This is a genomic window from Arthrobacter sp. AOP29-A2-19, assembly GCF_058138025.1.
This window is the reverse complement of the sequence record NZ_CM176894.1, coordinates 3781779-3835330: the sequence shown is the minus strand read 5'-3', so window position 1 is coordinate 3835330 and position 53552 is coordinate 3781779. Positions and strand designations below refer to the sequence as shown.

Here is a 53552-nt window from a genome sequence, read left to right as displayed (position 1 = left end):
ACCGCGCCGCCGGCCGGGAACGATCCGATCGTCGACATCCTCACCACCCACCTGTCTCTGGGCGTCGCCGCCGGCATTGGCGCCTGCGCCGCGACCGAAGGCGAGTTCTGCGACGGCGGTGCCCACCCGGACACCGCCAGGCTGGTGTTCGACGAGCGGATGGGCAGCCATGCCAGACTCACGATCAAACCCCGCACCGACACGCGCGACATCGCCCTCGGGTTCGACGTCCTCGTCATCCGCGACGAGGGATACCGCGTCATGTGGCCCGACCTCCCGGCACCCGGACCCACCGGCTCGCCGTCCTCCGCGGCCGCCGGCTGAAGCAACTCCGTGCCCTCGGTAAGCTGGAGGTTCGCTTTCGCTTACTTGGGGTAATCACATGACTGCACGACCACTGCCTTATGCCCGCGCGCTCCTGATCGGCCTCGGCCTGTGGATCCTGGCCGGCTTGCTCGGCCTGCTGGCCGCCACGCTGAACGGCCCGTTCGGCGACGGGTTCTCCTGGTTGGATCTCGTCGCACGGCTCACGGCCTTGGCCGCTGCCCTCTACAGCCTCGGCGCGATCTTCAACGCCGCGTCCGATCGCGGCGTGCCGTCCGACGATGCGGTGCCCGCCGAGCCAGCGGCCTCGGCTGCGCCCGACCACCGCGCCCGCGAGAGGGACAGCAGTCGGGCGCCCATACAATCGGGCGTATGACCACCACCTTCAAGCCCGGAGACGACGTCATCACTCCACACTCGTGCGGGACAATCATCGAGGTCCGAGCCACCGCTTCCGGAAAGTGGGTCTACGGCGTCGAGGACGCCACCGGAGAAGTACGCTCCTTCACGAGCAAGGCCCTCCGCCTAGCGTCGAACTAGATCCCGGAGCGGCGCCCCGCGCTAGGCGGGCGGCGCCCCTCCGTGTGCCCGCGATGGAGTGTCGCCGTGATCCGGTAGCGTCGCACCCATGGGCAACGCTCGTCCAGCCCGACGACGCGCAGCGCGCGCTCATGGACCAGATCCTCGAGCGGGCCGGCAAGTTCCGGGCCGCCCTGAAGGCGCAGTTCACAGGATCCTTCACCACAGTGCACGAAGACTGCGGTAACGGCTTCTACCTGATGCCGTTCAGCCCGAAGCTGCTCCCGGCCGAGACACCCAACCCGCTCCAGTTCCCGGCGACCGTCCGAGCCCGGACCGGACCCGAAGCGGTGGGCCACGTCGTCGTCTGGCACCACGAGCTGACGGCGTACGCGATCCAGCTCTTGTGGGACGAGGGCGAGCACCCGCAGCCGGGCGACGTCGAACTGTCGGGGCCCACGACGTAGGCCTACCGCCGCGGCGCCTCGAAGATCCTCATCGAAGGCATCCTCAGCCAGCAACGCATCTAACCGGCCGCCGACGACTGGCGCAACCAACAGAAAAGCCCCGGCCGACGGCCGGGGCATTTCCCAAATCACTGACAGGCGTCTCGCGAGTCATCAAACTGTGGAGCTTAGGGGAATCGAACCCCTGACCTTTTCATTGCGAACGAAACGCTCTACCAACTGAGCTAAAGCCCCGTGTTGCGGTTCCGGGGAAACGCAACATCCATAAGGTTAGCGGCCAGCCGCCCGCCGGGCAAAAGCGCCCCCCAAGAGGGGCCGGTTCCCGCGCGCGCATCCGCCGGGCGCCGACGCTAGCGGCGGGTCCTGGCGAGGTCTTTCATGACGGCCTTCGCCGCGTTCCAGCCCCCCATGCCGTGCACTCCACCGCCTGGCGGCGTGGACGACGAACACACGTAGAGGCCCGGAGTCCCAGTGTTGTAGGGCTTGAGCGTAGGCACGGGGCGGAAGACCTGCTGCACTCCGGCCAACGATCCCCCGCCGACGTCCCCGCCGACCAAGTTGGGATTCCAGGACTCCAATTGACTGGGGCTGGTCTCCACGCGCCCGATGATCCTGTCCCGGAACCCGGGCGCGAACCGCTCCAACTGCGCGTCGATGCGCGCACCCATCGGCTGGGTACTCCCGTTGGGCACGTGGGCGTAGCTCCACAGCACCTGCCGCCCCTCGGGCGCGCGCGTGGGGTCGGCGCCGGACTGCTGGCTGACCAGCACAAACGGCCTCTCCGGTGGCTGGCCGCGGTTCGACTGGCGCTCCGCCTCCATCAGCTCGCCCAGCGTCCCGCCCACGTGGACGGTGCCCGCGCCGGCGGTGCGCGGATCGGCCCACGGGGCCGGCCCGTCCAGCAGGTAGTCGACCTTGAAGACGCCCGTGCCGTACTTCCAGCGCCTCAGGTGCGCGCGGTACCGGTCCGTTAGGTCGGCGCCCTCGAGCTTGAGCAGCTGCCGCGGCGTCAGGTCCAGGAGCACGGCGTCGGACGTCGGCAATTGGCGCAAATCCGTCACCGGCGAGTTCGTGTGGACCGTCCCGCCGTTCTCCAGCACAACGGCGAGTAGGGCGTCCGTGATGCGTTGCGTGCCGCCCTTGGCCACCGGCCATCCGGTGGTGTGGCCGAGCCCGCCGAAGATGACGCCGAACGCCGCGGTCATGGGGTGGCCGAGCGGCAGCGTGGAGTGCGCCGCGGATCCCGCGAACAGCGCGCGGGCGGCCTCGGTCCGGAAGACCGATCGGGCCAGCACCGAGGCCGGCCACGCGGCGCGCATCCCGAAGGAGGCCATGGTCGCCGGGTGCGGGGGCATGCGCACGAGGGGGCCCAACAGATTCTCCAGCGCGTCCAACGGGCGCTTGGTCACGGGCTGGTGGACGCGGAGCCAGGCCCGCGCGTCCACGCCGAGGCTCCGCGCGGTCTCTGCGGCGTCCCGATGGAGGATCGCCGAGGTCCCGTCCGGAAGCGGATGCGCCATGGGGTACCGGGGATGGATCCACTCGAGGCCGCGCTGCTCCAGGCCCAGCTCGCGGAAGGCCGGACTGCCGACGCCGAAGGGGTGCGCGGCCGCGCCCAGGTCCGTGACGGTCCCCTCGCCCAGCACGTCGCCGGAGCGCGCGGCGCCCCCGACAACCCCATCCTGCTCGTAGACGGTCACTTTCATCCCGGCGACGGCCAGCCGTGCCGCGGCCGCCAATCCGTTCGGTCCTGCTCCGACAACGACGGCGGTGCCATCCATACGGTGTGCTCTCCTGATCGGTTGGTTTGCTGGACCCCGCGGTGCGCGGCGGCCTCCGGAAGGGCGGCTACCTGTCGTCGCCCTCGTGCGGCACGAACCGGCGAAGGTAGGTTTCGGTGTTGACGTCGCGGATCTGCCGGATCTGATCCTCGGCACGCCGCGTCAGGTCCGCCAGCTGGGCGGGATCCAGCCGCTTGTCGACGGCGGAGAGCATGGTGAGCGTCTCCCACATCATCTTCTTGGCCGTGACCATGCCAACCAGCACATCGAGTTCCAGCTGCGTCATGCCGCCCTTCTTGGAGCGCATGAGGTTGACCGGGTTGATCCGGCCCAGGGCATTCGCGGCGAGCGTCAGCGCCTGCTTCACGGGATGGGGCCGGTACCCGAGCGTCGACATCAGGCGCACGAGGTCCCGCTTGTCATCGTCGATCTGCCGCACCAGGTCCAGGAACACGGACCGGTATTCGGTGCCCTCCCACGTGTCGGCTGCCGCCTTGAAAGCCTTCACGCCGGCCTCGGAGGCCAGCAGATGCTCGTTGAGATACGCGCTGTAGAGACGGTGGTCGAAGGATCCGCTTTGCTCCGACATGGCGCCCTCCCGACGTGTGTGCATGGATGTGAACCCTACCGCCACCGGACCGGGCGTGACACCCCTAGTGGTCCTGCTCGACGGCCTCCTGGCCAAGCGTCCCGGAGGATTCGCGGTCCACGGACCCGCGCGACTCCCTGGCTGCCGAATACTGCCGCTGGATGTAGGCCTCGAGCTCCGCGCGCTCCACACGCCAGACCCCCCGGCCGCCGACCTTGATGGCTGGCAGATCCCCGCTGCGCACGAGGGAACGGACCTGGGGCATGTTGACGTTCAACTCCTCGGCCACGTCCTCAAGACGCATGAATCTCATGCTTACGAAGTTATCCCGAGTTGCTGTGCCAGACCAGCCGGGACGCGCGGATGTGGACAACAGCGAGGGGCCCGGCGGTCCGGCCGCCTGGCCCCTCGCGTCTGTCGCCGTCTGGTGCGGTTCTTCCGTTGCGGGCCTTGTGGGCCGTGCCGGTCCGCGTCAGGGATGTTGCCGCGGACCGTCAACGAGCAGGGACTGCGCTTGTGGCGCCGCCGTGCGTCTGTCGCAAGTGAAGCAAGCATCGGTCATACCGCGCAACAGGCTTGGGATCGGCTGATCAATATGCCTAGTCTGGATCCATCAAAGGTGCCTGGTTTGGTCAGTCTGACCGGCCCGGCCGCGCACCCTCCCGCACTCCACCCGGGTTCGGCCACCCAAGGAGCCCCATGACGCCCGAGACCTACCAACTCGACGAGACCGACCGGCGGATCCTCGCCGCCCTGGACGACGACCCGCGCATCCCGGTCATGATGCTCGCCCAGCGGCTGGGCCTTGCCCGCGGCACCGTCCAGTCGCGGCTCGAGAAGCTCGCGGCGTCCGGCGCGCTGCGGCCCAACAGCAGCCGCGTCACCCCGGCCGCGCTGGGCCGGGGCGTCTCGGCGTCCGTCAGTGCGGAACTGGACCAGTCCATGCTCAACGAGGCGATCGAGGCGCTCCGCCGGATCCCCGAGGTCCTGGAGTGCTTCGCCCCGGCCGGGGACACGGACCTGCTGATCCGCGTGGTGGCCACGGATCCGGACGACCTCTACCGCGTGAGCGAGGAGATCCGCTTCTGTCCCGGCATCACCCGCACGTCCACGTCCATGTTCCTCCGCGAGGTCATCGCCTACCGGACCACCGGACTGCTGGGCGGAAAGGATTAGGAGGGCGGTCACGCGACCGCGTGCGCCGACCCCTCCGCCGCGGCGGTGACCCTGTCCACCATGGACTTGAAGATGATCCCGTGGAACGGCAGCACGGCCAGCCAGTAGGCGCGCCCGGCCAGGCCGCGCGGGAAGAAGATGGCCCGCTGCCGGTAAAGGCTCCCTCCGCCGTCGGCCGCCTCGACCGAGAGCTCCAGCCAGGCGCCGCCGGGCACCTTCATCTCGGCGCGCAGGCGCAGCATCCTCCCGGGCTCGAGCGACTCGACGCGCCACCAGTCCACGACGTCGTTGAACTGCAACTGGTGCCGGCTACGGCGCCCGCGCTCCAGGCCCACTCCCCCGGCCAGCTTGTCCATCCAGCCCCGGACGGACCAGGCCAGCGGCATGGAGTACCAGCCGTTCTCCCCGCCGATGCCCTCGATCACCTTCCAGACCTGTTCCGGGGTGGCGCTGGTGGCCCGTTCGCGCGCGTCAGTAAAGACGGTTCGACCGGCCCACTCGGGGTCGCTCGGCAGGGGTTCCCCGGGCTGCCCGATCGCCTGAGCCGTGGCCCAGGACGTCTCGACGGAGCCGGCCTCGATCTTGATCAGCGCCAGCTCGACGGCCTTGAGGTAGCCCGTCAGCCCGCCCTCGGGCGGCGGTATCACGGCGTCGATCCCGTGCTCGCGCACCACGCAGTCGTGCTGCAGCGACTCGACCAGCGGGATGGCGAGGCTCCGAGGAATCGGCGTCACCAGGTTCACCCACTGCGCGGCCAGCCACGGGGTCAGCACCGGGAGCGCCACCACCAGGGGCTGCCGGATCCCGGCCGTGCGGGCGTAGCCGCGCATCATGTCCGCGTACGTCAGGACGTCGGGACCGCCGATGTCGAAGGTTCCGGAGACCTCCGGCGGGACCTCCGCGGCATGCGCCAGGTAGTGCAGGGCGTCGCGCACGGCGATGGGCTGGATCCGGTTCATGACCCAGCGCGGGGCGGGCATGACCGGCAGTACGTCGGTCAAGTGGCGGACCATCTCGAAGCTCGCGGAGCCGGAGCCGATCACGAGGCCGGCCTGGAGCACCATGGTGGGCACACCCGAGTCCAGCAGGATCTCGCCGACCTCGGTCCGGGACGCCAGGTGCCGGCTGAGTTCGCCGTCGGGGTGAAGGCCGGAGAGGTAGACGATCCGTGCGACGCCGGTGTTTCGCGCCGCGGTCGCGACGTGACGGGCGCACTCGCGCTCGGTGCGCTCGAAGTCCGCGCTTCCGCCGCCCATCGAGTGCACGAGGTAGTAGACGACGTCGGCGCCGTCCACCAGCGCGGCCGCCGTGGCCCAATCCTCCAGCGTACCCTCGACCAGTTCCACGTCCTTGCCCCAGGGGACGTCGCGCAGCTTGGAACCGTCCCGGGTGAGTACCCTGACCGTGTGGCCGCGCTCCAGGAGGAGCGGAACCAGCCGGCCGCCGATGTAGCCCGTGGCACCCGCCACGGCGACGACGCTCATCGCCGTGTCCCGTGGGAGGCGGCCAGCTTGCGGCTGTGCTCGGTTCTGGCGCGCGGGGAAAGCCGGGCCAGGACGGTCGCGGCGACCACCACCAGCGAGGCGGTCGCGGCCGTCCAAGCGATGGGCTCGGACACGATCCCGCCGTCCAGCCTCCCGACGGCGATCCAGGCCAGCCCCCACGCCATGGCGAGGGCGGGGGCCGCGCGGCCGCCGGTGTAGAAGGCGATCGCCGCGGCCACGCCCGCCGCGACGGCGAGGACGACGCCGGCGGCGACCGGCACGGGCAGGCCGAAGCCGGTGACGCCGAGGGAGGCCAGCCAGGCGGCGACGTTGGCGACCGTGGCCACACACACCCAGCCGAGGTACAGGCCGAAGGTTCCGTCAACGACGACCGCGTCCACCGCGCTCCCCACGGGCCGGGCCACGAGCAGGACCAGGATGCGGGCCAGCACGGCCAACAGGGCGATGATCACCACGACGCTGGCGGCCAGCCAGCCGAACTGGACCACCCAGATCCACGCGGCGTTGAGCAGGACGGAGGCGGCGGCCCAGGGACGCAGTGCGCGGTGCCGCTCCGAACGCAGCCGCGACGGGAGCAGCTGGACCACGGCGTACACCACGAGGCCCGCGTAGATGACGGTCCAGATGGAGAACGCCGTCCGGCCAGGGGCCAGCGGGGTTCCGTCCGCGGACAGCCAGCCGTCCGCGGCGTCTTGAATGGGCGTCCCCCCGATGGCGCCGCTGCCGAGGAAGGCGAAGAAGATCGACGCGGCGACACATGCGGCAACCGCCCATGCGGAAAGTCTCCTTCCCGCTGCTTCGGTGTGGCTCATGCCGTGCGCTCCGTTCACTCGGGGCTTCCGCCGATTTCTGGTCCGGCGTCCGCTCGACAAATCAATCTTGTTCCACCAGTATGTTTCTAGAATTTCTAATTATCAATTGGAGAAGCAATGGACCCGGAGCAACAGCCTTTCCGGCCACCACCAGTCCACAAGGCGACCGCCCGGTTGCGCAAGGTGCTGGTGCTGAACGAGGCCATGGAATACCGCATGCGCCAGCATCTCCACATCAACGAGACGGATTTCCAAGCCATGCAGCACCTGATGCGCGCCCGCTCGATGAGCCCGGGCGAGCTCGCCAAGGCCGTGCACCTGACCAGCGCCGCAACGACCACTGTTGTGGATAGGCTGGTGGCGGCCGGGCACGCGCGCCGAGTCCGGCACGCCACGGATCGGCGCAGATGGCTGGTCCAGCCGACCGAATCATCCATACGCGAAACGATGGGGCAACTGATGCCGATGATCATGGAGACCGACGCCGTGGTCGCCTCCATGGACGATGCCGGGCAACGCGCCGTCGTGACGTACATCGACGCCGTGGTGGAGGCCATGGAGCGCCGGCTCGCCGCGATGGCCGCCGCCTCCGAGGCCACGCAGACGGCCACGGAGTTCCCGGAGACGGGCGCCGGGCCATGGACCTGAACACCAGTGCGCAAACGACGGGCACTTCCATGCGAGAGTCACCGGAACCGGCCGGTTGGGACACCTACCGGGCCGCCGTCCGCTCGGAGTTGGACGACGAGGTCGGCGCCGCGCGCCGACACCCGGGCATCCTGTCCAACAACTTCACCACCCTCTGGTCGCGGTTGGAGGGGACCGTGGCCGGCGGCAAGTGGATGCGCCCCCGGCTGGTCCACTTCGGTTTCCGCGCCTACGCCGGCGCCGACCACCAGGCCTGCGCCCGGCTTGGGGCAGCCTTCGAGATGCTCCACGCCGCGCTGCTGGTGCACGACGACGTCATCGACCGTGACTTCGTCCGCCGCGGGGCACCCACAGTGGGGGCGCTGTACCGCGACGAGGCCGCGGCCGTCGGCTTCGACCGGCAGGATGCCGAGCACGCCGGGCATTCGGCCTCGATCATCGCCGGGGACCTCCTGCTGGCGGGCTCCATCAAGCTCGCGGCGACCGCGGGCGCGGCCGTGGGACGCACGGGCGACATCGTCGACGTCGTCCACGGCGCCATCCAGGCCTCCGCGGCCGGGGAACTCGACGACCTGCTGTTCTCGCTGGCGCCGGAGACCGTGGAACTCGACCAGATCCTGAACATGGAGCGGCTCAAGACCGCCGCTTACTCCTTCGAGGCGCCGCTGCACGCCGGCGCGCTGCTGGCGGGCGCGCCGTTCGACGACGCCGCCCGGCTCGGCGGAATCGGCCGGCGCATCGGGACGGCGTACCAGGTCATCGACGACGTCTTGGGAACCTTCGGCGACCCGGCGACCACCGGCAAGTCGGTGGAATCCGATCTCCGCGGGGGCAAGCGCACAGTGCTGACGGCCTTCGCCGCCTCAGATTCGGACTTCAAGGCCGCCTGGAGCGCGTTCCGGCGCGGCGAAACGGCCGTGGCTCCGGTCCGCGCCGCACTCCAGGCGAGCGGCGCCGAGGCCCACGCCCGTTCGCTCGCCGCGCGTCTCGTCGCCGCCGCCCTGCGGGAGGCCGCCGGCCTGGGCCTGGACGCCGCCCGCTACGCAGAACTCGAATCCATCACCCACCACGTCCTCTACCGGGAGCAATAGCACCATGACCCTGGATCCCCTTGGCCGCTACTCCGACGCCGCCACGCGCAGCGCCGCCGTGGTCATCTCCAGCTACTCGACGTCGTTTGGCATGGCCTGCCGCCTCCTGGGCGGGGACGCGCGCCGCGACGTGGAAAACATCTACGCTTTGGTGCGGATCGCCGACGAAGTGGTCGACGGCGCCGCCGCCGCCGCGGGACTGGACCCGGAGGGCGTGGCCGCGCAGCTCGACGAACTGGAGCGCGAGACGGAGTCGGCGATGCGCTGCGGCTACAGCACCAATCTGGCCGTGCACGCCTTTGCGGCGACCGCCCGGGCCCGGGGCATCGGGACGGACCTGACCCGCCCGTTCTTCTCCTCGATGCGCGCGGACCTCACGCTCACCCGCCACTCGGACGCGTCGCTGGGCGAATACATCCACGGCTCTGCCGAGGTGGTGGGCCTGATGTGCCTGCGCGTGTTCCAATCCATGCCCGGGGCCGTCCGCGGTCACGACGCGGAGCTGGAGGATGCGGCCGTCCACCTCGGGGCGGCGTTCCAGAAGGTCAACTTCCTGCGCGACCTGGCGGCAGACGGCGGCGAGCTGGGCCGGTCCTACTTCCCCGGCACGTCCGCCGAGGAGCTGGACGACGCGCGCAAGGCCGTACTCGTGGCGGACATCCGCGCGGACCTGCGGGCCGCGGAGGCCGGGCTACCGCTCCTGGCTCCGGGAGCGCGCCGCGCCGTCGCGCTGGCCCACGGGCTCTTCCAGGAACTCGTGGACCGGCTGGACCGCTCACCGGCGGAGCGGCTGCGCACGGAGCGCATCCGCGTCCCCGCGGCCGCGAAGGCGGCGGTGGCTGTTCGGGTCCTCGCCCTCAAGCCCGCGCTCGGCGGCGCGCGCGGTTCCGCCCGGGGGACGGTGGCGGCATCGTGACCTGGCTGTCCTTCCGGCGCCGCGCCGCTTCCCGCTTCCTCGCCGCCCGCCGTCGTTCCGTGTCCGTGGCGCCTGGCGCGGGAAGCCCGGCGGCGGCAGACAATCCCTGCGTCGTCGTCGGCGGAGGCATCGCCGGACTCGCCACCGCGGGGCTGCTGGCCCGCGACGGCCACGCCACCGTGCTGCTGGAGAAGAACGACGGGCTCGGCGGCCGGGCGGGAAGGTGGAGCCGGGACGGCTTTATGTTCGACACCGGCCCGTCCTGGTACCTGATGCCCGAGGTGATCGACCACTGGTTCGCACTGATGGGCACCAGCGCGGCCGCGGAGCTGGACCTCGTCCCGCTGGAGCCGGCGTACCGGACCTGGTTCGAGGGCCACGCGAAACCGGTCGACGTTGTCACCGGCCGCGACCGGGCCATCGCGCTCTTCGAGTCCATGGATGCCGGCTCCGGCGCCCGGCTCGGTGCCTACCTCGACTCGGCGGCCGAGACGTACCGGCTGGCCAAGGCCCACTTCCTCTACGACGACTTCGCGAGCCTGCGCGGGCTCGTCCACCCCGCCGTCGTCACCCGCATGGCCCGCCTCGGCCGCCTGCTGCTCCAGCCGCTGGCCTCCTTCGTCGGGTCCGGCTTCTCCGACGAACGCCAGCGCCAGCTGCTGGGCTACCCGGCCGTTTTCCTCGGGACGACGCCGTTCAAGGCCCCCGCGATGTACCACCTGATGAGCCACCTGGACCTGGCCGACGGCGTCCTGTACCCGCGCGGCGGCTTCGCCGCGCTGGTGGACGCCATGGAGCGCGTCGCCAGGGACGCCGGCGTCCGGATCGTCACCGGCGCCACGGTGCGGAACATCGAGACGGCGCCTGGCCCCGGAGGGGAGCGCGTCTCGGCCGTGGTGTGGACCTCCGCGGAGGGCACGGCACACCGCCAGGACGCCGGAACCGTTGTGGCCGCCGCGGACCTCCACCACGTCGAGACGGAGCTGCTGCCCGAGCGCCTGCGCACCCACCCGGAGAAGGCCTGGAAACGCCGCGACTCTGGGCCCAGCGCCGTGCTGGTGTGCCTGGGTGTGAGGGGCGAACTGCCGGAGATGGCGCACCACAACCTGCTGTTCACGGCCGACTGGCGGGACAACTTCGGCCGGATCGACGCCGGACGCGACCTGAATCCCGAAACGTCCATCTACGTCTGCCGGCCCAGCGCCACGGACCGCGGCGTGGCGCCCGACGGCCACGAGAACCTGTTCGTCCTGGTGCCCTCGCCCGCCGAAACCTCCTGGGGCGCCGGCGGCATCGACGGCGGCGGGTCGGCCAAGGTGGAACAGGTGGCGGACTCGGCGATCGAGCAGCTGGCGGCCTGGACGGGTGTGGAGGACCTGCGCGAGCGCATCGTGCTCCGCCGGACCTACGGCCCCGGCGATTTCGCCCTGAACGTCAACGCGTGGCGCGGCAGCGCGCTCGGCGCCGCGCACACCCTGCGCCAAAGCGCGTTCCTGCGCCCCGGGATCCGCAGCGCCAAGGTGTCCGGCCTGCTCTATGCCGGCAGCTCCGTGCGACCCGGCATCGGAGTTCCCATGTGCATGATCAGCGCCGAGCTCGTCCTCAAGGCGGTCCGCGGCGACCGCACGCCGGGCCCGCTCCAGGAGCCCGCCGCGGCGCCGTCCAACGCGGGAGGACCGGCGTGATCTACCTGCTGGTGCTGATCGTCCTCCTGGGCTGCATGGCGCTCCTCGACGCCCGCCATCGGCTGTTCTTCTTCCACCGGCCGGTCCGCGCGGCCGTGGTCATGGCAGCGGGCGTCGCCTACTTCTCCGCCTGGGACGTTTGGGCGATCGCCGAGGGCATCTTCCTCCACCGCGATTCCCCGCTGATGACCGGCATCATGCTGGGCGAGCAGTTCCCGCTGGAGGAGGCGTTCTTCCTGGCCTTCCTCTGCTACCAGACCATGGTCCTCTTCACGGGCGGCCTGCAGTGGCTGCGGCGGCGCTCAGCCGCCGCAGAACCCCCGTCGTCACCCCTCCGAACCACCGGCCGGGAGGCCCGACCGTGAGCTTCCTGGAACTGAACGCCGTGTTCCTCGGCATCGCCGCACTGGCGTGGGTGGCCGCCTGGGCGGCCCGGCGCATCCCGCGCCGCGCGCCCGCCGCCGTCGCGCTGTCCGTCGCCGCGCTCTTTGTGCTCACGGCCGTCTTCGACAACGTGATGATCGCCTCCGGGCTCTTCGACTACGGCGGCCACGCCCTGGCCGGGATCCGGATCGGGCTGGCACCGATCGAGGACTTCGCCTACCCGCTGGGCGCGGCGCTGCTGCTCCCCGCGCTATGGATGCTGCTGTCCCCGCGGGACGGGTCGGAGCGTTGAGGGACCTGATCGCGACGTCGCGGCCGGTCTCCTGGGTCAACACCGCCTACCCCTTCGCCGCCGCGTACCTGCTGTCCGCCGGCGGGATCGACTGGGTCCTCGTGGTCGGCACCGTGTTCTTCCTGCTGCCCTACAACCTGGCGATGTACGGGGTCAACGACGTCTTCGACTACGAGTCGGACCTCCGCAACCCCCGCAAGGGCGGCGCTGAGGGCGCGGTCGTGGACCGCTCCCGGCACCGGACCATCCTCTGGGCCTCGGCGATCGCCGTCGTCCCGTTTGTGGTGGTGCTCGGGATCCGTGGGTCCTGGAGCGCGAACATGGTGCTGCTGGTGAGCCTCTTCGCCGTCTACGCGTACAGCGCGCCGGGCCTGCGCTTCAAGGAGCGCCCGTTCCTGGACTCGATCACGTCCAGCACGCACTTCGTCTCCCCCGCCGCGTACGCGCTGGCCCTCGCCGGCGCCGAGTACACGACCGGCCTGTGGTGCCTGCTTGCCGCGTACTTCCTGTGGGGCATGGCGAGCCACGCGTTCGGCGCGGTGCAGGACATCGTGCCGGACCGGGAGGCCGGGCTGGGCTCCATCGGCACGGTCCTGGGCGCGCGCCGCACGGTGCTGGCCGCCGCGGGCGCCTACGCGGCGGCCGGGCTGTTGATGCTCGGGACGCAGTGGCCCGGACCCCTGGGTGCCCTGCTGGCGCTCCCGTACCTGGCGAACGTGCTGCCGTTCGCGCGGCTGGACGACGCCGGATCGCCCGCCGCCAACGCGGGCTGGCGGCGCTTCCTGTGGCTGAACTACCTGACCGGCTTTCTGGTGACCATGCTGCTCATCTGGTACGCCACGGTGCGCTAGGCGGACGCCCGAGACCAGGCACCACTTCCGAACACCGGCCCCCACGAAAGGACGCGTCCATGGTTTCCGCCGTCTGGTTCCGCGACGACCTGCGCACCGAGGACAACCCCGCCCTGCTTGCCGCCGCCCACAACGGCGACGCGGTGGCGCTTTACGTGCTGGACGAGGCGTCGCCGGGGATCCGCCCGCTCGGCGCCGCCGCCAAGTGGTGGCTGCACCACGCGCTCCTGTCCCTGCGCGGCGACCTCGAGGCGCTAGGCATCCCGCTGGTGCTGCTCCGGGGCGCGGCGGCCGACGTCGTCCCGGAGTTCGCCGCGGAGGCCGGAGCGGACCACCTCTTCTGGAACCGCCGCTACGGCGGGCCGGAGCGGGAGGTGGACGCCGCGGTGAAGGAGTGGGCGGCCGGGGCGGCCGGCGTGCACGCGGAGAGCTTCCAGGCATCCCTGTTGCACGAGCCGTGGACGGTCCGCACCGGGCAGGGCAACCCGTACCAGGTGTTCACGCCCTTCTGGCGGACGGTCTCCGCGCAGGACTTTCGGGCTCCGCTGGACGCGCCGGAGCCCGCGGCCGGGCGGGCGCCCGAGGTTCCCGACGGCGAGCGCCTCGACGACTGGGGGCTGCTGCCTAGCCGGCCCGACTGGTCGGCAGGGCTGGCCGAGGCGTGGACCCCCGGCGAGGAGGCCGGGTTGGCCGTGCTCGATGACTTCCTCGACGGCCCGGTGCGGGACTATGCTGACGGGCGCGACCAGCCGGACCGCCCGGGAACCAGCAGGCTCTCCCCCTACCTGCGGTGGGGGCACGTCAGCCCGTTCCAGGTCTGGCACCGGCTGGCGGCCGTGCGCGGCGACGGCGACGGCCCCGGGGTCTTCGGCAGCGAGATCGGCTGGCGGGAGTTCTGCTGGCACCAGCTTTTCCACCATCCGGACCTCGCCACAAAGAACCTCCGGCCGTCCTTCGACGCGTTCCCGTGGGAGTGGCCCCAGGAGCCGGGGGCGGAGACGCCGGACATCCTGCGGAACCGGGGCGACGCCGATCCGGTGGCGTCCTCGCGCCCGGAGGGCCTCGATCCCGTCGCGGCCTGGAAGGCCGGACTGACCGGCATCCCGCTGGTCGACGCCGGCCAGCGCCAGCTGTGGGAGACCGGCTGGATGCACAACCGGGTGCGGATGGTGGCCGCCAGCTTCCTGGTCAAGAACCTCGGCGTCCATTGGCGCGTGGGCGAGGAGTGGTTCTGGGAGACGCTGGTGGACGCCGACGCGGCGAGCAACCCCGCTAACTGGCAGTGGGTGGCCGGCTCCGGCGCGGACGCCTCCCCCTTCTTCCGCATCTTCAACCCGCAGACCCAGGCCAAGCGGTTCGATCCCGACGGCAAGTACGTCGCGCGGTGGGTCCCCGAGGCGCTGTTGCCGTCCTACCCGGAGCCGCTGGTCGACCTCAAGGAGTCCCGGCAGCACGCGCTCGACGCGTACGCCAGCATCCGCTGACCCCCGGGGGCCGCGCAGGCGCGGTGCTTGTCCGAAGGTGCGTCACCAGGGCGCCAGCGGCAACCTGTCACAGCTTGGGCGGATGATTGGGCGATGGCCAGGGAATGCTGGCGGTCGCCCGACCGGCGGCGCAGACGCAGAAGGAGACCCGCATGAGGATCAACCTGACGAGTGTGCTCGTCGACGACCAGGAGAAGGCGCTCCGGTTCTACACCGATGTGCTGGGTTTTGTGGTGAAGCACGATGTGCCGCTGGGCCAGGACCGGTGGCTGACCGTCGTCTCGCCGCAGGACCCGGACGGCACCGAGCTGCTGCTCGAACCCAGTGGCCACCCCGCCGCCAAGCCGTACAAGGAGGCCCTCGTGGCGGACGGCATACCGTTCACCCAGTTCGCCGTGGACGACGTCCAGGCCGAGTTCGAGCGGTTGCGCGAGCTCGGCGTGGGCTTCACCCAGGACCCCGCAGCCATGGGGCCTGTGACCACCGCGGTGTTGGACGACACCTGCGGCAACCTGATCCAGATCATTCACCAGGAGGGGTAGCGGCGCGGGCCCGGGTTTGCCGGCGGCGGGACCGCCCCGGAATCCGGGGAGGGTTAGCGCGTGGCGAAATGCCAGACGACGCCGATGGCCCACACCGACGACGCGAGCGCGGCGCACCCGAACTCGACCAGGATTCCGATCCCGGTCGCCTTCAGCGCGGACCCGCTGGCGCGCATGGCCGCGCCGAAGTCCTTGCGCCGCGCGAATTCGGAGAGGAAGAGCCCCAGGCCGAACCCGACGAACAGGCCGACGATGGGGATCAGGAACATGCCCACGATCGCGCAGGCCAGCGCGACCGCGATGGAACCCTTCGGGATCCGCTGCCGCTGAAGGTTGCGGCCGGTCAGGACGGCGGAGGCCGCCCACCCGACACCGGCTATGGCCATGCCGAGGATCGCCGCCGTCCAGGAGGCGCCGCTGCCAAGTATCCAGCCCCAGCCGAGCAGTGCGCCGATCGCCAGCCAGCTTCCCGGAAGGATCGGATACACGGTCCCGACGGCGGCGACGACAAGCAGCAGTCCGGCGACTATGGTGACGATGATTTGAGTGTCCACGGCCCAAGTCTGCCATCGGGACGGCTTCGGGAGCCGCAGCCGGGAACGCCACACCGGTCCGGGGAACGGCGCGGGGAGCCGGGGAGTTGTACGAGGTGGGCGCGGCGCTTAGCGTCGGGCAAAAGAGCTTGATCCAACCGAGGCAAGGAGCACCATCATGGGCATGTTCGACAAGCTGGTCCAGAAGGGCAAGCGAATGGCCGGGGAGTACGTCAAGGAGCAGTTGGGCCAGCGGTCGGGCCAACCGCGCCAGCAAGGTTATGGTCAACCACAAGGCCAACAGGGGTACGGGCAGCAGCAGGGCTACGGCCAACCACAAGGCCAACAGGGGTACGGGCAGCAGCAGGGCTACGGCCAACCGCAGGGCCAACAGGGCTACGGGCAGCAGAACTACGGGCAACAGCAAGGCTATGGCCAGCCGCAGGGCCAGCAGCCCTATGGCCGCCAGGCGCCGCAGGCTGGGCGTCCGTCCGGGCAAGGCTCCGCGGGCGACCAGGCCGCCGTCGCCAAGTACAAGTACATGCTGCGCACTGCCCCGCCGGAGGACATGGAGCGCGCACACCAGGAGGCCTTCTCCCGGCTGACGCCGCAGCAGCGGGCGCTGCTGCAGACCGAGCTGGGCGAGCAGCTGCCCCCGGCCGAGCGACCGCGTTCCGACCGGCCCGAGGACCTCGCACGCGCGGCAACTCGCGCCGAGCTGTCACGCCCGGGCTTTATGGAGAAGATCCTGAGCCGCGGCGGTTCCACTGGCGGCCGCCGCGGGGGCATGGGCGGCATGGCCGCGGGCGCCGCCGGAGGCCTGGGAGCGGGCCTGCTCGCCGGCGTAGCCGGCGCGTTCATCGGCTCCGCGATCGCCGGCCCCCTGCTGGAGGGCTTCTCCGGCATCGGCGACGGGCTGGCGGGCGCGGCGGAGGGTCTCGGCGAGGGCTTCGGCGGACTGGAGGAATCCGTCGCGGGCATCGGCGACCAGGTGACGGGCGTCGGCGAGGAGATCACGGGACAGGCCGGCGGCCTGTTCGACGGCTTCCTCGGCGGCGAGGGCGGACTGTTCGGCGGAGACAACGCCAGCGACTGGGAAATCTAGCGTTGCGGGTGGTCGCGCCAACACCACGCGCGGCCACCCGCGAATAATATTGTTGAACAATCCGCGTCTCTGGTGCATGCTTGAAGGACCACCAACGAGACGGGGATCACCATGGCCACCATCGACCTCAACAGCGACGTCGGCGAGTCCTTCGGCAACTGGACCCTAGGCGACGACAAGGCGATCTTCCGCTCGGTCTCCAGCGCCAACGTGGCATGCGGCTTCCATGCGGGGGACCCGAGCACCATCGCCCGGACCTGCCGCGAGGCCGTCGCCGCCGGCGTGACGATCGGGGCCCACGTCGGCTACCGGGACCTCGCCGGATTCGGCCGCCGCTTCCTGGACTGCTCCCCCACCGAGCTCGCGGACGACGTCCTCTACCAGCTCGGCGCGCTCGACGCCATGTCCCGCGCGGCCGGCGGCACCATCCGCTACGTGAAACCCCACGGGGCGCTCTACAACGCGATCTTCTCCCACGAGCCCCACGCCCGCGCCGTCGTCGACGCCGTCCGCACCTTCGGCGGCGAGCTCCCGCTGCTGCTGCTCCCGGGGTCGCTGGCCCTGAAGCTGGCCGAGGGCGCCGGCCTGCGCGCCGTCTCCGAGGCCTTCGCCGACCGCGCGTACAACCCCAACGGGACCCTCGTGTCCCGCCGCGAGGAGGGCGCCGTGCTGCACGACCACCAACTGGTCACGGCCAACATGCTGCGCCTCGCCACCGAGGGCAAGATCGTTGCCCGGGACGGATCGGTCATCCGCACGGACGCCGAAAGCATCTGCGTCCACGGCGACACGGAGGGCTCCGTGGCCATGGCGGCCGCGGTGCGCGCCGGGCTGGAGAACGCCGGCGTCGAGATCCGGAGCTTCGTATGAGCCAGGCCGGCTTCCGCTGGGCCGGTACCCGCTCCGTCCTCGTCGAGCTCGAATCGCTGGACGCCGTCCTCGGCCTCCACGGTCTGCTGCTGGAAAGCCCGCTTCCCGGACAGGTCGATGTCCTCGCCGCCGCCGAGACCGTCCTGGTCAAGTTCGATTCGCGCGCCAACGCGCTGCGCGGGCGGGCCGTCCTCGAGGGCCGCCTGCCCGACGCCGGGACCGGGCACGCCGCCCAAGCCTCCCCACCGGTCGAGATCGACGTCGTGTACGACGGCGAGGATCTCGCCGAGGTCGGGCGCCTCACCGGCCTTGGCCCCGACGGCGTCGTTGCCGCGCATACCGGCCAGCTCTGGACGGCGGCCTTCGGCGGGTTCGCCCCCGGGTTCGCATACCTCGTCGGCGAGAACACCTCGCTCAACGTTCCCCGCCGCGGGACTCCACGCACGGCGGTCCCGGCGGGGTCCGTGGCCCTGGCGGGGAACTTCTCCGCCGTCTACCCGCGGCAGTCCCCGGGCGGGTGGCAGCTCATCGGGCACACGCGCGCCGCCATGTGGGACCTGGGGCGCGATCGTCCCGCGCTGGTCCGCCCTGGCGACACCGTCCGCTACCGCGCCGTCCGCGAATCAATGGACCTGGCGGGGCCGGGGCGCGACGACCACCGCGTCCCGGACTCCCGGGAGCACGCCGCCGCGCTCGAGGTCCGCTCCCCCGGACTGCAGTCGCTGATCCAAGACCTCGGCCGACCGGGGTTCGGCGACCTCGGCGTCTCGGCCTCCGGCGCGGCGGACCAGACCGCCGCGCGGCAGGCCAACCGGCTCGTGGGCAACACGCCCGGCGCCGCCGTCGTCGAGTCCCTCCTCGGCGGGCTCGAGGTCACCGCCCGGGGCGAACTGGTCCTGGCGCTTGCGGGCGCCGAGACCCCCGCCGGCATCGACGGCCCCCGCGGACCGCGGCCCGCGCCGCTTCGCGCACCGTTCGCGCTGCGGGACGGCGAGACGCTCGCGCTCGGGGCGCCTTCCGCCGGGCTGCGCTCCTATCTAGCCGTCCGCGGCGGCATCGCCGTCCCCGCAGTCCTCGGGAGCCGGTCCACGGACTCCATGTCCGGGATCGGGCATCCGCCGCTGGCCCCGGGCACAGTCCTCGGCGTCGGCGAGGCGGCCCCAGGCCAGATCGTGGGCCACCCCGAACAGTCCACGCTGCGCCCCTCCGGCGAGGTCACCCTGCGGATCACGTTCGGCCCGCGCGACGACTGGTTCGGACCCGACGCGATCGACGCGCTCACCGGCCACGCCTGGGCCGCCACGTCCCAGTCCAACCGCATCGGCGTCCGGCTGGAGCCGGGACCCGGGGCGCGACCGCTGGAGCGGATCCGCGGGGGCGAACTCCCCAGCGAGGGAGCCGTCGCCGGGGCGCTTCAGGTCCCGCCGTCGGGCCTGCCCGTCCTCTTCCTGGCCGACCACCCCGTGACGGGCGGCTATCCGGTGGTCGCCGTCGTTGTGCCGGAGGACCTGCCCGCCGCCGCGCAACTGGCGCCCGGCTCGCCGGTGCGCTTCGCCGTCGTCGACCCCGACACCCTCCAATCCACGGCCCCACCGCACGCCGCCCGACTTCCCGAAGGAATCCACCCATGAAGAAGGTCCTGATCGCCAACCGCGGAGAGATCGCGGTGCGCGTCGCTCGCGCCTGCACCGACGCGGGTCTGGGCTCCGTCGCCGTCTACTCGGACCCAGACGCCGATGCGCTGCACGTCCGGCTCGCCGACGAGGCCTACGCGCTGGGCGGTTCCGCCAGCGCGGACACCTACCTGAGCATCCCCAAGCTGCTGGACGCCGCCCACCGCTCCGGCGCGGACGCCGTCCACCCGGGCTACGGGTTCCTCTCCGAGAACGCCGACTTCGCCCAGGCCGTCATCGACGCCGGGCTCCGCTGGATCGGGCCCGCCCCGCAGGCAATCCGCGACCTCGGCAACAAGGTCACGGCCCGGGAGATCGCGGTCCGTGCCGGGGCGCCGCTGGTTCCCGGGACGGACGGCCCCGTGGCAGACGCAGGAGAGGTCCGGGCGTTCGCGGAGGCCCACGGGGTCCCGGTGGCCATCAAGGCAGCGTTCGGCGGCGGAGGCCGCGGGCTGAAGATTGCCCGTCGCATGGAGGACATCGAGGACGCGTTCGAGTCCGCGGTCCGCGAGGCCACCATGGCGTTCGGCCGGGGCGAGTGCTTCGTCGAACGGTTCCTGGACAAGCCGCGCCACGTCGAGGCCCAGGTCCTCGCCGACACCCACGGGAACGTGGTGGTGGTCGGGACCCGCGACTGCTCGCTGCAGCGCCGCAACCAGAAGCTGGTCGAGGAGGCGCCCGCCCCGTTCCTCACCGACGACCAGCGGTCCCGCATCCACGAGTCGGCGAAGGCGATCTGCCGAGAGGCCGGCTACACCGGCGCCGGGACCGTGGAATACCTGGTGGCGCCGGACGGGGTCATCTCCTTCCTCGAGGTCAACACGCGCCTCCAGGTGGAGCACCCGGTCACCGAGGAGACCACCGGCGTCGACCTGGTTCGCGAACAGTTCCGCATCGCGGACGGCCTGGAGCTGTCCCTCACCCAGGACCCCGAACCGCGCGGGCACGCGATCGAATTCCGGCTCAACGCGGAGGATCCCGCGCGGGGATTCCTGCCCTCGCCGGGCGTGGTCGAGGCGTTCGAGGCCCCGACCGGGGCGGGCATCCGCGTGGACACCGGCGTGCGCTCCGGCTCCACCATCCCGGCCGAGTACGACTCGCTGCTGGCCAAGCTGATCGTGCACGGCGAGGACCGGCCGCAGGCCATCCGCCGCGCCCGCGCCGCCCTCGACGAACTGGTCATCCGCGGGCTGCCGACCGTGGTCCCGTTCCACAGGGCCGTCGTGCGCCACCCGGCCTTCACGGCCGAGGACGCGCTCGGCGTGCACACCACCTGGATCGAGTCCGGCTTCGCTGAGGAACTGGCGGCCTCCGACGAGCTCGCCGCGGCGGCTCCGGGTGCCGAGCGCGAGCGGATCACCGTGGAGATCGACGGCAAGGCCGTGCAACTGGGCCTGCCCGCCCGCCTCCTGGCGGCCCTGCTCGGCGGCGGCGGCTCGTGGGGCGATCGCGCCGCCGGTTCCGGCCCGGACGCCGAGTCCACGCTGGATGCGGGATCCGGGGACGGGCAGGTCCTGGCGTCGCCGATGAACGGCAACCTGGTCAAGTGGCTGGCCGACGACGGCGCCGCGGTCGACGCGGGCGCCCCGATCGCCGTGCTGGAGGCCATGAAGATGGAAACCACCGTGGCCGCCCACCGCGCCGGCACCCTGGCGCGTGGCGGGCAGGAGCCGGGCACCGCCGTCGTGCGCGGCGAGCAGCTGGCGACGATCGCCTGATCCGCCGTGGCCCGGCGTTTCGACGAAGCTAGCTGCCCTCCCCCACCGTTTCGACGAGGGCAGATGCCCGGATCCGGTCGGAATCGGGCATCTGCCCTCGTCGAAACGGGGGGCGGGGACGGTTTGCTTTGTCGAAACGCTGGACCGGGGCGCCCACGGCGGCCGGTAGATTGGACGCCATGCCGATGAACGCCATGCTGGGTAACCTGGAGACCGCTGCCGCCGAGCACGCGCACACCGGGGCGTGGATCGCGTCCGTGCTCCGCTCCCGCATCGCCGAGGGGCGTCTGGTGCCGGGGTCCAAGCTCTCCGAGCAGGCGCTGTCGACGGCGCTGGGGGTCTCCCGCAACACCCTCCGCGAGGCCTTCACGGTGCTCGCCGGCGAATCCATGGTGGACCGCATCCCGAACCGCGGCGTGTTCGTGGCCTCCCCCGGCGCCGACGACGTGCGCGAGATCTACCGGGTGAGGCGGATGATCGAGCCGGCCGCCGCGCTGTGGGGCGAGGTCACCGACGAGGCGCTCGGGGCCATGGACTCGATCGTGGCCCGGGCCGTGTCCGCGCGGGACGCCGGCTCCGTGGCGGAGATGGCCGACGCGAACCAGGCGCTGCACAGGGCGGTCGTCTCGCTCACCGGGAGCGGCACCCTCGAACTGCTGATGGACCGCGTCCTGGCCAAGATGCGTCTGGTGTTCCACGCCATGGCCTCGGCCCCGGACTTCCACAGCCACTACGTGAACCGCAACGTGGAGCTGGTGGGAAGGCTGCGCGCCGGCCGCCGCTCCGAGGCGGCGGAGGGCCTCCGCGCCTACCTCGACGCCGCCGAGGCGGAACTGTTGGGCCACCTGGGCGCACACTGATGTTATGAGGCCACTCTGGCGCGTCTTTTGGGTCGTGATGGTCGTGCTGCTCGTTGCGCCCGTTTTCGCCGCGTGCAACGGCTTTCCGCCCTTCACGGGCCCGTGCTTCCCGCCGCCCTATTCCGTGTCCCCCGCCCGGGCGGCGCCCGGGGACACTGTCACCGTGAGCGCGCCGGACGCCGACTGCCGGCCGCGCTACGGCGAGGACGCGGAGGTAGAACTGACACTGCACGACTCGACCGGCAGGGCCGTCCTGACCCGGCGCGGGCCCATGAGCGACGACGGCGGGTTCAGCGTCGCCTTTGTGGTGCCCCGCGACGCGGCGGCCGGACCGGGGTTCGTCGAGGCCGGCCCGGCCGACGTCGACTGGTGCGACGACACGGGCAAGAACAACCGGGTGTCCCGAGGCGGATCTCCGGGGGCCGGCGCCACCCTTGAACGGGTCTCCTGCGCGCAACGCATGCTGCCGCTCGCCATCCTCCCGTAACCGGCGGTCCGCCTAGGGGATCAGGTAGTCGCTGTCCCGCGCGTCCGTGATGAGCATGTGGCCGGGAGCGTGCCCGATCGCCAGGGTCGGGCGGGATTCCATAACGGCGGCCTGCGGCGTCACACCGCACGCCCAGAACACGGGGATGTGCCCGTCGGGGATGGCCACGGGATCACCGAAGTCCGGCCTGCCCAGGTCCGCGATGCCCAGCTCGTGCGGGTTTCCGACGTGCACGGGCGCCCCGTGGACGGCCGGGTAGCGCGAGGTGATCCGCACGGCGTCGGACACCTGCGACGCCGGGATCGGCCGCATGGAGACCACCATCGGCCCGGCCATGGCCCCGGCCGGAGCGCAGCGTCGGTCCGTCCGGTACATCGGGACGTTCACGCCCTGGTCGATGTGCGCGATGCGGATGCCGGCGTCGATCAGCGCCGACTCGAAGGTGAAGCTGCAGCCGACGATGAACGTCACCAGGTCCCCGCGCCAGTGGGCGGTGAGGTCGGTGGGCTCGTCGACCAGGACGCCGTCCTCGTAGACCGTGTATCGCGGCACGTCCGTGCGGATGTCCCCACCGGCCAGCAGCGGCCCCGTGGTCTCGCCGGCGTCGAGAACACCCAGGATGGGGCACGGCTTGGGGTTGCGCTGGGCGAAGAGCAGGACGTCGAACGCCTGAGCCTTCGGGACAATGATCAGGTTCGCCTGCGCGTGGCCGCGGGAGACGCCCGCGGTCGGCGCCACCAGGCCCGCGCGGAACAGGGCACGGGCCGCGGCGGGCGTCAGGTCGGCATGGTTTTCCGGCAGCACGACGCCGGTGCCCGGGCGGCCCATGCCGCTAGGCCCAGAGCTTCGCGAGGCCGGCCAGCGAGCTCCAGCCCAGGAACAGGGTCAGCAGCCAGGTGGCGACGCCGAGGATCAGGAGCCACTTGGGGTAGGCGTATCCCTGCATCAGGTCGCGGCGGCGCCAGGCGACCCACAGCAGGATCGCGAAGCCGACGGGCAGGATGAGGCCGTTGAACGCGCCGGCGAAGATCAGCAGCTGCTGCGGGGCCTGGCCGAGGAACAGGTAGATGACGGCGCACACGGCGATGAAGGCCACGGTGATCAGGTTGCGGGTGCGCTCCGGCGTCTTCGCCGTGGTGATGAAGGAAACCGAGGTGAACGCGGCGCCGATGACCGAGGTGATGGCGGCGGCCCAGAGGACCACGCCGAAGAGGCGCATGCCGATCTCGCCGGCGGCGGCTCCGAAGGCCTCGGCCGCCATGTTGTCGCTCGTGAGGACCGTGCCCCCGGCGACGACGCCGAGGATCGCGAGGAAGAGCAGGACGCGCATGATGCCCGTGACAAGGATGCCGAGGATCGAGCTGCGCGTGATGTGCTTGACGTTCTCCACACCGGTGGCGCCCGAGTCCAGCATGCGGTGGGCGCCCGCGTACGTGATGTAGCCGCCGACCGTGCCGCCGACGAGGGTGGTGATGATCAGGAAGTCGACCTTCTCCGGAAGGAACGTGTTCTTCAGGGCGTCGCCCAGCGGGGGCGCGGCCACGATCGCCACGTAGATCATCAGGAGGATCATCACGGCCCCGAGAAGCACAACGATCCGGTCCAGCGCCATGCCGGCCTTCTTGCTCACGAAGACCAGGATGGCGATAAGCGCAGAAACGGCGCCGCCGATCTTGGGGTCCAGCCCCATCATGGCGTTGACGCCGAGGCCGGTCCCCGCGATGTTGCCGATGTTGAAGACGATCCCGCCGATGAACACCAGCGCCGCAAGGAACCAGCCGATGCCGGGGAGGACCTTGTTGCCGAGTTCGTGTGCTCGGAGTCCCGAGACGCCGATGACGCGCCACACGTTCATCTGCACGGCGATGTCCACGAGGATGGAAACCAGGATCGCGAAGGCGAACGCCGCGCCCAGCTGGACGGTGAAGACCGTGGTCTGGGTGATGAAGCCGGGGCCGATGGCGCTGGTCGCCATCAGGAACATCGCCCCGAGGAGGGCGGTGCGCCTGGCCGAGTGGCTCAGGTTGATTTTGGTGCCGGGCTCGTTGGTGCCGGTCTCTGCCATGGGAGTATCCGTCCGGTGCGGTGACGACAGTCACAGGGTTGTTTCAGAGAACCCTACAGGTTGTTCAACAATCTCCGCAAGGAATTGTTGAACAACCACTCCGCCGCGGGCGGGCTTCCCAACGCTTCTAGACGGCGTGTTTGTAGGTCAGGCAATCGGCGTTGTCCGCCCCGGGCCCCACATGGATTTCGCTCGCCGTGCACATCAGGCGGTCATTGTGGACGCATTCCCCGCGTTGGCAGGCGCCAACCGAGGACAGGACCTTCGGCAGCCCCCCGTGCGTCCCGGTGTCCACGAATGTTGCGCACTGGGCGTGGTCGGACGCGCCGCCGATGGTGATGCCCGCGGCCTCGCAGTGGGAGTGGTCGTTGAAGGAGCAATTGTCCACGGTGCATTCCGCGACGGGTGGCGTGACAGTCATGGTGATGTTCTCCTCATGCCATCGGCCCGGCCGGTGCGGGCCGCTATCACCACGGTAGACCCGATCGCACCCGGAAAATTAGTGCCGGTTTCCGCGTGTATTTCTGGACTCAGCGCAGGTGGGCCGGCTCCGGATCCCGTTCGACGGCGTCGGCGTCCCGTTCCGCAGCCGGGCCGCGGGTGAGCGCAACGAGGCTCACGAGGGCAATGGCTCCGGCAACGAGCATCACGATCGCCATTGGCACGGCGCTTCCCTCGCCGGCGAGGCCCACCAGCGGCGAGGCGACGGCGGCCAGGGTGAACTGCAGCGCGCCCATGATCGCGGACCCGCTGCCCGCATACTCCTTGACCTGTTCCGTGGCCAGGGCCGCTGCGTTCCCGAAGATCAGGCCCAGCGAGGAGATCGCCAGGAACAGCACCACGACGGTGGGCACCAGGGGGGTGTTTCCGAGCGAAACAACCGCCAGCAGGATGGCACTGAGGACCACCAGGGCCGAGACCCCGATGTACGTCATGCGCAGTGGGCCCAGGCTGCCGACCAGCCTGACGCCGATGATGCTGGTGATCGTGATGCCCAGCGCGTTGAGCGCGAAGGCCACCGAGAACGCGGTGGTGCTCAGGCCGAGGATGTCCTGGTAGACGAAGGGCGAGGCGGAGATGTAGCCGAACATCGCGGCCATGGAGAACGCGAACGCGAACGTAAAGCCGAGGTAGCGCCGGTTGCCCAACACGCGGCCGGTGTTCGCGAAGAGCTCCCTGGCGCCGCCTTTGCTGCGCCGTTCCGCCGGCAGGCTCTCCTTGACGATGAGGATCGAGCCGACCACCATCAGCAGGTTCAGGATTGCCAGCGCCCAGAACACACCGCGCCATCCGGCGAAGCCGATGACTCCGCCTCCGGCCAGCGGCGAGAGGACCGGCGCGACGCCGCCGACGGCCATCAGGATGGCGAACTGCTTGGCGGCGTGCACTCCGCGGGCGGAGTCCGAGACGATGGCGCGGGCCAGGACCACGCCGGCCGCGCCGGCGAAGCCTTGGACAAATCGCATGGCGATCAGGAAATCCACGCTGGGCGCCACGGCGCACAGAGCGCTCGCGGCCAGGCATGCGCACGCGCCGACGAGCAGCGGCTTCCGCCGTCCGAAACGATCCGACAGCGGCCCGATGACCAATTGGCCGACCGCCATGCCGAGCATAAACGTGGTGAGAGTGAGCTGGATCGTCGCCGCGCTGGTGTCCAGGTCGCGCATCATCTGCGGGAAGGCCGGCAGGTACATGTCGATGGCGAAGGGGCCCAGGGCGCTGAGCAGCGCCAGCATGGTCATCAGGGACACCGTTGTTTTGGTGGAGGTGGTCATGGTGGATCGGTTCACTTTCGTTGGGCGGCTCGATTATGTTGACATATGTATGTCTAGATAGCAAAATTGGTGGCATGGAAAAAGTACACGAGGCGGCGAAGGCTCTCCTGGAGCTGGCATGGTGGGTGCAGCGCAAAGGCCCCCTTCGCGCGGGGCTGGAGCCGCTGCCCGCGACGGAGCGGGCCATCCTCGGCTATCTGGAGGATCACGACGGCCCCGGCGTCACGGAGGTCGGGGCCGCGCTGGACATCAAGCCGTCGAACGTCTCCTCCGCGGTCCGCGACCTCGTCGGCCGCGGGCTGGTGGAGAAGGCTCCCGACCGTTCGGACAAGCGGAAGTCCCTGCTCTACCTGACGCCGCTGGCGCGGGAGAACAAGCGCAGCATCGACAGCGCGGTGACGGGCTCCCTCGAGGAGGTGCTGGAGCAGCTCTCCCCCGAACACCGGGCGGCGCTCTTCGCCTCCCTGGACGCTCTCGGCGACGTCGCGCAACGGCTGCGGCCGCACACTTAGGCCGCCGGGGCGGCGCGGCCGCCTCAGAGCAGGGCGCCAACGAGCATCAGCACACCCAGGGCGCCTACCACGCCACTGCCGACGACGGGCGTCCACCGTTTCAGCCGGCCGCCGGACGTCGCGCCCAGCAGCGCGCCGGAGGCGACGAGCACCAGCTGCCACCCGAGGGAGGCGGCCCCCGCCCCGGCGGCGAAGGCCGCCGCCGTCGCAGCGGATGCCATCACGGCGCCGAGGCCCGCGGCAAGGGCGGCAAAGTACAGCAGGGTTGCCGGGTTGATCGCGGTCAGGCCGAAGAACACGGCGTACCTGCGCCAGCCACCGGCGCGTCCCGGCCGGGGGTCCGGACCGTCGTCAACCTGGTGGCGGGCGGCCAGCAGGCCCCGGACCGCGATGGCCAGCAGCGCCGCCCCGCCGACGAGCTGCGGCCACGGAGACCACGCCGCGACCGCCGGCGCGATGGCGGAGCCCGCCGCCACGGCGACGACGCAATACAGCACGTCAACGGTCGCGACGGCCGCGGCCGCCGGCATGGATCCGGCCCAGCCGCGCGTGGCCCCCTCCCGGACGAGGAGCACGCCGATCGCCCCGAGCGGCATGGCCACGCCCATTCCGGCCAGCACACCGATGCCCAGGGCTGTCGCGAAGTCCATGGACACCAGTGGGGCCCGCTGGGACGCGGATCCAACACCGCACCCGGCACGCGCCGGGGACGGGCGAGGAGTCTTTCCGGCGGCTAGGCCAGGCGAATCACGGCGGCGGACTTGGCCGGCAGCGTGATCGCCGCCTCGGCACCCGCCGCCGAACCGGCGTCGCCGCCCACGTCCCGGGTGCTCAGCAGGACGGAGTCCGCGCCGGCGCGCAGCGGGACACGGCGCTCGTCACCGGACAGGTTGAGGACGACGGCGGTGCCGCCGCGGTAGTGCACCAGCCAGCGGTCGGCCTCGTCGAAGTCGACGGCGTCCGGCCAGGACGGATTCCGCAGGGACGGTTCCGCCTTGCGCAGGGCCAGCAGGTCCTTGTAGAGGCCCAGCATCCGGGCGTGGTCCCCGGTGCCGGGTTCGGACCAGTCCAGGCGCGAGTCCTCGAACGTGGACGGATCCTGCGGGTTGGGGACCACCGCCGGGTCCCAGCCCATGCGCTCGAACTCGGCCAGCCGGCCCTCCGCCGTTGCCTTGCCCAGCTCCGGTTCCGGATGGGACGTGAAGAACTGCCACGGCGTGGAGGCCGCGAACTCCTCGCCCATAAAGAGCATCGGGGTGAACGGCGACGTGAGGTTCAGGACGGCGGCCAGCGCCAGGTCGTCGAAGCCCAGCGTGGCCGTGATCCGGTCCCCCGCGGCGCGGTTGCCGATCTGGTCGTGGTTCTGGGTGCACACCACCAGTTGGTGGGCTGCGACGCGCGCGTGGTCGATCGGCCTCCCGTGGTGGCGGGCGCGGAAGGAGGACCATGCACCGTCGTGGAAAAAGCCGTCCCCCAGCACCTTCGCGAGCGCGCCGACGGAGTCGAAGTCTGCGTAGTAGCCGTCCGTCTCACCCGTGAGGTTCACGTGGACGGCATGGTGGAAGTCGTCGCTCCACTGGCCGCCGAGCCCGTACCCGTTGACGTCCCGAGGCTGGATGAGCCGGTCGTTGTTCAGGTCCGACTCCGCGATGAGGAACAGCGGTCGGCCCGTTTCCGCGGCCAACGCGTCCGTCGCGGCCGCCATCTCCTCCAGGATGTGCACGGCGCGCTCGTCCCGCAGCGCGTGCACGGCGTCCAGCCGCAGCCCGTCGACGTGGTTCTCGCGCAGCCACATCAGCGCGTTGTCCACGATGAACGCGCGCACCTCGTCGGAGTCCGGCCCGTCGAGGTTGACGGAGTCCCCCCACGTGTTCGCGTCGCCCTGCTTGAGGTAGGGGCCGAACCGCGGCAGGTAGTTGCCGCTGGGGCCGAGGTGGTTGTAGACGACGTCCTGGATAACGCCCAGCCCGTGGTTGTGGGCGGCGTCGACGAACCGTTGGTATGCCTCCGGCCCGCCGTAGGTCTCCTGCACGGCGTACCAAAGGACGCCGTCGTAGCCCCAGTTGTGGGTCCCGTTGAACGCGTTGACCGGGAGCAGCTCCACGAAGTCCACGCCCAGGTCCGCCAGATAGCCCAGCTTCCCGGCCGCGGCGTCGAGCGTGCCCTCCGGCGTGAAGGTGCCGATGTGCAGCTCGTAGATCGCGCCGCCGGCCAGTCCCGGCGAGGACCATCCGCCGTCGGTCCAGACGTGCGCGGCCGGATCGAACGTGCGCGAGAGTCCGTGCACGCCGTCCGGCTGGCGCCGCGAGCGCGGGTCCGGCACCGGCGCCGTATCGCCATCGATCAGGTAGCCGTAGTCGACCTCGCCCTCGGGGGCGGGCCCGGCCGGGGTCCACCAGCCGCCGCCGGCGGCGGACATGGGGAGCGCGGATCCGTCGGCCAGCAGCTCCACCCCGGTGGCGGCCGGCGCCCAGACGTCGAACCTTTTCCTCATGCGGTTTCCTCTCGCACCAGCAGCGCCGCGGGATAGACGGCGAAGATCTCCTTGGCGGGCAGCGTCCCGTCGCTGGTCAGCACGCGCCCCGTGATCACGTCGCGGTACTCGCCGGCCGCCAGCAGCACGCGGGTGTCGCGCCAGCCGCCGGCGCGCTCCAGCCCCACGGGCAGGCGGGTGACCAGGGTGAAGGCGCCGCCGCGGTCGAACGCGAACACGTGCTCGGCGGCGTCGCCCTCGGTGGCGACCGCCTCGTAGCCCGCGAAGTACTCCGGACGCTCCCGCTTGAGCCGCAGCGCCCGGTTGATCAGCAGCATCTTGGCTGCGGCCTTGTCGTCGACCGCCGGTGGGGGGGCGTCCCGCACGGCGCTCAGCGTGGTGTGCCGCCGCTCGAAGTCCACGGCCCGCCGGTTGTCCGGGTCCACCAGGGAGTGGTCCCAACGCTCGGTGCCCTGGTACACGTCCGGCACGCCCGGCATGGTGAGCTGCACCAGCTTGGCGGAGAGCGAGTTGGAGCGGCCGGCGTCCTTGATCCGGTCCACCAGCTCGTTCAGGATCCGGTTGACCTCGGGGTGGTCGAAGGCCGCGTCGACGGCCGCGTGCAGGCCCCGCTCGAACTCCGTGTCCGGGTTGGTCCAGGTGGTGCTGTTCCCGGCCTCCCGCGCGGCCTTCTCGGCGTACGCGTGGGCCCGCTCGCGGGAGATGGCCCAGGCTCCGACGGCGGCCTGCCACAGCAGGTCCGCGAACGGCAGGTCTCCCAGCGGGGACAGCGCGTCCAGCCGGGCGAACTCCTCCGCCCATTCGGTGGGGAGCTCGGAGAGCACGCTGATCCGGGCGCGGGTGTCCTCGCTGCGCTTGGTGTCGTGCGTGGACAGCGTGGTCATGGACAGCGGGCTCGCCAGCTGGCGGGCGGCGAACTTGGTGTGCAGGTCGAACGGCTCGATCGCGAAGACCGACGGGTCCGCGCCGACCTCGTTGAGCGAGGTCAGCCGCGTGAAGCGGTAGAACGCGGTGTCCTCCACCCCCTTGGCCATGACCATGCCGGAGGTCTGCTGGAACCGGGTGGCCAGCTCGCTGGTTCCCGTGGGCACGGCCAGCAGCGGGTGCAGCGCCGTGATGGTCTCGGCGAGGTCCGGCCTGTGGACGCGCGCCGCGATGACGGCCTCCTCGAGGTGTTCGGCACCCACCGGCAGGTAGCTGCGGTACACCGGGAAGCAGCTCAGGAGCTCGGCGATCGCGTCGGCCGCGGTCTCCGCGTCCAGCCCGGCGTCCCTCGGCACCAGCCGGGCCAGGCGCAGCACCTCGGAGCGGAGCAGCCCGTCGGCGATGGCCCGCTTGGTCTCGTGGATCATCGGCGCGTACCGCTCCGGCTGCGCGACCTCGCTCAGGACCTCGCGGCCCGCGGGGTCAACGAAAAGCCGGTCGACGTCGGCCAGTGCATCGTAGCCAGTGGTGCCCTCGCACTCCCAGTCCTCGGGCAGCCGCTCGCCCGGCTCGAGGATCTTCTCGACCAGCACGTAGGCGCCGCCGGTGAGTTCGCGCAGGCGGCGCAGGTAGCCGGCCGGGTCGGCCAGGCCGTCCGGATGGTCGATCCGCAGGCCGTCCACGAGCCCCTCGTCGAACCAGCGCTTGACCTCGGCGTGGGACTCGTCGAAGACCCAGTCCACCTCCACCCGCAGGCCCGCCAGCGTCGTGACGCCGAAGAACCGGCGGTAGTTCAGCTCGCTGTCCGCCCGGCGCCAGTTGACCAGCTGGTAGTGCTGGCGGTCGTGCACGGCCAGGGGGTCGTCGCCGTCCCGCGCCGTGCCCGGGGCCACCGGGAGGTGGTGGTCGTAGTAGTGCAGCTCGAACCCGCCGGGGCCGGCCACGAGCTTGAGCTCGCCGTCTTCGCCGTCGCCGTCTCCGAGCAGCGGCAGGCGGATCCGCCCGCCGCCCGCGTCCCAGTCGACGTCGAACGCCTCGGCGTAGCGGGACTCCCGCCCCTCGCGCAGCAGCGACCACCACCACGGGTTCTGCCGCGGCGTGGCGATGCCCATGTGGTTCGGGACGATGTCCACCAGCACGCCCATCCCCGCGGCGTGGGCCGCCTCGGAGAGGGCCCGCAGCCCGTCGGCCCCGCCGCGCGCGGGGTCGACAGAGGTGGGATCGGTGACGTCGTACCCGTGGTCCGATCCCTCCTCGGCGGTCAGGATCGGCGACAGGTAGACCCAGCCTGCGCCGAGCTCCCGCAGGTACGGCACCACCGCGGCGGCGTCGTACAACGTGAAACCGGGGCGGATCTGCAGCCTGTAGGTGCTCAGCGGAGTCTTCATGCGGACGTCTCTCGATTCTTCGATCCGGCGAGGGCGGCCAGCGACGCGGCCACCGAGTGGTCCGGGTCCGCCTCCTCCAGCTCGTGGGCGCGCAGCACCAACATGGAGCGTCCGACGACGGTCACCGACGTGCCGGCGTCGACCGGCTCGCTGTCCGCGTAGGCTCCGGCCGTGTCGATGACCTGGTCCCACTTGGGCGCGTAGGTCTTCGGCGGCAGCTTGAAGTCGACGTCCTCGTGGTGCGGGTTGAAGAACAGCAGGAAGTGCAGGTCGTGGATCTCCTGCCCCCGGCTGTCCGTCCCGGCGATGCCGTTGCCGTTGAGGAACACGCCGATGGACGCCGCAATGTCCGCGTCCCAGTCGGCCGGCTTCATGGGACGGCCGTCGGCGCCCAGCCACTCGATGTCCGGCAGCTTGCCGCCGTCCTCGAGTTCGACGGGGCGGCCGTCGAAGAAGCGCCGGCGCCGGAACGTGGGGTGCTCGGCGCGCAGCTTGTTGACCGCCGCGGTGAACTCGAGGAGCGGCTGGTCCACCTCGTCCCAGTGGATCCAGCTGAGCTCGGAGTCCTGGGCGTAGGTGTTGTTGTTGCCGTTCTGGGTGCGGCCCAGCTCGTCGCCGTGGGCGATCATGGGCACGCCCTGTGAAAGCAGGAGTGTGGCGATGAAGTTGCGCTGCTGCCGGGCGCGCAGCGCCTGGACCTCCGGGTCGTCGGTCGGGCCCTCCTCACCGCAGTTCCAGGAACGGTTGTGGGACTCGCCGTCGTTGTTGTCCTCGCCGTTGGCGTCGTTGTGCTTGTCGTTGTAGGACACCAGGTCCCGCAGGGTGAAGCCGTCGTGGGCCGTGACGAAGTTGATCGACGCCACCGGGCGGCGGCTGGAGTGCTCGTACAGGTCCGCCGAGCCGGTGAGGCGGGACGCGAACTCGCCCAGCGTCGACGGCTCGCCGCGCCAGAAGTCCCGGACCGTGTCCCGGTACTTGCCGTTCCACTCGGTCCACTGGGGCGGGAAGTTGCCCACCTGGTAGCCGCCGGGGCCGATGTCCCACGGCTCGGCGATCAGCTTGACCTGCGAGACCACCGGGTCCTGCTGGATGAGCTCGAAGAAGGTGGAGAGCTTGTCCACGTCGTAGAACTCGCGCGCCAGGGTGGAGGCGAGGTCGAACCGGAAGCCGTCGACGTGCATCTCCGTGGCCCAGTAGCGCAGGGAGTCCATCAGCAGCTGCAGGGAGTGCGGGCTGCGCACGTTCAGCGAGTTTCCGGTGCCCGTGTAGTCCATGTAGTAGCGCTTGTCGTCGTCCATCAGCCGGTAGTAGGACTCGTTGTCGATGCCGCGCATGGAGAGCGTGGGGCCCAGGTGGTTGCCCTCGGCGGTGTGGTTGTAGACCACGTCGAGGATGACCTCGATGCCCGCCAGGTGCAGCGTGCGCACCATCGCCTTGAACTCCTGCACCTGCTGGCCGGTGTCGCCGGTGGCGCTGTAGGTGTTCTGCGGGGCGAAGAAGCCGATGGTGTTGTAGCCCCAGTAGTTGGAGAGCCCCTTGTCCTGCAGCGTGCTGTCGTTGACGAACTGGTGCACGGGCATCAGCTCGAGCGCCGTGACGCCCAGCTTCTGCAGGTGCGCGATCACGGAGGGGTGAGCGACGCCGGCGTAGGTGCCCCGCTGTTCCTCCGGGATGTCCGGGTGCATCTCGGTCAAGCCCTTGACGTGGGCCTCGTAGATCACGGACTGGTGGTACGGCGTCTTGGGCTTGCGGTCGCCGTCCCAGTCGAAGAACGGGCTGACCACAACGCCGAGCATCATGTGCGCGGCGGAGTCATCGTCGTTTCGCGACTCCTCGTCGCCGAAGTTGTAGCCGAAGAGGGCCTGGTCCCAGTCGATCTCGCCGTGGACCGCCTTGGCGTACGGGTCGAGGAGCAGCTTGTTGGGGTTGCACCGCTGCCCGGAGGCCGGGTCGTTGGGGCCGTGCACGCGGAAGCCGTACTTCTGTCCCGGGATGATCTGCGGGAGGTAGCAGTGCCAGACGAGGCCGTCGACCTCCGTCAGGGTGGCGCGCGTTTCCTCGCCCTCGTCGTCGAAGAGACAAAGCTCAACGGATTCGGCCACTTCGCTGTAGAGGGCGAAATTGGTTCCGTTGCCGTCGTAGGTCGCGCCGAGTGGATAGGCGTCGCCGGGCCAAACTTCCATGAAATCTCCAAGCCATCGTGTTTCAGTCATGCGCGTGGCCCATGCCGGGCCGAGTCGTGCCTGTCCCCAGACTATAGGGACGCGCGGCCGCACCACGTGACGAGGTTCGCCCGGCGCGACGGCGCCGGGCGAACCTGGTGGTGTGAGGCGATGGTGATTCCCGCCTGCGGTGCGGCCGGAGCCTAGGCCACGACGACGTCGCGCGCGTTGTGGTCGTAGGCGAAGAGCACCGTTCCGCCGGCGTGCTCAAGCTCGTGGTTGGCGCCGTCGCGCACGCCGAAGGCGCCGTAGTTCTCCTCCCAGGAGTTCTCCAGCACCACCTTGTACTCGTAGCGCCCCGCGGGCAGGTCAACCGCCAGTTTCCAGCGCAGCTCGGCCGGATCGAAGGCCATCTGCACGACGTCGGTGGCCGGGTTCCAGTTCTCTCCCGCGCCCAAGTGCGTCGCGAAGTCGCCGGCGAGCGCCACGGACCGCGGCTGGCCGTCCGGGACGTCCGCGGCGGCCGTGGTGCCGGCTACTGGATCCGCGCCGGAGGGCGCCTCGGCCACGGCCGCGACCTCCGCCGTGGATTTCCGCGTGCGCTTCGGCGCGGCGGACGTGGGCAAGGCGGACTTCGGGCCGGACTCCGGCGCGGCCTTCGCGCGGGTCGGACGCTTTTTGGGGGCGGGCTTGGGCAGCGGGGTGCCCTCCGGCACGGGCGTCCCGGCCGCCAACGCCTCGGCGAAGCGCTGCGCCGTCGGGAAGGCCACGGTGGCCCGCTGGCCCAGCTCGGTGGCGCTCCAGCCCGACCTGCCCTTGACCATCCAACCGGCCTTGACCAGGCGGGCGGTCGCCGTGGTCAGATTCTTGTGCCCGCGGGGAATCCCTCCGCTGAGCAGCTCGGCCTCTTGGGGTGTGGGCGGGACCTGTACCAGGGCTTCGGCCAGGACCGTCCCGGCGTTGACGGGGAGGCCCTCCGTGGCGGCAGCGCTCAGCAAATCGAGCACGGCCTTGAGCCGCAGGTCGGTGTTCGGAATCGCCATCAATGCTCCTTCGTGGGGTGTTGTGCCTTCAGTCATTTCACACTCGCCACGGCAACACCAGACATGGCAGGTGAACTACTCGTTGGTAGCTATACCCAGGGGACCAGGCCGTGCGAATGCTCGAACACCAGGGACGTCTGCGTCGACGCGACGGCGGGGTTGGCGGAGAGGTTGTCCAGCACAAACTGGCGCACGTCGTTGGAGTCCTTGACGGCCACGTGGATCAGGAAATCGTCCGTGCCGCCCAGGAAGAAGAGCTGGGTGACGCCCGGCTTCGCGCGGATCTCCTCGGCGAACGACGACATCAGGTGCCGCGCCCCCGCCCGGATCCGGACGAAGATCAGCGCCTCCAGCGCGTGGCCCAGCACCTCGGGGTCGATGTCCACGGTGAATTTCCGGATGACGCCGGACTCCCGGAGGGCGTTGACGCGCGCCAGGCAGGTCGACGGCGCTATGCCCAACTCCTGCGCGAGCGAGTTGTTGGTCCTCCGGGCGTTCTCGGAAAGCATCCGCAAAAGTCCCCGGTCGACGTCGTCGAGGTCCACCGGGCGCCGGCGCCGAAGATCTTTCACTGTGGCCACCGTCACACCCGCCCTTTGCCGAAATAAAAGCTCGATTCCATTCAGACTACCGTAGGAAATTCCGCTTTACACCCCCGAAACCGCAGGAAAACCTACGCTTGATGCACGGGAATCAGCCATGGATTCCCGTGGGGAGCGGCACCCGGACGACCTCCGGGGCACCCCGTCCACACGCAGGCCAAGACCGCAGGAGCGAAAAATGATCATCGGCGTCCCCAAGGAAATCAAGAACAACGAATTCCGCGTGGCCATCACCCCGGCCGGCGTCTCCGAGTTCGTCGCCCGCGGCCACGAGGTGGTCGTGGAGACCGGCGCCGGCGTCGGCTCCGGGATTCCGGACGAGACCTTCGTCGAGGCCGGCGCCCGCATCGCGGCCGATGCCGACTCCACGTGGGGACCCGCCGAGCTCGTGCTCAAGGTGAAGGAGCCGATCGCGGACGAGTTCCACCGCATGCAGCCCAACCAAGTCCTCTTCACCTACCTGCACCTTGCCGCGTCCCGCGAGTGCACCGAGGCCCTCGTGGCCGCCGGAACCACGGCGATCGCCTACGAGACCGTCACCTCCGGCCGCTCGCTGCCGCTGCTGGCCCCGATGTCCGAGGTCGCCGGGCGCCTCGCCGCCCAGATCGGCGCCGTGCACCTGCAGCAGCCCAACGGCGGCGCGGGCATCCTGATGGGCGGCGTCCCCGGAACGCGTCCCGCGAAGGTCGTGGTCATCGGCGGCGGCGTCGCCGGCGAGAACGCGGCCGTCATCGCGGCCGGCATGGGCGCGGACGTCACGATCATCGACATCAACCTTGCCCGGCTCAAGGAGATCGACATCGCCCACAACGGACGCATCAAGACGCTCGCGTCCTCCGTCTTCACGATCTCCCACGAGGTGGCCGGGGCGGACCTGGTGATTGGTTCCGTGCTGATCCCGGGGGCTGCCGCGCCGAAGCTGGTCACCAAGGACATGGTGGCGCAGATGCGGCCGGGCTCGGTGCTGGTGGACATCGCGATCGACCAGGGCGGCTGCTTCGAGGGCTCGAGGCCCACCACGCACGCCGACCCCATCTTCAAGGTGCACGACGCGGTCTACTACTGCGTCGCGAACATGCCGGGCGCCGTCCCGCAGACGTCCACCGCGGCGCTGACCAACGCGACGCTCCCCTACGCCCTGCGGATCGCCTCGAAGGGCTGGCGCCAGGCGCTCCGCGAGGACGCCGGCCTCGCGGCCGGCCTGAACGTGCACGCCGGCCGCGTCACCTACGCGCCCGTCGCGGACGCGCACGGCCTCGAGTACGTGGCGACGGATTCCGTGCTGGCCGAGGAGTCGCTGGCCCTCTAGGCCGGCGGGCGGCGCGCCGGTATCACCCCGTGCGCCGCCGGTAGGCGATCCACGCGAGGGCCGCCGCCGCAACGAGCAACACGGCGCCCAACACCCACGGCCAGCCCAGCGCCAGCCAGGCGTACAGCACGGCCATGCCCACCGTCGCGTAGACGAGCGCCCACAGCAGGCACCCCACGACGACGGCGGGCAGGTAGCGCGGCAGCGACATGCGGGAGACCCCGGCGCTGGCGTTGACCGCGGTCTGGATGCCGATGGTCAGGAAGGACAGCGGCACCGCCAGGACGCCCCACCGGTCCATAAACCGCCGGGCGCGGCGGTAGATCGGCCCCGTGAGGTAGTGCTCGAACCTGGTGTGGCGGACCCCGGCGGCGATGCCCCGGCCAATCCAGTAGGTGGTGTTCGCGCGGAGCATGGCCAGGGCGAACAGGAACGCGAAGGCCCAGCCGAAGGGGGCCTCGCGCAACCAGTCCATTGTTCAACGGTACCGGCCATCGCCCCGGCACCCGCCGGCACGGGGCCCGGACCGCGGGCCGCAGCGCGCCGCAGCGCGCCTCAGCGGGCCGCCTGCCCTACGGGACGGACTTGATCCTGTACACCAACACCGCGGCGACCAGCCCGATCGCCGCGGCAAGCGTGAACATCGAAGTGTAGCCGCCCAGGAATTTCACGGCGAGCAGCGCGAGCGCCGGGGCCACGACCTGCGGGAGCGCGGCCGCGATGTTGATGACGCCGAGGTCCTTGCCGCGGGCGGCCGCCGAGGGCAGAACCTGGGTCAGCAGCGCGAAGTCGACCGCCAGGTACGCGCCGAAGCCGACCCCCAGCACTCCCGCGCCGACGACCGCACCGGGCCACACGGGAAAGAACGCCATGATTAGGGCGGCGCACGCGATGAGGCCGGACGATCCGGCGACGAAGACGCGGCGCTTGCCCACCCGGTCGCTCCACCGGCCCGCCACAACGCTGGTAATGATGACCATGACCGCATACAGCCCGGTCAGCACCAGCACTCCCCCGGCCGGATTGGGGTGGCGGATCACGTCGGTGAGGAAAAAGAGCAGGTAAACGATGGTGAGCTGGTTGCCGACGAACATCAGGAAGCGCGTCAGCCAGGCCCACCCGAAGTCCGGGTGGGTGCGGGGGTCGATCCAAAAGCCGCGCAGGAACGCGCCTAGCCGCCAGGGCTCGCGGGCCCCGCGCGGCAGCACCGGGTCGTTGGAGCGGAGCAGATACGGCACCACCGAGAGCAGCAGGGCGGCCGCGCAGAGCCAGTAGCCGAACGCGATGTTCCCGAAGATCACAAAGCCGATGACGGAGCCGCCCAAGATCCCGAGCGTCTGGCCCATGGCGGCCAGGCCGCCGACCTGACCGCGCTGGGAGACCGGGACGCGGTCGGGGATTGCGGCAAAGACCGTGGAGTACGCGGCGTTGGCGCCCGCCTGCACCAGGCACCAGCCCAAAAGCAGCATGGCGACCGTCGTGGAGCCGGAGAGCATCAACAGCGCGGCCGTGCCGAGGATGGCGCCGCCGAGGATCCACGGCGAGCGCCGCCCCATGCGCGAGACGGTCCGGTCCGAGAGCGCCCCGGACAGCGGGTTGGCGACGAGGGACACCGCCGCGCCGCACGCCGTCACCAGGGAAAGGATCGCCTCCTTGTTGCCCGCGTCGATGATGGTCGCCTGGAGCCCCAGGAGAATGTTGATGGGCGCGAAGAACGCGACGTTGATGCCAACGTTGACGAGGACGACGCCGGTGACCCACGCGGGTCCGACCCGGCGGACCGGCTCGGCGAGCGCCTCGGGGGCGGCGACGCCGCCCGTCCGGGGCTCCGTGCTCACGCCGCGAGGCTCTGGAACAGTCCGGCGCCGGCCATGGCCACCAGGGAGATGGCGACGATCCACGCCACGGGCTTCTGAAGTTTGCGCAGTGAGTTCATGATGCGTTCATGCTAGTCCGGGTTCGCTTCCGGTAGAGCCTCTTGAGCCCGTCGGCTGGCCGGACCGGCTCCGGCCAGCGGGGCTCTAGGGCGTCCCCAAGGGTGATTCCGCGCAGCCGCCGCCCGAACATGGGAACGACCCACTGCCTCAGCCACTCCGCGTCGCGGATCAGCGCGTCGCGCAGAGCCACGCGCTCGGCCGGTCCCAGGTCCTCGAACTCCAGCTGGTGAACGACCCCAAGCAGGTTCAGGACCTGAATCGCCATGTAGCGGTGCCCGGCGCGGTTCATGTGCAGCTTGTCCGAATCCCACATCCGGCGGTCCTGGTAGGCGTCCCAGGTCCAGTAGTCCACCAGCACGGCGCCGTCGCGCTCGTGCTTCGCGGCCAGCACGCGCACCGCGTCGTTGAAGACCCAGTTGCGCCGCTTCATGGGCTCCAGCACAGGGTGCATCGGCACGTCGAACCCGGTGAACAGCAGGACGCGGGCCCCCGAGGAGCACAGCCGCTCCACGGCGCGGGAGTAGCTCTCCAGGAGCGCGCCCATGTCGTTGCGCAGCTCCAGGATGTCGTTGCCGCCGGCGTAGAAGGAGATGACGGTCGGGTTCATAGCAAGGGCCGACTCGACCTGTTCCTCGATGATCTTTCCCAGTCGGCGGCTGCGCACCGCGAGATTGGCGTATTCCCACGCGGGATCGGCCTTGGAGAGCTGTTTGGCCACGCGGTCCGCCCATCCGCGGACCCCGTTGGGAAGGCGGGGGTCCCAGTCCCCCACGCCCTCGGTGAAGGAATCGCCGATCGCCACAAACCGTTCACCCATCCCCCCACGCTAGGAGCGGCGGAACTACGGCGGACGACGCGTGTGCGAACGGCGGGTTAACCCTCTGGCCACCCCGCTCCGCGGCGTACGGTGGAGCCATGGAACAAGCATCTTCCCGCGCCGTCGTCGTCCTCCCCGGGGCCACCGGTGAAATCGGCGGGCGCGTGGCCCGCGATCTGGCGGGCAAGGTGCCGCTGCGCCTGCTCTCCCGCGACCTGGGCCGCGCCGAGTCGGCCGCAGCCTCGCTGAGGACCGCGGACCCGGCGGCGCCGGACGGCCCGTCCGGACCCGCGGCCGCCGTCGACGTCGGCGTCGCGGACTACTCGGACCCGAACGCCGAGCTGGCCATGCGCGGGGCCGACGTCCTGCTGATGGTGTCCGCCGCGGAGGCCGCCGACCGGCTGGAAAGCCACCGCACCTTCATCGACGCCGCAGCGCGGGCGGGCATCCGCCACGTCGTCTACACGTCCTTCTTCGGCGCGGCGCCGGACGCCGTCTTCACGCTGGGCCGCGACCACTTCCACACCGAGGAGCACCTCCGCGCCTCGGGGATGGACTGGACGATCCTCCGCGACAACTTCTACCAGGACGTCTTCCCCGCGTTTGTCGGCGCGGACGGCGTCCTGCGCGGCCCCGCCGGCGACGGTCGCGTGGCCGCCGTGGCCCGGGACGACGTCGCCGCGTGCGCCGCCGTCGTCCTCAAGGAGGCCGCCGCCGCGCTGGACGCGGGGCGCCGCTCGGCCCACGCCGGCCGGACCTACAACCTCACCGGCCCCGAGGCCTTCACGCTCGCCGAGGCGTGCGCCGCGATCACGACCCTGATGGGGAGGTCCGCCGCCTTCCACAACGAGACGCTGGACGAGGCCTACGCCTCCCGAGCCGGCTATCGCGCGGAACCCTGGCAGGTGGACGCGTGGGTCAGCACGTACACCGCGATCGCCTCCGGCGGGTTGTCGGAGACCACGAACGACGTCCACGAACTGCTGGGCCGGCACGCGCAATCCCTGGCCCACACGCTGGCGCGCGCCTCCGCGAACAAGGGCTAGGCCCGCACCCATGCCCGAACCCGCCTCGAAGCGTCCGCTCTGGACCCCGCGCCACAGGGGCTGGAAGCTGGCGCACCACCTCCTGCCCGCCTTTGTGCTGGCGCTGTTCCTGCTGGCGCTGGGCGTGGCGTCCGGCGTGTTGGGCAATTGGCTCTTCGCCGTGCCGATGCTGGCCCTGGCCGCGGGAACCGCCGGATCCATCCTGCGAGCGTTCCGCCGCTCGAACACCGATGAGCTTCCGTGCACATCCGCGGTGGAGACTTCCACCGGCCGGCGGGCGGCCACGCGGTTCCCCATGGTGCCCGTCTCCGTCCCGCTGGGCGCCAGCACCGTGGGGCTGGGCGTGGTGACGGCGGTGGCCGCCCTGGCCCTGGCCGCCAGGTACCTGCTCCTGCACACGGAGGCGTGGCGGTACCTGGTGGTGGCCGCTTCGGCGGTGCTGCTGGTCGTCGGCCTGGCGATCCTGCGCCGCGGCCTGCGCCTGATGCGGACCGCCGCCTCCCGCGAACCCGCGGGCGTGTACCTGACGCGAAGCAGGGTGGTGCTCCTGGCGCCGCACGACATGCGGGAGGCCTACTGGCGCGACGTCGAATCAGTCTCGGCGGAAAACCCGCCGCGGCGCGCTCCCCTGGGAAAGCGCGGGCCGGCCCTGGTGGTCGTCCGCCTGCGGCCGGGAGCGGCCGCCGACACGGAAAGCGCGATGGTGGTGCACGTGCAGCACCTCTCCTGCGATCCGCACGTGCTGCTCCGGGCGCTTGAACACTACATGTCGCATCCGGCGGACCGCCCCGAACTCGGCACGCCCGCGGCGCTCTCCCGGGTGGGCGGGCACGGCTGACCCTTGGCGGAGCGCTACATGGTCACAACGATCTTGCCCGCCGCTTCGCCGTCGATCATGGCCCGGAGACCCTCGTGGATGCGGGCCAGCGGCAACGTGCGGTCGATCCTCGGGCGCAGCCCGGTTGCCTCCAGCATCCGGAGCATCGCCACCATCTCGTGGCGCGTCGATCCGGTGGAGCCGAGGATGCGCAGCTGCTGGTAGAAGATTCGGCCCAGGTCCGCCTCGGGGCTGGTGCCGCTGGTGGTCCCCGCGATGACGATCGCGCCGCCCGGGCGCAGGCAGCGCAGCGAATGCGCCCACGTGGCCTCGCCGACGGTCTCGATGACGACGTCGACGCGCTGCGGCAGGCGCTCGCCGGTCGCGAAGGCCTCATGCGCGCCCAGCTCGAGCGCCAGCCGGCGCTTGTCCTCGGTGCGGCTGGTCGCGTAGACGGTGGCGCCGGCCGCGGAGGCCAGGGCGATGGCGGCGCCGGCCACTCCCCCTCCGGCGCCCTGGACCAGGACGCGGTCGCCGGCCTTGATCGCCGCCTGGGTGAAGAGCATGCGGTACGCGGTGGACCACGCGACCGGCAGGCAGGCGGCCTCCTCGAAGGTGAGGTGCTCCGGCTTGTCCACAACGCAGCGGTCCGGGACCACGATGTATTCGGCGAATCCGCCGTTGTGCCGCTCCGAGAGCAGTGCCCGGTCCGGATCCAGCGTCTCGTCCCCGAACCCGGCGTCGGGATCGGCGATCACGGGATAGACCACCACCTCGCGGCCGTCGTCCGTGACGCCCGCGACGTCGCAGCCCAGGACGATGGGAATGTTCTTGGGATCGTGCCCCACCCCGCGCAGCGTCCACACGTCGTGCATGTTCAGGGACGAGGCGCGCACCTTCACCCGTGTCCAGCCCGGCCCGGGCACGGGGGTGGGAACATCCTTGAGTTCCAGGCAGGACAGCGGATCGTGGGGGTTCTGCGAGACGGCAACGGCGGCGAGCATTCGGTGGGGCTCCTGGGATGTGGGTGGGCGGCCGCGGGCGTTCCGGCGGGCATGGGCACTGGAAGCAGTCTGCCGAACGTGCGTCGCCGGATCGACACCGTGTTCCGCCTGTCGGCATCCGGACCACGTACGAGGCAGGGAAGCCGGTGCGCTTCCCGCTCCGGACGCTGGACGCCATCGACGTGCCCTGCCAGGAGGCGGAGCCCGGCAAGCCTCGTGACGACCTAGGCCGGGTAGATGGCGACGGCGGCGGCCTTGACCACAAAGTAGACGTCCATGCCCGGTGCCAAAGCGAGGTCCGCCGACGAGGCCGGCGTGATGTCCGCCGAAAGTCCCCCACCGCGGACCCGGATCTGGTCACCGTGTGGTTCGAGATCCGTGATGCGGACCCGGAAGGAGTTCCGCGGGCTCCCGTGCTCCTCGGCGAGGAACACGGACACGGCCGATGGAGGGAAGACCGCAACTCCGTCCCGCCCGCCCGGGACCTCGTCGTCCTGGCGGCCCGCGACGAACCTCCCGTCGGCGGTGGCGACCCCGCCGTCGCCGACCGTGCCGGCCATCAGGTTCAGGCCCGCGAGCCCAGCGGCGAAGCGGCTGCGCGGCCGCTCGAGGACCGCGCGCGTGGGACCCTGCTCGACCACGCGGCCGTCCTCCACCACGATCACCCGGTCCGCCAGCATCAGGGCGTCCAGGACGTCGTGGGTGACGATGATGGCCCGCCGCCCGGCCAAGACGCGCTTGAGGAGCCGGCGGAGCAGGGGCGCCGCGTGGATGTCGAGCGCCGCCATTGGTTCGTCCAGCAGCAGCAGCTCGGGGTCGGCGGCGAGCGCGCGCGCGACGGCGACGCGCTGCGCCTGGCCGCCGGAGAGCTCCCCGGGTCTCCGTGCGGACAAGGATTCGGCGTCGACCTCCGCCAACCACCGCCGCGCCGTGTCCCTGGCCCCGGCCGCGGACTCGCCGGCGCTTCGGGGCCCGAAGGCGACGTTGTCCAGGGCGCTGAGGTGCGGGAAAAGAAGCGGCTCCTGCGCCAGCAGCGCCGTTCCTCTGGCATGCGGGGCCAACCACTGGGGCCTGCCGCCCTGGAGATCGAAGAGAACCCGTTCTCCGATGGCTGCGCTGCCCGTGTCCGGCCGGAGCAGCCCGGCGATGATCGCGAGCAGCGTGGACTTTCCGGCGCCGTTGGGTCCGAGGATCGCGATGGTCTCGGATTCTCCGACGCTGAGGGAGACGTCCAGACGGCGGGCCGCCAGGGTGGCCTCCAGGTGGAACGTCACGGTGCCGCCCTTTCCGGCGCCGCGGCGGGTCTCCGGTACGCGAGCCCAACGACGGCGACGGCCACCGCGACGAGGACGAGGGAGAGGGCGACGGCGGCGTCCGCGTCGGTTTCGCGCTGCAGGTAGATTTCCAGCGGGAGGGTCCGGGTCACGCCCTGCAGGCTGCCGGCGAAGGTCAGGGTCGCGCCGAACTCGCCGAGACTGCGCGCGAAGGACAGCACGGCCCCGGAGGCCAGCCCGGGCAGGACGAGCGGCAGCGTCACGCGCCGCAGCACGGTGGTGGGGCGGGCCCCGAGCGTCGCGGCGACGGCCTCGTACTTGTTGCCGGCGGTGCGCAGCGCACCTTCGAGGCTGACCACGAGGAAGGGCAGCGCCACAAAGGTCTGGGCGAGGACGACGGCGGTGGTGGAGAACGCGATCTGGATTCCGGCGAGTTCTAGGTGCCTGCCCAGCAGGCCTTGGCGTCCGAAGGTGTAGAGCAGGGCGATGCCGCCCACGACCGGCGGCAGCACCAGTGGCAGCAGGACGAAGGCCCGGAGCAGGCGCTGGCCGGGAAACGGTCCCCGCGCGAGGACCAGCGCCAGCGGCACGCCGAACGCGACGCAGAAGGCCGTGCTGCAGGCGGACGTGCGCAGGCTCAGTCCCAGCGCCGTCAGCGCGGCGTCGGAGGTGACCAGCGGGACGAACTGCGACCAGTTGACCTTGGCCAGCATGGCGACGAGCGGCAGCAGGACAATAAGCGCGCCGGCCGCGGCGATGTAATAGATCCAGGACGGGATGCCGGTGTAACCCGTGCCGGTGCGTCGGTTCAAGGCGCCCCTCGGGGCGTGCCGAATCCGGCGTCGTTCAGCACTTTCCGCCCCTCGGGACCGGTCACCAGGTCGACGAACGCCCTCGCCGCGGCCTTGTTCCTGCTGGTGCCCACGGTGGCCAGCGGGTAGGTGTTGACGGCTTGGCCCGCCTCGGCGAACGGAATGCCCAGCGCCTTGCCGGCGGCCGCCTCGACGTCCGTGACGTAGACCAGCCCGGCGTCGGCCTCGCCGGAGACGACCTTCCCGAGGACATCGGTTACCGAAGACTCCTCGCTGACGGGCGCCAGCGTGGTGCCGGCCGCCTTCTCCACGGCTTCCGTCGCGGCGCCGCACGGCACCTGGGGTGCGCAGACGACGACCTTGACGCCCGGGGCGGCCAGGTCGGCAAAGGCCCCGATCGACGCCGGGTTCGACGGGGGGACGGCGATCTGGAGGACGTTCGTGGCGAAGTCCGTGGCGGCGCCGTCGATCAGCTGAGCGTCGGCGAGCTTGTCCATGTTCGCCACGTCGGCGGACGCGAAGACGTCGGCCGGCGCCCCCTGACTGATCTGCGTGACGAGATCCGAGGATCCGGCGAAGTTCAGCGTCACGTCGGTGCCGGGGTGCCGCGCCTCGAATTCCTCGGCCAGCGCCGTGAACGTGGCCTTGAGCGAGGCGGCGGCGAACACGGTGATGGCGCCCTCGACCCCGGGCTCCCCGTTGTCCGCGCCCGGCGCCGCAGCTCCGCCGGGCGCGTACCCGCCGCAGCCGGCCAGGCCCGCGGCGAGCATTCCGGCCGCCAGGAGCGCCGCCGCCCGTCGTCCGGCCCGCCTCACGGTGCGCCCTTCCCGTGCGGCGTTTCGATCATGACCGTGGTGGCCTTGACGATGGCGGTGGCGACGGAGCCCAGCTCGAGCCCCAGTTCCCGGACCGCCTCGCTGCTCATCAACGACACGACCCGGAACGGCCCGCACTGCAGCTCGACCTGTGCCATCACCTTGTCCTGCGTGATGCCGGTGACGAGCCCAACGAAGCGGTTCCGGGCGGATCGCCCGACCCGGGCGGGGTCGTCGGGAAGATGGGCCTGCTCGCGTGCAAGGTGCGCGAGTTCCAACCCGTCCACGGCCAGCCTCCCGGATTCGTCCTTGCCGGGCGCCAGCGTGCCGTTCTCGGTCCACCGGCGCACGGTGTCGTCGCTTACCCCGAGGAAGCGCGCGGCCTCCGCTATGCGAATCATTGGCATGGCTTCATGGTTCCCTATGTGCGGCGCAAATGGCTAGTTAGAGCCGCACATTCGTAGGAATTGCGCGCCGCGAGGACTCGCCGCCTGCACTCGCCGCTCGGGAATCCGGCGCTCGGCACGTCAGACGGACGCCTCGCCGCCACCCTGATGCGAGAACTGCGGAACCTGGGGCGCCGTGGTCGTCAGGTGTGCCACGGCGGGACCGCCCACCGCGCGGTAGGCGTGGTCGCCATCGCCCGGGAAGCGGAGGAAATCGCCCTCGCCCAGCCTCCGGAGGTCCCCCGCCGGCCCGGCCTCGAGCGTCCCCGAGACGACGTAAAGCTGGTGCAGGGTGCCGAACCCGTGCGCCCGCACCTGGTGCGCCTCCCGCCCCGGCTCCACGCGGATGACGTGCGTCCGGACGTAGCCGGAGCCGTAAATGCGGTCCAGGTCCCGGTGCCGTCCGCCGGGCGCATCCCGCCAGACCGCGTCGGCGGCCGGCGACTCGTGCATCGGCGTCCCCCACTCGGTCAGCAGTCTCGCGACGCCGACGCCCAGGCCGTGCCCGATGCTTTCGAGGGTTTCGACGGTGGGGTTGCCCACGCCGCTTTCCACCTTGGACAGCGTCTGCTTGGAGATGCCGGCGAGCGCGGCCAGATCGCCGAGGGAGAGGTCGCGCTCCACACGGAAGCGGCGGATGTTCCGCGAGACGAGATCGTTCGTTTGCACGTAAGCAAGTGTCACCTATAAGTGACGTTCTGTCATGTTTGACAGTCACCGGGCCGCGCGGGAAACTGGTGGGACCGGCACCGCGTACCGCTGACCGGCACACCAGGGCCCCTGCCGTCGGGCCCGCACATCTCGCCCTGCCGGAGGAAACCATGACCCGCAGCACGCCCGCAGCACGCGACGAACGCACCGCGGTGGACAAGGCCATGTCGCTGCTCAACGCGTTCGGGAACGAGGCGTTCGTCGGGGTGGGCGTCAGCGAACTCGCCCGCCGGGCCTCCCTCTCCAAGTCCACCGCGTTCCGGCTCCTCGCGACACTCCAGAACAACGGCGCGGTGGAGCGGGCGGGCAACGCGTACCGCCTGGGCAAGATGATCCAGGACCTGGGCTCCACCCAGGAGGACGCGCTGCAGGGCCGCATGCGCGACGCGCTCACGCCCTTCCTCGCGGACCTCTACGAGCTCACGAAGCAGACGGTCCACCTCGCGGTTCTCCAGGGCACCGACGTGGTCTACCTCAACAAGCTCTACGGACACCTCCAGGTGCGCAGCCCGTCGCGCATCGGCGGCCGGGCGCCCGCCTACTGCACGGCCGTCGGCAAGGTGCTGCTGGCCTACGACCCCGAGGGCGCGGAACAGGTCGCGAGGTCGGAGATGCTGGCGTGGACCCCCGCCACGATCACGGACCCCGAGGTTTTCAGGCGCGAGCTGCTCGAGATCCGCAGGACCAACCTGGCGTTCGACCGCGAGGAAATCCTGACGGGACTCAACTGCGTCGCGGCGCCGATCTTCGGACCCGACGGCAAGCCCGTCGCCGCCATGTCCGTCTCGGGGCCGGTCGGCAAGTTCGCGCCGGAGTCCCAGGCGACCGTGCTGCGCAAGGTCTGCTACGCGGCGTCGCGGGCCGTGGCGGCGATCAGCGGCCAGCAGCACCCGGCCAAGCGGCGGGTCGCCAAGACGGCCTAGCGCGTGGGGACGTCGTCGATGCGGCGGGACTCCTCGAGGACCCAGTCCGGCTCCGCGACCATCAGGGACACCGCGCGGTCCGGCAGGTCCACGTCGACGACGTAGCGGTAGCCGGCCCGCTCGGCGCGGGCGATCTGCTCCACGTCGTCCTCGGGGGTAGCCACCACCAGGCGGCGGCAGGACGGATCCTCGGCCATAACGCGCTCGGAGACCAGCTGCAGCGCCTCGGCGGGGGCGTCGTCGGACGGCGCGAGCAGCCGGTCCCGGACGGAGGCTGGGTACGCCGCGTCCAGTTCGCTCCCGACCACCAGCGCCACGGAAATGCGGCCGCGGGGCGAACCGTTTTCGGTCACCGCATAGGTCCCGGCGGGGCCCGGCCCGGCCCCGGTCTTCTCGGCCGCCCAGGACCCCGGCAGCGGTTCGGGCCACCTCAGCAGGTCGACCTCGTCGTCGGCGGACATCGCTACCCCTCCCCTTCAACCATCCTGCGGATGGCCGGCTTGTCCAGCTTCCCCGCACCGTTCCGCGGAACGGTGCCGGTCAGCACCAGCCTCTTCGGCAATTTATAGCGCGCCAGGTACGTGGACGTGAAGGTCCGGACCTCCTCGATGTCCGGCACGGTGCCGTCGGCGCAGCTCATGACGGCCACCACGGACTCGCCCCACTTGCTGTCCTCGACCCCCACGACGGCGACATCCAGGACCCCGGGAAACTCCATCAGCGCGCGCTCGACCTCCGCGGGGTAGACGTTCTCCCCGCCCGTGATGATCATGTCCTTGAGCCGGTCCACGATGTAGAAGAACCCGTCGTCGTCCCGGTAGCCGATGTCCCCGGTGCGGAACCAGCCGTCGCGGAAGGCGGCCTCCGTCGCCGCGGGATCGTTCCAGTAGCCCGGCGTGACGTTGGGCCCCCTGACCCACATCTCGCCCGTCGTTCCGGGGGCGGCGACGTCCCGGCCCGCGGCCGGGTCCACGATCTTGACCTCTGTGTACGGCATGGGGATTCCGCAGGACCCGGCCTTCTTGTACGTCAGCTCGGACGGGAGGTAGGTGGCGAACGGCGCGGTCTCCGTCAGGCCCCAGGCCTGCTGGACCGGCACGCCCTTGTGCTCGTACTGCTTCAGCAGCACCGGCGGGACGGGCGCGCCGGCACAGATCAGGGCGCGCAGGCTGGAGATGTCGCGCTGCCCGAACTCGTCGGCCTGCTGCATCGCCGACAGCTGGGCGGGAACCAGGAACGACTGGGACACCCGGTAGTGCTCGATGTCGCGCAGCGTCTGCCGCGGATCGAAGGTGCGGCGGACCACCGTGGTGCCGCCGCGCACCAGCACGCGGATGGTCAGCGCGTTCAGCCCGCCCACGTGGAACAGCGGCGCGACCGCCAGGTTGGTGTCCCCGCGGCGCGTGTCCACCAGGGAGTCCACGTTCACGGAGTTCCACCACAGGTTGCCGAACGTCAGCTGGACGCCCTTGGGCACCCCGGTGGTCCCGGAGGTGAACATCAGGATCGCCAGGTCGTCCTCGAACCGGGGAAGCGCCTCCGGGCGCTCCCCTCCGGCCGTGGCCAGGAGGCCGCTCAGGCGGGTCCAGAACGGCGCGGGCTCGGCCGCGACGGGGACGGCCGGGTCGTTGTCGACGAGCACCAGGACGTGGGCACCGGCGTCGAACCCCTCGTATCCGGCGAGCGCCTCCACCACGTCCTGGTGGCACGGCTCGGTGATCACGACCCTCGGCGCCGACCGCTCCAGGAGGACGCCGACCTCGCGCGGCGCCAGGCGGAAGTTGAGTGGCTCGAACACTCCCCCGAGCCACCAGGAGGCCAGCATGGTGGTGACGAACGTGGCGCTGTTCAGCCCCAGATAGGCGACGCGGTCGCCCTCGACGACGCCGTTGGCCCGCAGCGCCGCGGCCAGCCGGCCGGCCTCGTCCACGAGCTCGGCGTAGGTGAGGCTGCGGTCCTCGTAGACCAGCGCCGTCGCGGCGGGGCCGTACTGTGCCTGCCGGAGCACGCCGGCGACGGGATTGATGTTGATCCGGGCGGTCACAGCTGGTCGCCTCCCGCGGCCCGGGCCCCGAAGCCGCGGACGGCAATCCCGCCGTCCGCCGGGATGATGGCGCCGGTGATGTTTCCGGCGTTTTTCCGCGACCCCAGCAGGACGTAGGAGCCGGTGAAGTCCTCGGGCTCCACGGACGCGTCGTGCAGCGGAATCAGCGGGTTGTCGCCCGTGACCTCGGAGCGGGCGAAGGACGCGGAGATGGACCTCTCGTTCAGCCCGATCGACGCCGGTCCGCGCAGGTCCGTGTTCATGCCGCCCACGGCGACGCCGTTGACGCGCACCTTGGGCGCCAGCTCGTAGGCGAGCTGGTTGACGAGGCCGCGACACGCGAACTTGGACGCGGTGTAGACGGGCCCGCCGCCGGCCGTGTGGAACGACGCGTTGGACAGCGTCATCACGATCGATCCGCGGCTCTTCACCAGCTCCCGCCAGGCCGCCTCGACGGTCAGGAGGTAGCCCTTGACGTTGATGGAGAACAGCTCGTCGAAGGCCTCGGAGAGCTGCCTGCCGTCCAACCGGGTGATGGCGCGGTTGTAGTCCCAGATCCCGGCGTTGGGCACCAGGACGTCCAGCCCGCCGAAGCGCTCGACCGTGCGCCGCACGGCGGCGTGCAGGTCCTCGGTGTCCCGGACGTCGCCGGCGACGGCGAGCATGCGCTCCGGCGCGCCGCTCGCGTCGACCACGGCCTGCAGTTTGGCGGCGTCGCGGCCGAAGATGGCCACGGAGGCGCCCTCCGCCAGGTAGCGCTCGGCCACGGCCCGGCCGATGCCGGAGCCTCCGCCGGTCACCAGGGCGACGTCGCCCTGGAGCCATCCGGCCTGCTGTGTTTCACTCATGTGGACCTCTCTTGGTGCGCGGATCGTCTGGATGCGCCCGCGGGCTTGGCGCCGCGGAGCGTCGGTATGCCGCGGAACCGGCGCGGCTAGAAGAAGGTGCTGAGGTTCTTGGCCTGAAGGACGTTGGCGTCGAAGAGGATCTCCCGCCGCGCGACCCGGAAGCCGCCGTCGGGCTGGACGCGCAGGACGTCCGTTCGGCCACCGGCGTAGATGTCCGTCTCCGTCTGCAGCCGGTTGCGGTAGACCAGGAACGCGCAACGGGCGCTCAGCGTCCCGTCCGCCTGGTGGTGGACGGTGACGTTGGAGATCAGGTGCCGGGTGCGCGATGGCGGATCCTCGGCCCAGGCCATGCCGGAGTCGTAGCGGCGGATGCGCCAGGCCAGGGATTCCTTCGTTTCGTCGAAGTAGGCCGCCTCGCCCCGGCCGCCGATGGACAGGGCCGCCTGGCGGCGGAGCCGGTTGGTGCGCAGCGGGGCCCAGTAGAAGAGGTCGTCGTCGAAGACCTCGAGCCAGTCGGCGAACCGGCCGTCGTCGAGGAGTTCGGCCTCGCGGAAGTAGAACTGCTGGACGCGGTAGGCCAGCTCGGAGTCGGCCAGTCGGCCGTCGGTCCCGGTCGTGTCCTGCCCCGCCGCGGGGGCCACGTTTTCCGTCATGGTGTCAGCTCACGTTTCGTCGGGGGAATCAGCGGGCGAGTTTCTTGAGGTCGACGTCGGGGTCCGCCAGCTTGGCGGGATCCACCAGGATCCGACGGTCGATGATGCGGCGGGCCGCGCGCACCGTCAGGCCACCGTCGATGGCGGCGCAGCCGGCCATGTGGCCCTCCGGATCCAGGCGGAAGCTCGCCAGCGGGACGCCGTCCCGTTCCCGCACCACCACGCTTCCCTCCCCGAGCATGGACCCCACGCCCTCGACGTGCACCCCGTGGCGGTCGGACCAGAACCAGGACGCCCCGTGGGCCGGGAGGTCCTGGCCGAGCAGCGAGGCCGCCGCCGTTGTGCCCGTGTTCATGGCGTGCTCCCAGTGTTCGGCGCGGCGCAGCAGGGTGCCGTCGGGCAGGCGGGTGCGGGACGAGTCCCCGACCGCGTAGACGACGGGGTGGCTGCTGCGCTGGTGGTCGTCGACGAGCGTGCCGTTGTCGATGTCCAGGCCGGCCGAGGCCGCCAGCGCCGTCTCCGGGACGATTCCGATGCCGACCAGGACCAGGTCCGCGTCGATGGTGCCGCCGCCGTCCATCACGATGTGGTGCCCGGCGCCGTCGACCGTGATGGCCGTGGGGATGCCCGTGACCAGGCGGATGCCGCGGTCGGTGTGCATGCGGTGCAGGCGCTCCGCCAGCTCCGGCCCGACGGCCGGGACCAGGGGCGGGTCGATGGGATCGATCAGGGTCACGTCCGCGCCGAAAGTCAGCGCCGAGGACGCGGTCTCGGCGCCGATCAGGCCGGCCCCGACGATCGCGAGCCTGACGCCGGGCTTCAGCAGGCCGCGTAGCCTGTCGGCGTCGGCGCGGTTGCGGAGTTCCAGCACGGAGTCGAGGTCGCCGCCCGGGATGTCCAGCCGGCGGGCCGCGCCGCCGGTGGCCAGGACGATCCGGTCCGCGGTGATTTCGCGGCCGTCCTCCAGGACCACAACCCCCGAGTCGGGGCGAAGCGCCACGGCCCGGCCGGTGACGACCGTGACGTTGCGCTCCTCGAACCAGCCGGCGTCGGACAGCAGGATCTGCTCGGAGGTCCGGCTGCCCAGGAGGTAGTCCTTGCTCAGCGGCGGGCGGTCGTAGGGCAGCCCCTCCGGGTCGACGATGGTCAGTTGGCCGCCGAAGCCCCGGGAGCGCAGCTCCTTGGCCGTGGTGAAGCCCGCCATCCCACCACCAACGATGATGACTGATTCAAGCGACATGGGTAGTTTCCTTGCGGTTTGGTGGGGCGGTGGCGTGGACGGGGTGGAGCGTGGCCGGGACTAGGCCTGGGCCGCGACCGGGCAGTTGGGGTAGAGCATGACGGCGCCGTCCTCGACGACCACCTTGTGGGTGCGGGCGGCAATGGTGGCCGGCATGCAGAGCGCCTCGCCGGACTTGAGGCAGAACTTCGCGGAGTGCACTGGGCACTCGACCTCGGTGCCCTCGATCCACCCGTCGGCCAGCGAAGCCGTCTCGTGGGTGCACTCGTCGTTCAGGGCGTAGAAGTTGCCGTCCTCGGCGTGGAACACCGCAATGTCCTCGCCGGTTCCGTTCTCGTCGCCCGGCACAACTTTGGCCTCGCCCTCGTCGATGTCGTCGACGCTGCCCAGGTTGATTGCTTCGCTCATGGTGGTTCTCCTTGGAGGAATGGTTGGTGGTTACTTGCCGGTGCCCTCGTGCCAGGCCGGCTCGTTCATCAGGTTGGCCCAGTGCTGATAGAAGGAGCGACCGGCCGCGTCGGAGTATAGCTCCGACGTCTGGCCAGGATAAACGCCGTCCTCGCGCTCGCTGCCGATGCCCATCTGGAAATTCAGCGGCACGCTGTTGGTCACGAAGCCGTGCGAGATCGCCTGGACCTCGGACCAGTTCTCGCCGTCGTCCGCCTCGAAGATGCCCGAGGGGCCGAACGTGCGCAGGTTGTAGAGGCGCTGCGCGTCCTTGACCTCCTCCGGCATGGACTTGTCCACCAGGATCCATGCCCAGACCTCGATCTTGTCCGGGCCCTTGGGGTGCCAGACGCGGATGGACCCGTTGACCGGGAGGTAGGAAAAGTTCGGGAACACGGTCGCGTGGCCGGTGGTCATCGGCCCCTCGACGGCGGCGTCGCCCAGTCGCTCGCGCAGCGCCGGATAGTCGTAGTACTCGTGCACGGGGCCGGCGTCGAACCGCGACTTGGGGTGGGTCGGGAAGCCGGCGCCGTGGCCGTTGGGCGCCACGAACTGGCGGCCGGGGGTGGCCACGATGTCCGCCTTGGGGCCGCGGCCGGTGGGCGACATGACCATGAGCGCGGACGCGTGGGACATGTTGACGTGGTACCAGTCGGTGGCGAACTGCTCGGCGGCAAGCTTCCAGTTGCCCTCCAGCTCCCACTTCATCACGCCGCCCATGACCTCCGTTCCCTCCGGGTCGCGGTCCAGCATGGCGTCCATGTAGTAGCGCATGTCCCCCAGCGTCTCCTCGAGGGGTTCGGCGTTGGGGTCCCAGTTGCCGAAGATCAGCCCCTTGTAGACCGCCAGGCCGGGCACCTCGATGAGGCTCCAGTCCTTGCGGTCGAAGTCCTCCGGGTAGGCCTTCTCGTTGGGCACGGTCTGGAGGGCGCCGGCCAGGTCGAAGGACCAGCCGTGGTACGTGCACGTGAACATCTTGGTGGCGCCCGCGTCCGCCCGGCACAGCCGGACACCGCGGTGGCGGCAGGAGTTCAGGTACGCGCGGACCGTCCTGGACTTGTCCATCGTGACGATGACGGGGTCCTCACCCATGAACGTGGTGAAGAAGTCGCCGGGCTTCTTGAATTGGCTC

The 53552-nt window shown here is 71.0% G+C and carries 57 protein-coding genes and 1 tRNA gene (2 of these 58 cut by a window edge); 25 read left to right on the top strand and 33 right to left on the bottom strand.

Annotation, left to right across the window (positions count from 1 at the left end; translation table 11 throughout):
• The 4 genes from AC3ZJJ_RS17800 to AC3ZJJ_RS17785 all read left to right on the top strand — a co-directional run.
• Positions 1-324 carry the 3' portion of a hypothetical protein gene (locus AC3ZJJ_RS17800; protein WP_489893154.1) on the top strand. It extends 6 nt beyond the left edge of the window, so the window shows 324 of its 330 coding nt (coding positions 7-330); its start codon lies beyond the left edge, outside the window; it ends in the stop codon at positions 322-324.
• Between the two features lie 58 nt (positions 325-382).
• Positions 383-700 carry a hypothetical protein gene (locus tag AC3ZJJ_RS17795; protein ID WP_489893153.1) on the top strand — a complete coding sequence of 106 codons (318 nt, stop codon included), beginning with the start codon at positions 383-385 and terminating at the stop codon, positions 698-700.
• Entirely contained in the window at positions 697-864 is a 168-nt protein-coding gene (locus AC3ZJJ_RS17790; protein WP_489893152.1) for a single stranded DNA-binding domain-containing protein, read from the top strand. Before AC3ZJJ_RS17795 ends, AC3ZJJ_RS17790 begins: the two co-directional genes overlap by 4 nt.
• 131 nt (positions 865-995) lie before the next feature.
• Positions 996-1310 carry a hypothetical protein gene (locus tag AC3ZJJ_RS17785; RefSeq protein WP_489893151.1) on the top strand — a complete coding sequence of 105 codons (315 nt, stop codon included), beginning with the start codon at positions 996-998 and terminating at the stop codon, positions 1308-1310.
• Between the two features lie 161 nt (positions 1311-1471).
• Here AC3ZJJ_RS17785 and AC3ZJJ_RS17780 read toward each other — a convergent pair.
• The 4 genes from AC3ZJJ_RS17780 to AC3ZJJ_RS17765 all read right to left on the bottom strand — a co-directional run bounded on the left by AC3ZJJ_RS17780 (position 1472) and on the right by AC3ZJJ_RS17765 (position 3984).
• Positions 1472-1544: transfer RNA gene (locus AC3ZJJ_RS17780), tRNA-Ala, on the bottom strand.
• A 116-nt stretch (positions 1545-1660) separates the two neighbouring features.
• Complete coding sequence (locus tag AC3ZJJ_RS17775; RefSeq protein ID WP_489893150.1) at positions 1661-3091, bottom strand: phytoene desaturase family protein; 1431 nt, start codon at positions 3089-3091, stop codon at positions 1661-1663.
• A gap of 67 nt (positions 3092-3158) precedes the next feature.
• On the bottom strand, positions 3159-3680 hold the full coding sequence (locus AC3ZJJ_RS17770) for a hypothetical protein (RefSeq protein WP_489893149.1): 522 nt from the start codon (positions 3678-3680) through the stop codon (positions 3159-3161).
• A 64-nt stretch (positions 3681-3744) separates the two neighbouring features.
• The gene (locus tag AC3ZJJ_RS17765; RefSeq protein WP_489895895.1) at positions 3745-3984 is read right to left on the bottom strand and encodes a helix-turn-helix domain-containing protein; all 240 of its coding nucleotides are present in this window, start codon (positions 3982-3984) and stop codon (positions 3745-3747) included.
• Between the two features lie 395 nt (positions 3985-4379).
• Between AC3ZJJ_RS17765 and AC3ZJJ_RS17760 the strand changes: the two genes are divergently transcribed.
• Positions 4380-4856, top strand: coding sequence for an Lrp/AsnC family transcriptional regulator (locus tag AC3ZJJ_RS17760; protein WP_489893148.1), 477 nt, complete (start codon positions 4380-4382; stop codon positions 4854-4856).
• Between the two features lie 8 nt (positions 4857-4864).
• On the opposite strand, the gene AC3ZJJ_RS17755 is transcribed toward AC3ZJJ_RS17760, so the two are convergent.
• Positions 4865-6340 carry an SDR family oxidoreductase gene (locus AC3ZJJ_RS17755; RefSeq protein WP_489893147.1) on the bottom strand — a complete coding sequence of 492 codons (1476 nt, stop codon included), beginning with the start codon at positions 6338-6340 and terminating at the stop codon, positions 4865-4867.
• Positions 6337-7173: a TspO/MBR family protein gene (locus AC3ZJJ_RS17750; protein WP_489893146.1), complete on the bottom strand. Its 837-nt coding sequence runs from the start codon at positions 7171-7173 to the stop codon at positions 6337-6339. Before AC3ZJJ_RS17750 ends, AC3ZJJ_RS17755 begins: the two co-directional genes overlap by 4 nt.
• 117 nt (positions 7174-7290) lie before the next feature.
• On the opposite strand from AC3ZJJ_RS17750, the gene AC3ZJJ_RS17745 reads away from it, so the two are divergent.
• From AC3ZJJ_RS17745 to AC3ZJJ_RS17705, 9 genes are all read left to right on the top strand, one after another.
• Positions 7291-7821 (top strand): MarR family winged helix-turn-helix transcriptional regulator, encoded by a 531-nt coding sequence (locus AC3ZJJ_RS17745; protein ID WP_489893145.1) that lies wholly within the window; start codon positions 7291-7293, stop codon positions 7819-7821.
• A gap of 29 nt (positions 7822-7850) precedes the next feature.
• Complete coding sequence (locus AC3ZJJ_RS17740; RefSeq protein WP_489893144.1) at positions 7851-8912, top strand: polyprenyl synthetase family protein; 1062 nt, start codon at positions 7851-7853, stop codon at positions 8910-8912.
• 4 nt (positions 8913-8916) lie between these two features.
• Positions 8917-9828 (top strand): phytoene/squalene synthase family protein, encoded by a 912-nt coding sequence (locus AC3ZJJ_RS17735; protein WP_489893143.1) that lies wholly within the window; start codon positions 8917-8919, stop codon positions 9826-9828.
• Positions 9825-11513, top strand: coding sequence for a phytoene desaturase family protein (crtI, locus tag AC3ZJJ_RS17730; RefSeq protein ID WP_489893142.1), 1689 nt, complete (start codon positions 9825-9827; stop codon positions 11511-11513). Before AC3ZJJ_RS17735 ends, crtI begins: the two co-directional genes overlap by 4 nt.
• The gene (locus AC3ZJJ_RS17725; protein WP_489893141.1) at positions 11510-11878 is read left to right on the top strand and encodes a lycopene cyclase domain-containing protein; all 369 of its coding nucleotides are present in this window, start codon (positions 11510-11512) and stop codon (positions 11876-11878) included. The genes crtI and AC3ZJJ_RS17725 overlap by 4 nt, the downstream gene beginning before the upstream one ends.
• Entirely contained in the window at positions 11875-12189 is a 315-nt protein-coding gene (locus AC3ZJJ_RS17720; protein WP_489893140.1) for a lycopene cyclase domain-containing protein, read from the top strand. The genes AC3ZJJ_RS17725 and AC3ZJJ_RS17720 overlap by 4 nt, the downstream gene beginning before the upstream one ends.
• On the top strand, positions 12150-13040 hold the full coding sequence (locus tag AC3ZJJ_RS17715; protein ID WP_489893139.1) for a prenyltransferase: 891 nt from the start codon (positions 12150-12152) through the stop codon (positions 13038-13040). The genes AC3ZJJ_RS17720 and AC3ZJJ_RS17715 overlap by 40 nt, the downstream gene beginning before the upstream one ends.
• 59 nt (positions 13041-13099) lie before the next feature.
• Positions 13100-14524 carry a cryptochrome/photolyase family protein gene (locus AC3ZJJ_RS17710; RefSeq protein WP_489893138.1) on the top strand — a complete coding sequence of 475 codons (1425 nt, stop codon included), beginning with the start codon at positions 13100-13102 and terminating at the stop codon, positions 14522-14524.
• Between the two features lie 152 nt (positions 14525-14676).
• Positions 14677-15066 (top strand): VOC family protein, encoded by a 390-nt coding sequence (locus tag AC3ZJJ_RS17705; protein ID WP_489893137.1) that lies wholly within the window; start codon positions 14677-14679, stop codon positions 15064-15066.
• Between the two features lie 53 nt (positions 15067-15119).
• On the opposite strand, the gene AC3ZJJ_RS17700 is transcribed toward AC3ZJJ_RS17705, so the two are convergent.
• On the bottom strand, positions 15120-15620 hold the full coding sequence (locus AC3ZJJ_RS17700; RefSeq protein ID WP_489893136.1) for a DUF456 domain-containing protein: 501 nt from the start codon (positions 15618-15620) through the stop codon (positions 15120-15122).
• A gap of 157 nt (positions 15621-15777) precedes the next feature.
• On the opposite strand from AC3ZJJ_RS17700, the gene AC3ZJJ_RS17695 reads away from it, so the two are divergent.
• The 6 genes from AC3ZJJ_RS17695 to AC3ZJJ_RS17670 all read left to right on the top strand — a co-directional run bounded on the left by AC3ZJJ_RS17695 (position 15778) and on the right by AC3ZJJ_RS17670 (position 22312).
• Entirely contained in the window at positions 15778-16704 is a 927-nt protein-coding gene (locus tag AC3ZJJ_RS17695) for a hypothetical protein (RefSeq protein ID WP_489893135.1), read from the top strand.
• A 111-nt stretch (positions 16705-16815) separates the two neighbouring features.
• Entirely contained in the window at positions 16816-17574 is a 759-nt protein-coding gene (locus AC3ZJJ_RS17690) for a LamB/YcsF family protein (RefSeq protein ID WP_489893134.1), read from the top strand.
• Positions 17571-19205 carry a 5-oxoprolinase subunit B/C family protein gene (locus AC3ZJJ_RS17685; RefSeq protein WP_489893133.1) on the top strand — a complete coding sequence of 545 codons (1635 nt, stop codon included), beginning with the start codon at positions 17571-17573 and terminating at the stop codon, positions 19203-19205. The genes AC3ZJJ_RS17690 and AC3ZJJ_RS17685 overlap by 4 nt, the downstream gene beginning before the upstream one ends.
• Positions 19202-20965, top strand: a complete 1764-nt coding sequence (locus tag AC3ZJJ_RS17680) for an acetyl/propionyl/methylcrotonyl-CoA carboxylase subunit alpha (RefSeq protein ID WP_489893132.1) — start codon at positions 19202-19204, stop codon at positions 20963-20965. Before AC3ZJJ_RS17685 ends, AC3ZJJ_RS17680 begins: the two co-directional genes overlap by 4 nt.
• 179 nt (positions 20966-21144) lie before the next feature.
• Positions 21145-21825, top strand: coding sequence for a GntR family transcriptional regulator (locus AC3ZJJ_RS17675; RefSeq protein WP_489893131.1), 681 nt, complete (start codon positions 21145-21147; stop codon positions 21823-21825).
• 4 nt (positions 21826-21829) lie between these two features.
• On the top strand, positions 21830-22312 hold the full coding sequence (locus AC3ZJJ_RS17670; RefSeq protein WP_489893130.1) for a hypothetical protein: 483 nt from the start codon (positions 21830-21832) through the stop codon (positions 22310-22312).
• Positions 22313-22324: 12 nt separating this feature from the next.
• On the opposite strand, the gene AC3ZJJ_RS17665 is transcribed toward AC3ZJJ_RS17670, so the two are convergent.
• From AC3ZJJ_RS17665 to AC3ZJJ_RS17650, 4 genes are all read right to left on the bottom strand, one after another.
• Positions 22325-23140 (bottom strand): putative hydro-lyase, encoded by an 816-nt coding sequence (locus tag AC3ZJJ_RS17665; RefSeq protein ID WP_489893129.1) that lies wholly within the window; start codon positions 23138-23140, stop codon positions 22325-22327.
• Between the two features lie 4 nt (positions 23141-23144).
• Positions 23145-24377: an NRAMP family divalent metal transporter gene (locus AC3ZJJ_RS17660; RefSeq protein WP_489893128.1), complete on the bottom strand. Its 1233-nt coding sequence runs from the start codon at positions 24375-24377 to the stop codon at positions 23145-23147.
• 127 nt (positions 24378-24504) lie between these two features.
• On the bottom strand, positions 24505-24798 hold the full coding sequence (locus AC3ZJJ_RS17655; RefSeq protein ID WP_489893127.1) for a DUF1540 domain-containing protein: 294 nt from the start codon (positions 24796-24798) through the stop codon (positions 24505-24507).
• 109 nt (positions 24799-24907) lie between these two features.
• On the bottom strand, positions 24908-26152 hold the full coding sequence (locus AC3ZJJ_RS17650; protein ID WP_489893126.1) for a multidrug effflux MFS transporter: 1245 nt from the start codon (positions 26150-26152) through the stop codon (positions 24908-24910).
• Between the two features lie 74 nt (positions 26153-26226).
• Here AC3ZJJ_RS17650 and AC3ZJJ_RS17645 point away from each other — a divergent pair, with 74 nt between their 5' ends.
• Positions 26227-26664, top strand: a complete 438-nt coding sequence (locus AC3ZJJ_RS17645) for a MarR family winged helix-turn-helix transcriptional regulator (RefSeq protein WP_489893125.1) — start codon at positions 26227-26229, stop codon at positions 26662-26664.
• Positions 26665-26687: 23 nt separating this feature from the next.
• Here AC3ZJJ_RS17645 and AC3ZJJ_RS17640 read toward each other — a convergent pair whose 3' ends face one another.
• The 6 genes from AC3ZJJ_RS17640 to AC3ZJJ_RS17615 all read right to left on the bottom strand — a co-directional run bounded on the left by AC3ZJJ_RS17640 (position 26688) and on the right by AC3ZJJ_RS17615 (position 35247).
• Positions 26688-27314 (bottom strand): LysE family transporter, encoded by a 627-nt coding sequence (locus tag AC3ZJJ_RS17640; RefSeq protein WP_489893124.1) that lies wholly within the window; start codon positions 27312-27314, stop codon positions 26688-26690.
• 83 nt (positions 27315-27397) lie between these two features.
• Positions 27398-29158 carry a malto-oligosyltrehalose trehalohydrolase gene (gene treZ, locus AC3ZJJ_RS17635; RefSeq protein WP_489893123.1) on the bottom strand — a complete coding sequence of 587 codons (1761 nt, stop codon included), beginning with the start codon at positions 29156-29158 and terminating at the stop codon, positions 27398-27400.
• On the bottom strand, positions 29155-31470 hold the full coding sequence (gene treY, locus AC3ZJJ_RS17630; RefSeq protein WP_489893122.1) for a malto-oligosyltrehalose synthase: 2316 nt from the start codon (positions 31468-31470) through the stop codon (positions 29155-29157). The genes treZ and treY overlap by 4 nt, the downstream gene beginning before the upstream one ends.
• Positions 31467-33653 (bottom strand): glycogen debranching protein GlgX, encoded by a 2187-nt coding sequence (gene glgX, locus AC3ZJJ_RS17625; protein ID WP_489893121.1) that lies wholly within the window; start codon positions 33651-33653, stop codon positions 31467-31469. The genes treY and glgX overlap by 4 nt, the downstream gene beginning before the upstream one ends.
• A 182-nt stretch (positions 33654-33835) precedes the next feature.
• Positions 33836-34675 carry a pullulanase X25 domain-containing protein gene (locus AC3ZJJ_RS17620; RefSeq protein WP_489893120.1) on the bottom strand — a complete coding sequence of 280 codons (840 nt, stop codon included), beginning with the start codon at positions 34673-34675 and terminating at the stop codon, positions 33836-33838.
• Between the two features lie 89 nt (positions 34676-34764).
• Positions 34765-35247 (bottom strand): Lrp/AsnC family transcriptional regulator, encoded by a 483-nt coding sequence (locus AC3ZJJ_RS17615; RefSeq protein WP_489893119.1) that lies wholly within the window; start codon positions 35245-35247, stop codon positions 34765-34767.
• Between the two features lie 208 nt (positions 35248-35455).
• Between AC3ZJJ_RS17615 and ald the strand changes: the two genes are divergently transcribed.
• Positions 35456-36586 (top strand): alanine dehydrogenase, encoded by a 1131-nt coding sequence (ald, locus tag AC3ZJJ_RS17610; RefSeq protein ID WP_489893118.1) that lies wholly within the window; start codon positions 35456-35458, stop codon positions 36584-36586.
• 22 nt (positions 36587-36608) lie between these two features.
• Here ald and AC3ZJJ_RS17605 read toward each other — a convergent pair whose 3' ends face one another.
• The 3 genes from AC3ZJJ_RS17605 to AC3ZJJ_RS17595 form a co-directional block, all read right to left on the bottom strand.
• Positions 36609-37061, bottom strand: a complete 453-nt coding sequence (locus AC3ZJJ_RS17605) for a DedA family protein (protein ID WP_489893117.1) — start codon at positions 37059-37061, stop codon at positions 36609-36611.
• 97 nt (positions 37062-37158) lie between these two features.
• Positions 37159-38424, bottom strand: a complete 1266-nt coding sequence (locus tag AC3ZJJ_RS17600) for an MFS transporter (RefSeq protein ID WP_489893116.1) — start codon at positions 38422-38424, stop codon at positions 37159-37161.
• Positions 38425-38518: 94 nt separating this feature from the next.
• Positions 38519-39340: an SGNH/GDSL hydrolase family protein gene (locus tag AC3ZJJ_RS17595; RefSeq protein WP_489893115.1), complete on the bottom strand. Its 822-nt coding sequence runs from the start codon at positions 39338-39340 to the stop codon at positions 38519-38521.
• A 98-nt stretch (positions 39341-39438) separates the two neighbouring features.
• Here AC3ZJJ_RS17595 and AC3ZJJ_RS17590 point away from each other — a divergent pair, with 98 nt between their 5' ends.
• Both AC3ZJJ_RS17590 and AC3ZJJ_RS17585 read left to right on the top strand, forming a co-directional pair.
• Positions 39439-40386: an NAD(P)H-binding protein gene (locus AC3ZJJ_RS17590; RefSeq protein ID WP_489893114.1), complete on the top strand. Its 948-nt coding sequence runs from the start codon at positions 39439-39441 to the stop codon at positions 40384-40386.
• Between the two features lie 10 nt (positions 40387-40396).
• Positions 40397-41224, top strand: a complete 828-nt coding sequence (locus AC3ZJJ_RS17585; RefSeq protein WP_489893113.1) for a hypothetical protein — start codon at positions 40397-40399, stop codon at positions 41222-41224.
• Between the two features lie 14 nt (positions 41225-41238).
• On the opposite strand, the gene AC3ZJJ_RS17580 is transcribed toward AC3ZJJ_RS17585, so the two are convergent.
• The 6 genes from AC3ZJJ_RS17580 to AC3ZJJ_RS17555 form a co-directional block, all read right to left on the bottom strand.
• A complete protein-coding gene (locus AC3ZJJ_RS17580; RefSeq protein WP_489893112.1) occupies positions 41239-42207 on the bottom strand; it encodes a zinc-binding dehydrogenase in 969 nt (322 codons plus the stop codon).
• 224 nt (positions 42208-42431) lie between these two features.
• Positions 42432-43481, bottom strand: a complete 1050-nt coding sequence (locus AC3ZJJ_RS17575) for a sulfate/molybdate ABC transporter ATP-binding protein (protein ID WP_489893111.1) — start codon at positions 43479-43481, stop codon at positions 42432-42434.
• Positions 43478-44293, bottom strand: a complete 816-nt coding sequence (locus tag AC3ZJJ_RS17570) for an ABC transporter permease (RefSeq protein ID WP_489893110.1) — start codon at positions 44291-44293, stop codon at positions 43478-43480. The genes AC3ZJJ_RS17575 and AC3ZJJ_RS17570 overlap by 4 nt, the downstream gene beginning before the upstream one ends.
• A complete protein-coding gene (gene modA, locus AC3ZJJ_RS17565; protein ID WP_489895893.1) occupies positions 44290-45063 on the bottom strand; it encodes a molybdate ABC transporter substrate-binding protein in 774 nt (257 codons plus the stop codon). The genes AC3ZJJ_RS17570 and modA overlap by 4 nt, the downstream gene beginning before the upstream one ends.
• Before the next feature lie 41 nt (positions 45064-45104).
• Positions 45105-45515, bottom strand: a complete 411-nt coding sequence (locus AC3ZJJ_RS17560) for a TOBE domain-containing protein (protein ID WP_489893109.1) — start codon at positions 45513-45515, stop codon at positions 45105-45107.
• Between the two features lie 120 nt (positions 45516-45635).
• Positions 45636-46223, bottom strand: a complete 588-nt coding sequence (locus AC3ZJJ_RS17555) for a helix-turn-helix domain-containing protein (protein ID WP_489893108.1) — start codon at positions 46221-46223, stop codon at positions 45636-45638.
• Between the two features lie 152 nt (positions 46224-46375).
• Between AC3ZJJ_RS17555 and AC3ZJJ_RS17550 the strand changes: the two genes are divergently transcribed.
• On the top strand, positions 46376-47188 hold the full coding sequence (locus AC3ZJJ_RS17550) for an IclR family transcriptional regulator (protein ID WP_489893107.1): 813 nt from the start codon (positions 46376-46378) through the stop codon (positions 47186-47188).
• Here AC3ZJJ_RS17550 and AC3ZJJ_RS17545 read toward each other — a convergent pair.
• The 7 genes from AC3ZJJ_RS17545 to AC3ZJJ_RS17515 form a co-directional block, all read right to left on the bottom strand.
• Positions 47185-47649 (bottom strand): hypothetical protein, encoded by a 465-nt coding sequence (locus AC3ZJJ_RS17545; protein ID WP_489893106.1) that lies wholly within the window; start codon positions 47647-47649, stop codon positions 47185-47187. The two genes, AC3ZJJ_RS17550 and AC3ZJJ_RS17545, sit on opposite strands and share 4 nt — an antisense overlap.
• Before the next feature lie 2 nt (positions 47650-47651).
• Positions 47652-49232, bottom strand: a complete 1581-nt coding sequence (locus tag AC3ZJJ_RS17540) for an AMP-binding protein (RefSeq protein WP_489893105.1) — start codon at positions 49230-49232, stop codon at positions 47652-47654.
• Positions 49229-50080, bottom strand: a complete 852-nt coding sequence (hcaB, locus tag AC3ZJJ_RS17535) for a 3-(cis-5,6-dihydroxycyclohexa-1,3-dien-1-yl)propanoate dehydrogenase (protein WP_489893104.1) — start codon at positions 50078-50080, stop codon at positions 49229-49231. The genes AC3ZJJ_RS17540 and hcaB overlap by 4 nt, the downstream gene beginning before the upstream one ends.
• A gap of 86 nt (positions 50081-50166) precedes the next feature.
• On the bottom strand, positions 50167-50733 hold the full coding sequence (locus tag AC3ZJJ_RS17530; protein ID WP_489893103.1) for an aromatic-ring-hydroxylating dioxygenase subunit beta: 567 nt from the start codon (positions 50731-50733) through the stop codon (positions 50167-50169).
• Between the two features lie 28 nt (positions 50734-50761).
• Positions 50762-51973: an NAD(P)/FAD-dependent oxidoreductase gene (locus tag AC3ZJJ_RS17525; protein WP_489893102.1), complete on the bottom strand. Its 1212-nt coding sequence runs from the start codon at positions 51971-51973 to the stop codon at positions 50762-50764.
• A 60-nt stretch (positions 51974-52033) separates the two neighbouring features.
• On the bottom strand, positions 52034-52381 hold the full coding sequence (locus AC3ZJJ_RS17520) for a non-heme iron oxygenase ferredoxin subunit (protein ID WP_489893101.1): 348 nt from the start codon (positions 52379-52381) through the stop codon (positions 52034-52036).
• Between the two features lie 30 nt (positions 52382-52411).
• Positions 52412-53552, bottom strand: partial view of an aromatic ring-hydroxylating oxygenase subunit alpha gene (locus AC3ZJJ_RS17515; protein ID WP_489893100.1) — the 3' portion only. 209 nt of this gene lie beyond the right edge of the window; 1141 of the gene's 1350 nt are visible here — the last part of the coding sequence; the start codon falls outside the window, past its right edge; it ends in the stop codon at positions 52412-52414.

Bases quoted from the DNA above. Each gene is read 5' to 3' on its own strand.
- AC3ZJJ_RS17770 (WP_489893149.1), bottom strand. From the start codon at position 3,680: ATGTCGGAGCAAAGCGGATCCTTCGACCACCGTCTCTACAGCGCGTAT.
- treY (WP_489893122.1), bottom strand. From the start codon at position 31,470: ATGAAGACTCCGCTGAGCACCTACAGGCTGCAGATCCGCCCCGGTTTC.
- AC3ZJJ_RS17765 (WP_489895895.1), bottom strand. From the start codon at position 3,984: ATGCGTCTTGAGGACGTGGCCGAGGAGTTGAACGTCAACATGCCCCAG.
- AC3ZJJ_RS17775 (WP_489893150.1), bottom strand. From the start codon at position 3,091: ATGGATGGCACCGCCGTCGTTGTCGGAGCAGGACCGAACGGATTGGCG.
- AC3ZJJ_RS17760 (WP_489893148.1), top strand. From the start codon at position 4,380: ATGACGCCCGAGACCTACCAACTCGACGAGACCGACCGGCGGATCCTC.
- AC3ZJJ_RS17790 (WP_489893152.1), top strand. From the start codon at position 697: ATGACCACCACCTTCAAGCCCGGAGACGACGTCATCACTCCACACTCG.
- AC3ZJJ_RS17795 (WP_489893153.1), top strand. From the start codon at position 383: ATGACTGCACGACCACTGCCTTATGCCCGCGCGCTCCTGATCGGCCTC.
- AC3ZJJ_RS17645 (WP_489893125.1), top strand. From the start codon at position 26,227: ATGGAAAAAGTACACGAGGCGGCGAAGGCTCTCCTGGAGCTGGCATGG.
- AC3ZJJ_RS17785 (WP_489893151.1), top strand. From the start codon at position 996: ATGGACCAGATCCTCGAGCGGGCCGGCAAGTTCCGGGCCGCCCTGAAG.
- AC3ZJJ_RS17545 (WP_489893106.1), bottom strand. From the start codon at position 47,649: ATGTCCGCCGACGACGAGGTCGACCTGCTGAGGTGGCCCGAACCGCTG.
- glgX (WP_489893121.1), bottom strand. From the start codon at position 33,653: ATGGAAGTTTGGCCCGGCGACGCCTATCCACTCGGCGCGACCTACGAC.
- AC3ZJJ_RS17690 (WP_489893134.1), top strand. From the start codon at position 16,816: ATGGCCACCATCGACCTCAACAGCGACGTCGGCGAGTCCTTCGGCAAC.
- AC3ZJJ_RS17675 (WP_489893131.1), top strand. From the start codon at position 21,145: ATGCCGATGAACGCCATGCTGGGTAACCTGGAGACCGCTGCCGCCGAG.
- modA (WP_489895893.1), bottom strand. From the start codon at position 45,063: ATGCTCGCCGCGGGCCTGGCCGGCTGCGGCGGGTACGCGCCCGGCGGA.
- AC3ZJJ_RS17705 (WP_489893137.1), top strand. From the start codon at position 14,677: ATGAGGATCAACCTGACGAGTGTGCTCGTCGACGACCAGGAGAAGGCG.
- AC3ZJJ_RS17680 (WP_489893132.1), top strand. From the start codon at position 19,202: ATGAAGAAGGTCCTGATCGCCAACCGCGGAGAGATCGCGGTGCGCGTC.
- AC3ZJJ_RS17710 (WP_489893138.1), top strand. From the start codon at position 13,100: ATGGTTTCCGCCGTCTGGTTCCGCGACGACCTGCGCACCGAGGACAAC.
- treZ (WP_489893123.1), bottom strand. From the start codon at position 29,158: ATGAGGAAAAGGTTCGACGTCTGGGCGCCGGCCGCCACCGGGGTGGAG.
- ald (WP_489893118.1), top strand. From the start codon at position 35,456: ATGATCATCGGCGTCCCCAAGGAAATCAAGAACAACGAATTCCGCGTG.
- AC3ZJJ_RS17580 (WP_489893112.1), bottom strand. From the start codon at position 42,207: ATGCTCGCCGCCGTTGCCGTCTCGCAGAACCCCCACGATCCGCTGTCC.
- AC3ZJJ_RS17740 (WP_489893144.1), top strand. From the start codon at position 7,851: ATGCGAGAGTCACCGGAACCGGCCGGTTGGGACACCTACCGGGCCGCC.
- hcaB (WP_489893104.1), bottom strand. From the start codon at position 50,080: ATGAGTGAAACACAGCAGGCCGGATGGCTCCAGGGCGACGTCGCCCTG.
- AC3ZJJ_RS17550 (WP_489893107.1), top strand. From the start codon at position 46,376: ATGACCCGCAGCACGCCCGCAGCACGCGACGAACGCACCGCGGTGGAC.
- AC3ZJJ_RS17620 (WP_489893120.1), bottom strand. From the start codon at position 34,675: ATGGCGATTCCGAACACCGACCTGCGGCTCAAGGCCGTGCTCGATTTG.
- AC3ZJJ_RS17650 (WP_489893126.1), bottom strand. From the start codon at position 26,152: ATGACCACCTCCACCAAAACAACGGTGTCCCTGATGACCATGCTGGCG.
- AC3ZJJ_RS17685 (WP_489893133.1), top strand. From the start codon at position 17,571: ATGAGCCAGGCCGGCTTCCGCTGGGCCGGTACCCGCTCCGTCCTCGTC.
- AC3ZJJ_RS17605 (WP_489893117.1), bottom strand. From the start codon at position 37,061: ATGGACTGGTTGCGCGAGGCCCCCTTCGGCTGGGCCTTCGCGTTCCTG.
- AC3ZJJ_RS17660 (WP_489893128.1), bottom strand. From the start codon at position 24,377: ATGGCAGAGACCGGCACCAACGAGCCCGGCACCAAAATCAACCTGAGC.
- AC3ZJJ_RS17640 (WP_489893124.1), bottom strand. From the start codon at position 27,314: ATGGACTTCGCGACAGCCCTGGGCATCGGTGTGCTGGCCGGAATGGGC.
- AC3ZJJ_RS17670 (WP_489893130.1), top strand. From the start codon at position 21,830: ATGAGGCCACTCTGGCGCGTCTTTTGGGTCGTGATGGTCGTGCTGCTC.
- AC3ZJJ_RS17745 (WP_489893145.1), top strand. From the start codon at position 7,291: ATGGACCCGGAGCAACAGCCTTTCCGGCCACCACCAGTCCACAAGGCG.
- AC3ZJJ_RS17590 (WP_489893114.1), top strand. From the start codon at position 39,439: ATGGAACAAGCATCTTCCCGCGCCGTCGTCGTCCTCCCCGGGGCCACC.
- AC3ZJJ_RS17525 (WP_489893102.1), bottom strand. From the start codon at position 51,973: ATGTCGCTTGAATCAGTCATCATCGTTGGTGGTGGGATGGCGGGCTTC.
- AC3ZJJ_RS17715 (WP_489893139.1), top strand. From the start codon at position 12,150: ATGGATGCTGCTGTCCCCGCGGGACGGGTCGGAGCGTTGAGGGACCTG.
- AC3ZJJ_RS17755 (WP_489893147.1), bottom strand. From the start codon at position 6,340: ATGAGCGTCGTCGCCGTGGCGGGTGCCACGGGCTACATCGGCGGCCGG.
- AC3ZJJ_RS17735 (WP_489893143.1), top strand. From the start codon at position 8,917: ATGACCCTGGATCCCCTTGGCCGCTACTCCGACGCCGCCACGCGCAGC.
- AC3ZJJ_RS17655 (WP_489893127.1), bottom strand. From the start codon at position 24,798: ATGACTGTCACGCCACCCGTCGCGGAATGCACCGTGGACAATTGCTCC.
- AC3ZJJ_RS17750 (WP_489893146.1), bottom strand. From the start codon at position 7,173: ATGAGCCACACCGAAGCAGCGGGAAGGAGACTTTCCGCATGGGCGGTT.
- AC3ZJJ_RS17595 (WP_489893115.1), bottom strand. From the start codon at position 39,340: ATGGGTGAACGGTTTGTGGCGATCGGCGATTCCTTCACCGAGGGCGTG.
- AC3ZJJ_RS17665 (WP_489893129.1), bottom strand. From the start codon at position 23,140: ATGGGCCGCCCGGGCACCGGCGTCGTGCTGCCGGAAAACCATGCCGAC.
- AC3ZJJ_RS17530 (WP_489893103.1), bottom strand. From the start codon at position 50,733: ATGACGGAAAACGTGGCCCCCGCGGCGGGGCAGGACACGACCGGGACC.
- AC3ZJJ_RS17560 (WP_489893109.1), bottom strand. From the start codon at position 45,515: ATGCCAATGATTCGCATAGCGGAGGCCGCGCGCTTCCTCGGGGTAAGC.
- AC3ZJJ_RS17585 (WP_489893113.1), top strand. From the start codon at position 40,397: ATGCCCGAACCCGCCTCGAAGCGTCCGCTCTGGACCCCGCGCCACAGG.
- AC3ZJJ_RS17520 (WP_489893101.1), bottom strand. From the start codon at position 52,381: ATGAGCGAAGCAATCAACCTGGGCAGCGTCGACGACATCGACGAGGGC.
- AC3ZJJ_RS17695 (WP_489893135.1), top strand. From the start codon at position 15,778: ATGGGCATGTTCGACAAGCTGGTCCAGAAGGGCAAGCGAATGGCCGGG.